A 54,918-nucleotide genomic window follows, 5' to 3' on the forward strand; every position below is an offset into this window, starting at 1 on the left:
ACTGCTGTGGGATGGCCGCTTGAGCGCTGGTGTCGAGGCTGGAGAAGCCGAGGCCTGGAGCTGCTGTCTGCCCGGCCAGGGCTGAACCGTGTTCTCGTCACCGCGCCTCTGAGCGTGGTGGCTCTGGGCCTTGGCTTCCTGGCCCAGCAGGCGTTTACCGAGCCTCGCTCCAGCCTCGACGCCAAGGTTATGGAGGCGCTGTTGCCGGCCACGGCTGCCGACGATCCCGACCGTCAGTCAGAGGCGCGGCAGCTGGAGGAGATCCAGGCGCGCCGCGCCGACGCGGCCATCCCCCCTCCCCCTTCCGGCATGGCCCCCAGCGGTGACCTGGCCCTGGCGGAGCCGGCCGCTGGGCGCCCCGTTCCCCTGGAGGCGCGGGTTGCCCTGCTGCGCCAGGCCGGTAGGCCCACACTCTCGGCCAGGGGCCCCTGGCAGCTGCTGGACGGCGATGGCCGGGTGCTGCTCCGCGGCGGTCCCGGTGAATCTGTGGACTGGAGCAGCCAGGGGAGCGCTGATCTCTGGTTGGAGAGCGCCGGCGGCCAGGCCTTGCTGGTCAATGGTCTGCCCTATGAGGGCCGCCTGCGGCTGCTGCGGGAGGGAAGCGGCATCACCCCGATCAACCACCTGCCGCTGGAGCGCTACATCGCCTCGGTGGTGGGGGCAGAAATGCCCAGTTCTTGGTCGATGGAGGCGCTCAAGGCCCAGGCGGTGGCGGCCCGCTCCTACGCCCTGGCCCATCTGGCCCGGCCCGCCAACCGCTACTGGCATCTGGGGGACACGACCCGCTGGCAGGCCTACCGGGGGCTGGAGTCGGTCACGGCCCGCACCAGGGAGGCCACCGAGCGGACCAATGGCCTAATCCTCAGTTACCAGGGGGGCATCGTTGAGAGCCTCTACGCGGCCAATTCCCAGATCACCCTGGAGGCCCATGGACATCTGGGAGCCAGCATGAGCCAGGAGGGTGCCCAGCAACTGGCCATTCAGGGCCAGCAGTACAACCAGATCCTTGGTCACTACTACCAGGGGGCGTCCCTGGCACGGTTGCAGATCGGTGGAGCGAACTGAGAGCATCTGGGTCGAGGCGCTTGAGCGTGGCCGTCATGCTCTCAAGAGCGGCAGTCTCGTTCCGCTGGAGACGGAGCTGATCCCCCCCCAGGGCTGGGAACCGTTTCAGCTGCGCCGCCTGCTCTCCGCCACCCCGAAGCACCTGCGGGCTCAGGGTCCCAAGCCCAATCCTTTCCGCCCCTGGGATTCGCCGCTGCAGGTGCGCCTGCTGGGACACCGCCATCTGGTGCTGCTGAACAAGTACCCCGTCCAGGCGGGCCATGTCCTGCTGATCACCCAGGCCTATGAGCCCCAGTCAGGCTGGCTCGATGACGGCGACTGGGCAGCGGTCGCCAAGGTCGATGCCGACACCGGCGGGCTCTGGTTCTTCAACAGCTGTGCCGAGGCCGGGGCAAGCCAGCCCCATCGCCATCTCCAACTGCTGCCGCGCCACGGCGACCAGGCGGCCTGCCCGCTGGATGGGCTGCTGCGTGCCCAGCTGGCCGGAGTGGGCGGACCCTGGCCCTGGTCCTACAGACTCAGCCCCCGCAGGCCCGACGAGGGAGCCGAAGCCCTGGCTGCCACTTACCGCGCCCATGCCCTGGCCCTCGGTCTGGGCGAACCCGCCGGCGACCCCAGACCTCGCCATCCTTACAACCTGATGTTCAGTGACCACTGGTTCCTGACGGTGCGGCGCGAACGGGAGCATGTGGCGGGCTTCAGCGTCAATGCTCTCGGGTTTGCCGGCTACCTGCTGCTGAGTGAAGGCTCGGAACTGGCCTGGTTGCAACGTGAGGGCCCCTGGGCCCTGCTCCAGGCGGCGGCGGCGAGAGGCTGAGGCCTGCGATCGAAAGCTTGCTCGGTACTGATCGGACCGGTACGGATCGGATCGGCTCCTAACGGATCGGATCGACACGGCATGAACCCACCGCTCGGACCATTCCGTGGTTTCACGGTTGCCGGGACCTGCTGGCTGGTCCGTATCTGGAAAGGGGCAGCGACCCTAGGTCGTGGCTCCTTGATCTGGCTCCAACTCCAACTACATCCACCTTTCTCTATTCCGATGACCAGCGCTTCCCTTGTTCAATCCCGCCCCAGCCGCCCCAGCCGCTCTGGCTTGAGCCGGCGTCTGCGCCAGCGCAACGACCGAGTGGCCAGGCACCTGGAACTGGTGAGACCGATCGCCCATCACTACAGCTCCCTATGCCGCGAGGGCCGAGACGATCTCACTCAGGTGGGCCTGCTGGGCCTGCTCAGGGCAGCCGAATTGTTCCAGAGCGATCAGGGCACCCCGTTCGAGGCCTTTGCCCGCCATCACATCCGCGGGGCGATCCTCCACTACCTCCGTGATCAGGCGCCTGTGATCAGGCTCCCCCGGAGACAGCGGGAGCTGGAGGACCGCCTGCGCCGGCTGCAGCAGAACCAGACCGCTGGAGGCGCCGAAGGTAGCCGCCGCACGGAACCCCTGGCCAACTCCAGCCTGAGGCTGCTGCTGGGCTTGAGTGAGGCCCAGTGGCAGCACTTCGAGCAGCTGCGCCAGCTGGGCAGGCTCACCAGCCTGGACGGGGAGGAGGAACGGATCGCCGCCACCGAGCCCGAAACGGAGGGAGATCCCGGGGGAGGCGAAGCTGGCGATCGGATCATGTCGCTGCTGGCCCAGTTGGAGCTGCGCCAACGCACCGCCGTCCAGGAGGTGGTGCTGGCGGGCCAGAGCCTCAGGGGCGCGGCCCGCAAGATGCAGGTGAGCCCGATGACCGTGCATCGCTTGCTGGCTCGGGCGCTGGATACCTTGAGGCAGCGGATGGAAGGGGAGAGTCTGAGCTTCAGCCCTGATCCGGGGATGCATCGCGGGCGATCTGCTTCTCCAGCGTGCTGATCGCGGCATTCACCGCCGCCAGTTGCCGCTCGACCCCGTCCCGCCAGTAGGTGAGCATGCGCATCTTGCGCTCCTGATGCTGACGGCGGCTGGTTTCGGGGTCGCAGCCTGAACCACCAAAGCAAGGCAGGGGAGGAAACATGAGAAAATGTCACGTGCAAGGACGGTTCTAGCGAGCGGTCCACCCCTGATGCGCCGTCTCCTCCTCGATGGGGCCACGGAGCAGGTGCCTGCGAGACCTCCCCCCAGCCAAGGGTCCTGACCCAGCGACTGCGGAAGAGGCCACCGCAAAACCGAAACACCGTCCCAGTAGAGAATCAGAGTGAGAAGAATTGGTCCCATTGGTCTCGCTGCGGTAGCCACCCTGTCCGGGGCCGGCGCGGTTCTGGAGGCACCTGCTGCTCGGGCCTCTTATGTGCAGCTGATGGCAGGACAGGCAGCACGCCCTCTGCAGGGCCGTTTCAACGCCGTGCCGGTGCTGCACTCCAACCAGCCGGAAGAGGTGTTCGGCCCGGGCATCCTTGTCAACACGGCCCCCGGATCAGCAGTGGCCAGGGAAACCGGTCAGAGACTGAGCAACACCAACTTCACTTTCAACGGTGAATTCGGGTTGCACATGCATCACAAGTATTACCCCGAAGATGCCACCCGCCTCGGCTACGGCCTGGTGCGTGGGCAGCTCACCCTTGCCACGATCGTGATGAATCCCGGCTCCAGGCCGGTCACGCTCCACTTCGACCGTGGCGCTGTGCGCAACAGTTTCGAGGCGCCCTATCTGGCGAATCACCTGATGGGGGTCAAGCCCCTGGGTCCCAGGCCCTGGAACACTGGGCCAGGCGATGCCACAGCTGTGATCATGCTGCGGAATCAGCTTGATCCCAAGCTGCCCCAACGGTTCACGATTCCAGCCAACAGCCGGGCCGTTCTGTTCCACACCAGGCTTCCTGCACGTGGCATTGCCAACGGCCTGCTCAGCGGCCGCAGTGATGGTCCCTTCCAGATGGCGGTTGTGGCCGCTGAGGATCCCCGTACCGACTCCGATCTGTTAGCTGTTCTCGACCAGGGGGTACTGGCTCCAGGCCGGATCTACCTGAGCATGCTCCCCAAGATCCAGAACCGCCAGGTGTTTTCCAGGGTCGGTGGGGTGGCACTCGGCGATGCCTTCCAGGCCAGCATCAACCACGACCTGAACCAGGCACCCCTGCATGTGCCCTTTACCAGCACCAACCGCCACCATTTCGGCACCGGGGAGATCCAGGTGAATGCCCTGGCCAGCCGCATGGTCGATTCCTCTCTCGACAACGTGGGCACCTATGGCGTGCGCTTCGATGTCGAGATGAATCTGAAGGGCTCAGGCCCCCATGACCTGGTTTTCAGCCATCCCACCGCCAATGGTCGTCAGTTCACCGCGTTTCGCGGATCGATCGGAATCGAAACCGACGAGGGCTATCGCGAAGTTCATGTGGGCATGCGCTCAGGTGAAAGTCTCTCGCTGAGTTCGTTGAACCTTCGCCCCGGTGTCAACAACCGCGTCAAGGTGAGCATGGTCTACCCCGCTGATGCCACCCCAGGTCATCTGCTCAGCGTTGTGCCGGCCTATCAGCTCGCCCAGCTGCGCGAGCGGGAACGCCAGGTTGAGATCGCCCGAGCTGCTGCTGCCGCCTCGGCAGCAGCAGCCAAGCGCAAGACCACTCCAGCGGCGGCCCCGCCGGCGGTCGCTGGAGGTCAGAGGCCTGCGGCTCCCACCGCCGCAGCCCGCCCGGCTCAGACCATCACCCCCGCTCAGGCCGCTCCTGTCCGTCGACCTGCCAAGCCCGCCAGTGCCCGGCCCACACCGCCCCCACCGCTGCTCAGGCCCGCGATCGTGCCTGCCTGGTTGCCGCCGCTGCCGCCGCTGAGGCTGCTGAACCAGACGCCTGCAGGCTCGCCCACCGTGGCGGAGGTGCCCATGGGCACATCCACTCCGGCCTCCCCCCAGGAGACTCAGACGCTGCGGGATCGCTACGACGAGGCCGCCGAGGCCCAGCAACGCTTTCTCAGGCAGTTGATGGGCCGTTAAGCCCGACCTGAACAGGTTGCCGTGCCCCCCGACGACACGAAGGCGGATCGCCAGAGAATTCAGCTGATCCTGCCCGTCGCCCAGGTGGAGCAGATCGATGAGCTGTGCAGACAGCTGGGCCACCGCAGCCGCGGGGCCCTGCTTGAGCGCCTGCTGGAAGATCTCTTCCCCAACGCCGACGGTCTGGAGGAGGAGAGAGACAAGGACGAGGCCGGGGTTGAGGAGGAGCTGGATGGCTGCCGGGCCCTGGTGCTGGTCACGGAGCAGGCGGCCGAGCTGCTCACACTTGATGCAGGGGATGGAGAGCCTCAGTTTTCAGATCAGCCCTCACTCCAGCTGTTGGCCAGATCTCCCAGTGGTGAGCAGCCCAAGCAGCCCCGAGACGTCGCGGGTTCTGCCGGCATTGATCTGCCCGGCTTCGTGCGTCAGTCGTCGGCGCGGCTGAGACGCAGCCTGCATCCCCTGCCTGCCACTGCCCGAGAACCGCTGCCGTCTGTGGAGGCCCCTGAACTGGATCAGGCGTTGGTTGCTGTCGATGAGCACTGGCTCAGCCTCTACGGCACGGCCGCAAACGAGGCGGTGTTGGAGGCGGCCATGCTCTGGCTGGCCCGCGATATCTGGGCTCAGTCAGATCAGTCGGAGGGGCGGCCCTTCACCTGGACCTTGATGGAACAGTGGATCAGTGGCTTCGTGAGTGGCTGGTCGCCTGGACCGCCCAGGTTCAGCCGGGTGATCGTGGCCGCTGGCTTGCTTGAGGATCCTTTCAGCACCGGCACACTCACGTTGCGGATCCCCACGCTGATCCGTCGCTTCGTGCATCGCTTCCGCCGCCGCCGCCAGGGCACCTCCTTCCAGAGCCTGGAGCACACGATGACGCTGCACGGTGCCTTGAAGGTGCTGGCCCTGCCGACGGCCCCGGGTCACCAGCTCAGTCTCAACCAGATCCGTGAGGCCTACCGCGAGCAGGCCATGAGCCACCACCCCGATTCAGGAGGCAGCGCCGACGCGATGCGCCGCCTCAATGAGGCCTATCAATTACTCAAGGAGCTCTATCGCCGGCCGGCCTGAACGGGGCGCCAAAGCTGTTGCGAACATCTCAGACAAGACTTCTTGTGGGTCTCTGTACTCGTCTCGGATGAGAAGCGTGAGCTGCTTCTGGGAATGTTGGCGGGATCGAGGATTCCATCCTTCGACTTGGTGTCGCTCGTTCGCCTCCTGTTTAGTGGTTGCTCAATCGCCTCCTGAGCGCCTCTAGGGCGTCAGGCGCTTGATGGGGTGGTCTGTTCTTTTCGGCTGCAGTGCCTGTCCTGTTGCGCTTGGACACGAAGTCCAGGGCCTGTGGAACCGCTGAAAAGCCAGTCATAGCCAACTTCAATCTTTCTGCGTACCTGCTGTAGACACAGGTACGCAATCGATTCTGGCTGCAAGAACAGTGCTGGCTCCTGGGGCGATGCTGAAATCACGCCTTTCGAGACGAGCCAAGCCCGAGCTCAGCCTCCTTCTGAATCGTCTCGTATGAGAAGCATGGTCAGACCAGGCCTTGGTCTCGAAATGGACTTGTTTGTCCAGTTCAGGACGCAGAATAGGTCTTGAACTGCGACACGGATGAATTCCATGAGTGACCTCCTGCTCCCCCGCTGATTAATGCTTTGGCTGCGGGGTCTGGTTGAGCGGTTGCCGTGCAGAGGGCGCTCCTGGCGGCAGGTCCATCCTGTTGGATCAGTCGTGATGACCTTGTATGCGTCCCGCTCTGGGTCCTAGCTCTGGTCCATGCTGAGACGGCCTAGACAGTGCTCAATGGAGCGATGCGGGTTGGCGGGGTTGGCAGGGGTTGGTTGTGATGTTCGATCTCCTGGGGCTGACGTCAGGAGGGTGCTGAAGTCAATCCCTAGCGTCTCACGGTTACCCAGGCTCAAGACTCATGCTTAGACCATGATGAGACTTCTGGCATTGGCTAGTCGAGCTCGCGCAGCCCGATCACACTCCATGAATGGGGGTCGATGACTTGTATCCCCAAGGGTGACTGCATCCCTGGGGTGACTGGGTGCCCATCATCAAGAAGTCAGCCCAAATCGACTGACTGACCTTGAGCTTTTTAGCCGGCCGTGGGAAAGCCCTTGAAAAAAAGATGCTGCTGACCCCAGGCTCAGAGAGGGGTCTGCATACCCTGGATCAGGTAGTCGAAGTAAGGGGAAGCGCTGGCGGCGTCATCGGTGCCGAGCAGGGCCAGGGAAGCTTCCTTCAGGGCTCGCATGCTCTCGACCATGCCGGCCATGGGCACACCGAGGCTGTTGTACATCTCACGAGCCCCGTTGAGGCCGATCTCCTGGATCTTCTCGGTGCTACCAGCCAGTACGCCGTAGGTGACCAGTCGCAGATACCAGCTGAAATCGCGCAGGCACTGGGCCCGCTGTTTCTGGCCGTAGGCATTGCCGCCCTGGGCCACGTACTCAGGCTTGCGGGAGAAAAGGAGGCGCGCGGCCTCGTCGACGATCTTTTTCTCGTTCTCCGTCAAGGCCCTGGCCACGCGGATGCGCTGGGGACCTCCTGAGAGGTAATGCGCCATCGAGCGGAGCTCTCCGCCGCTGGGATACCGCAGCTGATCATCGGCTTGGAGGATCAGATCCCGAACGACGCTCATCGAGGACACCAGGCGCCAGATCACTTTATCGATCCGGGAACCCCCTTGCAGGAGGACGTCTTCAGATGTAACGCCCCTTTGCATCTAGGGTTTGCTCAACGTCCAAAGCGCTCCGATCCCGATGGGACTTCCCTTGCCGGTCCCAGGAACGGAACTGGATCTGTGCATTTCCGGCCTCAACCATCACGGCCAGGGTGTGGCGCGCATCGCCTCCGATGAAGGGACGGCTCCCGACCTGGTGGTCTTCGTGCCCGATGCCTTACCGGGGGAGCGGGTGCGTGCCCGGGTGCACCACAAGGCCCAGCGCCATCTGGTGGCCCATCCTCTGGAGCGACACAACGATGCCCCCGAGCGGCGTCAGCCCCCCTGCATCCTTGCTTCCGACTGCGGCGGCTGCGGCGTGCAGCACCTCAGCGACCAGGCCCAGCTGGCCTGGAAGCAGGAACTGGTCCAGCAGGCCCTGCGCCGCATCGGCGGTCAGACGCTTGAGGTGGAGCCCATCCTGGCCTCAGCCACCCCCCTGGGGTATCGCAACCGCACCACGATCCCCCTGGAGCGCTGTCCCGATGGGCAACTGCGGGCGGGTTTCTACCGCAGCGGCACTCACCGGATCGTGAACATGAACCGCTGCCCGGTGCTCGATCCCCGCATCGATTGCCTGATCGCTCCGCTCAAGCGCGATCTGGAGCAGAGCGACTGGCCTGTGGATGTGGATCTGACTGAGGGCGGCGGCCTTCGCCACCTGGCCCTGCGAGTCGGGCACCACAGCGGTGAAGTGCTGCTCACTCTGATCAGCAGCCACAGTGACCTGCCCGACCTGGCGGCCATGGCGGAAATCTGGATGGAGCGCTGGCCTGAGCTGGTGGGCGTCGGCCTCAACATCCAGCCCCTGCCCACCAACACTCTGATGGGACCGCGCACCCTGGAGATCGCCGGTCGTCCCTGGCTGAACGACAGCTTCGCGGGCCTCGAGCTCCGGATCGGTCCCGACACCTTCTTCCAGGTGCACACCGCCCAGGCCGAGCGCCTGGTGCCCCTGCTGATCGAGGCCCTCCTCCCGGCCCCTGGCCGCCGCCTCGTCGATGCCTACTGCGGCATCGGCACGTTCAGCCTGCCCCTGGCCGCCGCCGGTGCTCGGGTGCTGGGCCTGGAGCAGCACCCCTCCAGCGTGGAGCAGGCCCGGCTGAATGCCGGACTCAATGGGCTCAATGGTCTGACCCTCGAAGCCGCTGATGTGGCTCTGGCCCTGCCCGAAGCCCTGGAGGGAGCCCACGGGCTGCTGCTGGATCCGCCACGCAAGGGTTTGCCGGAGCGGGTCTGCGAAGCGATCCTGGCCGCACCGCCCGAGCGGGTGGCTTACCTGAGCTGCAACCCGGCCACCCTGGCGCGCGACCTGGCCAGGCTCACGGCCCCGGGAACGCTGCGTCTCCTGCGGGTTCAGCCGATCGACTTCTTTCCCCAGACCCAGCACGTGGAGGCCCTCGCCGTGCTGGAACGCACCTGGGAAACCCCCGCTGACTGAGCCATTGGGGTGCAGTGGTATGGACGGACCCCGGGCCTAGGAACGCCTGGCGGCTCCGAACTGCTTCTGAAGGGCGCCCAGGATCTTCGTGTGGGCCTGCTCCACCTCCGACTCGGTGAGGGTGCGGCGGGCGTCGCGGTAGCGCAGGCGGAAAGCCTGGCTGGCGTTCCCTGCCTCCACCTGGCTGCCCTGGTAGCGATCGATCAGCTCCGCTGATTCCAGCAGGGGTTTGCCCGCCTTGCGGATCGCGCCCAGCAGCTGGGCGGCGGTGACGCTGTCGGGCACCACCAAGGCCAGGTCGCGCTCGGAGGCCGGCACGGTGGCGAAGGAAGCGAAGGCAGGCTGCCAGCGGTTGCGCCGGGTGGCGGCGCTGAGCAGCGGTGTCAGGGCGAGCTGGAACAGATGGGTGGCCTCCGGCAGATCAAGGGCCTCCGCCCGCTCAGGATGGAGTTGGCCGAACCAACCGGCCACCCGGCCCTCCACCAGCAGCTCGGCGGCCCGACCGGGGTGGAGCAGGGGATGGTGGCTGGTGGCGCGGTCCTCGCAGGGAATCTTCAAGGCGGCCAGGGCCTGCTGCAGAACACCGCGGGCTTCGAAGTAGTCGGGGCTGCGCCCCTTGCCGGCGCTGCTCCAGAGTTCCGAGCGCCGCTCGCCGCAGAGCACCCCGGCCAGCTCGCTGCGCTCGATCAGGTTGCTCGGCTCGATCTGGAAGACACGGCCGATCTCGAAGGCCCAGAAACCGGGCATCGAGGCCTGCAGGTTTCGGCGGGCCGCCAGCAACAATTCATCCAGAAGGCTGTCGCGCAGATGGCCGTAGTCGGTGAGCAGGGGATTGGTGAGCCCCAGCCGTGGCGAATGCTCAACCAAACCCTGGGCAGGCACCAGCGAAAAGGCACAGGTTTCCTGCAGCCCGGCGTGACAGAGCGCTTGCCTCAGCCACCGCTCCGCCTGCTGGCCGGCCTCGAGTCCGCCAGGTTCGATCGGGTCGGGCAGGTGGCTGGCGAAGTGGTCGTAGCCCACGAGCCTGGCCACCTCTTCGATCAGATCCACCTCCCTGGTGAGGTCCATCGATCGTGACGGGGGCACCGTCACCAGCCAGCCCTCTTCATCGGCCTGCAGGTTGCAGCCCAGGGCGGTGAGGGTCTGCTCGATGCGGCCGTCGGCCAGATCTTCTTCCTGGCCGTCGACCAGCACCGGACCGAGCAGGTTGTGCAGGGCATCGCGGCGCAGGCGCAGGGGATCGGCCGGCTGATGGGGGCGCTGGTGCAGCCAGCGGCCCTGCACCCGGGCGCCCGCCAGGTTCTGGAGCAGCTGCACGGCCCGGTCGGCGGCCAACAGGGTGACTTCGACCGGGAGTCCTTTCTCGAAGCGGGCGCTGGCGTCGGTGCGCAGGCCCACGCTGCGGGCACTGCGGCGGACGGCCTCGGCGCTGAACATCGCGGCTTCCAGCCACAGGGTCTCGGTGTCTGATTGCACCGCCGATCCGGCGCCGCCGATCACCCCGGCCAGGGCGATCGGCTGGTTGGCGTAGGTCACCACCAGCGCTTCGGGGCTGAGCTGGTGGCTGGAGCCATCAAGGGCATCAAAGGCCTCAGCTGCATGGGCGCAGCGCAGCCCGAGATCCGCCGGATCGGCCACCAAATCAGCTGCTGCATCGGCCGGACGCCCCCCCAGCACCGCCAGCCGGCCCTGATCGAAGGCATGCAGGGGCTGACCTGTTTCCAGCATCACCAGGTTGGTGATGTCGACCACGTTGTTGATCGGCCGCAGGCCGGCCCGCTCCAGGCGACGTTGTAGCCAGGCGGGGGAGGGCTCCACACGCACTCCTGTGAGGGCCGTGAGGCTGAACAGGCCGCCAGTTTCGATCGCCGCCGCGCTGGCCGGCTCCACCGGCAGCGGCTCAGCGGCGATCACCGGCGCGGCGGGGGGCAGGCTGAGCTGGCCGCCGGTGAGGGCGGCCACTTCACGGGCGATGCCCAGCATCGAGAGCCCATCGGGGCGGTTGGCTGTGATCGCCAGCTCCAGCACCTGGTCGTCGAGGCCGAGGGCCGCCGCCACCGGGGTTCCCAGCGGGGGCACTGCCTCCAGCAGCTCATCGAGCACGGCGATGCCATCGGAGCTGTCGGCCAGACCCAGTTCCTTGAGGGAGCAGATCATTCCAGTGCTGGCAACGCCCCGAAGTTCGCTGGCCTGGATGGTCAGATCCACGGCACTGAGATGGGCCCCCACCAGGGCCACGGGCACATGGATTCCGGTGCGCACGTTGGCGGCCCCGCAGACCACCTGGAGCAGCGGTTCGTCCGAGCCCGGAGGGCTCACCCGCAGCTGACAGACGCTCAGCCGGTCGGCATCGGGGTGGGGCTGCCTGTCCTCCACATAGCCGACCACCACTCCTTCAGCCTGACTGGCGAGGTCGTCGATCGCCTCCACCTCGAAGCCGGCGATCGAGAGGCGCTCGGCGAGCTCCTGAACCGGTCCATCACAGGAGACAAGTTCCCGCAACCACTGGAGCGAGACCCGCATTCGCCTGCATCAATCAAGGACCAGATCCTAAGGATCGGAATGCCGGAGCCCGGCGGGGTAAGGTGTCGGATTGTCATTACGCCTCGCATCAAGCGGCGCACGTCCTTCCTATGGCCAAGAACAAGGGCGTCCGGATCGTGATCACTCTCGAGTGCACCGAATGCCGGTCCAATCCCGCCAAGCGCTCTCCTGGGGTGTCCCGTTACACCTCCCAGAAGAATCGCCGCAACACCACTGAACGGCTGGAGCTGAAGAAATTCTGCCCTCACTGCAACAAGAGCACGGTCCACAAAGAGATCAAGTGAGGTCACCGGGTCATAGCCCTCGGCACTGACCCCAGCAGCTCGTCCTTCCGTTCCCCGTCCGTTTCCGCCAACCCATGTCCAGTTCCTTTTTCAAGAAGCGCCTTTCACCGATCAAGCCCGGTGATCCGATCGACTACAAGGACGTCGATCTGCTCAAGAAGTTCATCACCGAGCGCGGCAAGATCCTTCCCCGTCGCCTTTCCGGTCTCACTGCCAAGCAGCAGCGCGATCTCACCAATTCCGTCAAGCGGGCCAGGATTGTGGCGCTGCTCCCCTTCGTGAATCCCGAAGGCTGAGCGGCCCTTCCCCTGCCCTTGCGGAGCACGGAGTTTGCAACCGGGTGATCTGGTCGGTCTGATCGGCTCGAAGGGACCTGAACTGGCCCTGATCGAGGCCATAACTGGCAGCCGTGCCCGCCTCAGGGCCGGCTGGGACGCGAAGTCCCAGACCATCCCGATGCGGCAGATCGATCTGCTGGCTGCCTTGCCAGGGGTCCACGAGCCGCCGACACGGCTGGATCAGCCGCCCTGGCAGCTGGTGCCCGCCGCCTTGGCGGCTGCATCACCGGGCCGCCGTGATCTCGGCGCGGCCTGGCTTTTGCTTGTCGAGGCACCCCCTGCGGAGGGGATCGGCCTTGACGAATTCACTGAGCTGGTGGCAGGCGCTGACAGTCCAGCTGTGCGGGCCGCCTGCTGGTGCTGGTTGCAGCAGGGCGAGCAGCACCTGTTCCGCTGGCGTCAGGGCAGGGTGCACCCCCGTTCGCTGCACGATCTGCGCCAGCTTCGCCACGATCGGCGCCTTCAGGTTCTGGAGGAGCGGCGCCTGCAGCAGTGGCACGACCTGCTGCGCCAGCGCACCCCCCTTAATCCTGCTGAGCTCGATCCCGCCCAGACCAGGCAGCTGCAGCAGTTGCTTGCCTTCGCCGGCGGCGAGATCGAGGAGCTGCCCGATCCGGAGCTGCGCCGCGCTCTCCAGGCGGCCCAATGCGCCATCGAACCCGGTTCGGTGCGCCGCCTGCTGGTTGACCTGGGCCAGTGGCAGCCCCATGCCCTGCCCTCCCTGCGCAGCAGCGTCTGGGAGCAGGGGTTTGATTCGGCCCTGCTGGAGGACGCCGAGAGGCTGCTGGCCCAGGCCGAGCTGGAGCAGCCCGGAGATGAGAGCCGCCGGGATCTCACCGCCCTGCGGAGCTACACCATCGATGACGCCGATACCGAGGAGATCGATGACGCCGTTGCGCTGGAGTCGCTGGCTGGCGGCGGCTGGCGAATGTGGGTTCACATCGCCGATCCGGGGCGGCTGGTGGCGAGCGGCTCCCCTCTCGATCTGGAGGCCCGTCGTCGGGCCTCCAGCCTCTATCTGGCTTCCGGGGTGGTGCCGATGTTCCCCTTGCCCCTGGCGGTGGGTCCCTTCAGCCTGCGCCAGGGGCAGCGCTGCGCCGCCTGGAGCTGTGCGATGGAGCTGGCAGAAGACGGCAGCGTGGCCCGCCATGAGCTGGTTCGCAGCTGGATTCGTCCCACCTACCGCCTCACCTACAACGATGGCGATGCCCTGATCGATCTGGCCCCGCCCGAGGAACCCGACCTGGCCCAGCTGCAGCGCCTGCTCGAGCGCCGCCGCCGCTGGCGTGAGGCCCAGGGGGCTCTCTCGATGGAGCAGAGCGAAGGACGGATCCGCTGCACGGGTGACGACGCCGAACTGGAGATCACCGATCCCTCGCCGGCGCGGGCCCTGGTGGCCGAAGCGATGATCCTCACGGGTTCGGTGGTGGCTTCTCATGCCGCCGAGCTGGGCCTGGCCATGCCGTTCCGTGGCCAACCGGTGAGTGAGTTGCCGCCCGAGAGTGAACTCCAGGCCCTTCCGGATGGACCCGTCCGCCACGCGGCCCTGCGCCGCTGCCTCAGCCGCGGCAGTACCAGCGCAGCGGTCAGCCCCCATTTCAGCCTGGGGCTGCCGGCCTATGTGCAGGTCACCTCGCCGATTCGTCGCTACGCCGATCTGGTGGCCCAGCGGCAGCTGGCCGCCAGATCGGCCGGTCAGGAGCCCCTTGAGGCAACCCAGATGGAGGAGCTGCTGAAGGAGCTCGATCCGGTGATTCGCGAAGGGATCCAGATCAGTCGAGAGGACCAGCGCCACTGGCAGCAGGTCTGGTTCGAGCAGCACCGGAGTGAGCGCTGGCAGGCGATCTTCCTGCGCTGGTTGCGGCCCCAGGATCGCCTGGCCCTGGTGCACCTGGAGGCCCTGGCGATGGATCAGCCCGTGCGGGCTCCGGAGTCGTGTCAGCCAGGGGATGCGCTCACGGTTCAAGTCCAGCAGGTGGATTCCCTCTCCGATCTGCTGCGGCTGGAGGCCCGTTAGGGCGGCGCCGATCCTGCCTCCAGCCGCGATACCCGCAGCCAGGGCCCCCAGGGATTGGCCACACCGATCAGGCGCACCGGCCGGGGAGCTTCCTGCCGATGCAGCCAATGGTGCAGACCCGGCTCCAGGGTGATCAGCGGCCAGGGGCGACCATCGCCCATGAGGGTGTAGCCCCCGGCTCCATCAGGCACCAGGGTGCCGGCGAAGACTTGTTCATGGGGTTCGCCCGGCGCCTGGAAGGGGCTGGGCGGTTGGCTGCCTGCCAGGTTTCCCCGTGGCTGCAGCTGCCCGGGTTCCTGCAGAGCGCGACGCTGGCGCCCCTTCCAGTCGGGATGGTGCCAGGGGGTGTCCCAGAGGGGCATGGGCCCGGCCGGGGCCACCGGGTCGCTGATCAGTGCCTCCTGCAGAAGCCGCACGTCGAGGGCGGCTGCCGCCGTGCCGGAGGCGACGCAGAGGGCCGCCGCCGCCCCGGCGGCCTGGCCGATGTTGAGGATCAGCGGCTGCAGCCGGGTGGCGCCGTTGGCCATGTGACTGCAGCTGATGGCCTTGTCGGCCGCCAGCAGGTTGTCGAGATCGGCGCTCACCAGCGCCCCGTAGGGAACCATGAACGGAGTGCCGCTCCAGCGGCCACCCCAGCGGCAGCTCTTGGCGGCCAGGGGCCAATCTTCGCCGGGGTAGTGGTGATCGTTGGCGTAGTTGCCCACCGCAATGGCGCTGCAGCGGCCATCTCCATCGACAGGGATCGGCCCGATCCAGGCCCCGTCGTCGTCGGAGCTGCCCTTGGCGCCGGCCGGGATCAGGGGCAACAGATCCTGCTCCAGCACCAGGCTGTGGCCCACCATTCGCCGCCCTTCCCGCCAGTAGGGCATCAGGGCAAGGGCTGAGGGGCCTGCCAGCTCTGAGCCGGCCCCGGCGGCCTTGGGGAACACACGGGCCGGCTGCAACCAACCGCCGGAGGCCTCCCGCAGGGCGCCCAGAAACTCCAGGCTGTGCTGCTGCATGGCTTGCTCCAGTTCCGCCTGGTCGCTGGGATCGGCGCTGAAAGCCCGCTCCAGGCCGTCGTGCCAGTCGTTGCCATGCAGCGGCCAGTTGAGCATCACCAAGCCCCCAGGCAGGCGGCCGTAACTGAGGGTGCGCTCCAGGCCGAATGTCTGGGTGGCCCGCTCGAACGGGGGAGCTGGGGTGCCAACTGCAGGGCAGGGCCCATCCGACTCCTGCGCCAGCACCACCCAGGTGGGGGACTGCACCGGCTGGCGCTGGAAAAAGGGATCTTCCTCCAATCGCTCCTGGCTGGGGGCGCTGGGTTCATTCCAGTCGTCGCTGGCCTCCCAGCCCATGCGAAAGCGTGCCTCCGCCAGTGGCAGCAGATCTCCGCGATCGCTGCCGTCGATGGCGAGCTGCAGGGCCAGCCGCACCAGCTCACCCCGGTGCTCCAGAACCAGGGCCGTGAGCCGGGGGCCGGAGCGCTCCAGCTGCTGCAGCCGGCAGCCGCTCCACCAGCGCAGCCGGGGCTCGGCGTCCACCCAGCCACGCAGCACCCGCTCGGCGCTGGCGGGCCGCCAGCCGAAACAGCTCACCCAGTTCTGGTCGAGGCCTTCGGTCTCCTCCCGCTGCAGGGCTCGCAGCAGCGCTCCCCAGAGCCCGCTCTGCCAGGGGCTGAGTTCGTTCCCATCCGGAGCGCAGACCCCCGCCGCACTCACCATGCCCCCCAGCCAGGGTCCTGGCGTCAGCAGGAGGGTGTCGGCGCCGCCCCTGGCGGCCTGGAGAGCAGCGGCCACCCCGCCGCTGCCGCCACCCCAGACCACCACGGCCGCCTGATCGTCTCGTGTTCGCATCGGGGTGGTGGCGTACTCCACGACCCCGATTGTGCCGATGCATGGGTTGCCCCTCCACTGGAGAGAGCCCTGGAGTGGCACTCGGTAGGATCCGGCCCCGGCGCAGGGTCGCTCTGGCGGCGCAGCGGGCCCTTCACCACCGCCGATGACTTACACCCTCACCACTCCGCTCTATTACGTCAACGACAAGCCCCATCTCGGCAGCGCCTACACCACGCTCGCCTGTGATGCCCTGGCCCGCTTCCAGCGGTTGATGGGGCGGCCGGTGCTGTTCATCACGGGCTGTGACGAGCACGGCCTCAAGATCCAGCGCACCGCCGAGGCGGCCGGGCTCACCCCCCAGGCCCACTGCGATCAGGTGAGCGATCAATACCGCAACCTGTGGCAGCGCTGGCAGATCAGCCACGACCGCTTCATCCGCACCACCGAGCCCCGTCACCACCTGCTGGTGGAGCAGTTTTTCCGGCGGGTGGAAGCGGCCGGCGACGTGGTGGAAGGGCGCCAGCGGGGCTGGTACTGCGTGGCCTGCGAGGAATTCAAGGACGATCCGCCTGAGGCCCGCGCGCCCGAGTGCAGTACCCACCAGCGGCCGCTGGAATGGCGTGACGAGCTCAATCTCTTCTTTCGGCTCTCCCGCTACCAGCAGGCCATCGAGGAGCTGATCCAGCGACCCGGTTTCATCGCTCCGGCCAGTCGTCGGCGGGAAGTGGAGAACTTCGTGGCCCAGGGGCTGCGCGACTTTTCAATGTCACGACTGGATCTGCCCTGGGGCATCCCGGTGCCCGGCCATGAGGGCCACACCTTTTACGTCTGGTTTGACGCCCTGCTCGGCTACCTCACGGCTCTGCTGGAGCCTGGCGATCCGCCCGACCTGGCTCTGCTGAGTCAGCGGGGCTGGCCGGCGAGTATCCACGTGATCGGCAAGGACATCCTGCGCTTCCATGCGGTCTACTGGCCGGCGATGCTGCTCTCGGCAGGGCTGGAGCTGCCGGAGCGGGTGTTCGGCCATGGCTTTCTCACCCGGGAGGGGCAGAAGATGGGCAAATCCCTGGGCAATGTGCTCGATCCGGGGGAGCTCCTGGAGCGCTGCGGCCCCGATGCCGTGCGCTGGTATCTGCTGCGCGACATCCCCTTCGGTGACGATGGCGACGTGCAGCAGCAGCGCTTCAGCGACCTGGTCAACAACGACCTGGCCAACACGATCGGCAACCTGCTCAACCGCACCTCCTCGATGGCCCGCCGCTGGTTCGATCAGGCGGTTCCTTTCCCCAGTGAGGACGTGGGCAGCAGCCATCCGCTGGCCCAGGCGGCCCTGGTGGCGCGCGAGCAGGTGATCGATGGCATGGAGCGGCTGGATTTCCGCCAGGCCGCCGCAGCGGCCCTGCAGCTCGCCATCAGCGCCAATGGCTACCTCAACGACCAGGCACCCTGGAGCCGGATGAAGCAGGAGGGCCAGCGACAGCAGGTGGCCGACGACCTCTACGCGGTGCTGGAGGCAGCCAGGCACGTGGCGCTGCTACTGGTCCCGATCCTGCCCGATCTCTCCGCCCGCATGCTGCTTCAGCTGAATCAGCCCCTGGCGCCCAGTGGTGCCGCGCCTGGAGGCCAGAGCAGCCCCACTGGCGTGCAGGTCCCCTGGCAGGAGCGTCTGAGCTGGGGTGCCCTGGTGGCGGGCACCCTCCTGCCGGAGCCGGAACCTGTGATGGCACGCCTTGAACTGGATGGCTCGCTGTGAGGGCCGTGCTGGCGGCTGCCCTGATCCTCGGACTGCCGCTGGTGGCCTTGCTGGGCTGCGAGCGCAAGGCCATCAAACCCAAGGAAACTCAACCCTTCGTGTTCCGTTCGCTCAACCTCCGCCAGCAGGATGGCAAGGGTCGGCCGGCCTGGGAGCTCACCAGCCCCCAGGCCCGCTACGACCTGCAGCGGCGGGTCGCCCGCGCCACGCAACCCCGCGGGGTGATCTACGCCGCCGGCAAGCCCCGCTACAAGGTGGAGGCCACCAGCGGCCTGGTGATCAATGACGGCGAGGTGATTCAGCTGGAAGGCAAGGTGCGCATCCTGGTGCTCGGTCCCAGAGGCTCTCTGATCAGCGGTGATCGGGTGCGTTGGACGCCAAGTCGGCAGGTGATGGAGATCGAGGGGAAGCCCCTGCTCACGGAGGGTCGGAGCCGCCTGAGTGCCACCAAGGCCAAGTTCCTGCTCGACAAAGCCAAGCTGGAGTTGCGCGGCAAGACCCGCCTGCAGCAGCCGGAGCTCGATCTGCGCGCCAGCCAGGCCGACTGGCTGGCTGACACCGGTGCCCTGGTGGCGGCGGGTCCGGTGAAGGGGGAGCGGCGCCCCGCCGGCGAGAAGGGCACCGTCCAGACCGTCACCGGTTCGGCGCTGGAAGGGAACACTCGCGAGGAGGTGGTGGATCTCCTGGCGCCGGTGCGCTTCGCCGATTCCTCCCGGAAGGCGGTGCTGGATGCCCAGCGCACCCGTTGGAACTCCAAGGAGCAGGTGCTCAGCACGGCCCTGCCCTTCACCGGCGTAGTCGATCAGCTGCACGTGGCCGGCGACTCGCTGCGGCTGGTTCTGAACCAGAAAACGGCGATCATCCCCAGCGGTTGCCGCCTGCGCCAGCCCGGCGAGCGTCTCCAGGCCAGGGAATGCCTCTGGCGCTGGGACAACCAGGCCATCGAAGCCCGTGGGGGCGTTCAGCTGGAGAGGGATCAGAACCATCAGATAACCCGCAGCGAGCAGCTGTTCGGAAAGGTCGGAGCCAAGGGCCAGGCTGAGTTCATGACCCCGGGGGGACGGGTGCGCTCGGAGCTGAAGGTGCCTCCTCCCTCGAAGGGAAAACGCCCTCCTGCTCCAGTGACGTTCTGAGCTTCTCGGCCCAGCCCTCTACCCAGAGCTCGTCGCTGCGGCTGAAGCAGCGCGGCGACCAGCCGCCAGCCAGCAGCCAGCCCTCACTGCCGATGGGTTGCACCAGCACAGCGGGCGTTCCCTCCGGCAGGCAGCGGAACTCGTCGCGGCCTGGGTAGAGCTTCAGGTTCACCAGGGAGATGGCCCGGGCGGTTGTGGTGGCCCGACGGCAGATCTCCCCCGGCTCGAAGGGGCTGGTCCCCAGCAGACCCCGCCGCAGCAGGGTCCTGCCCCTCCAGTGGATCAGCAGGCTGGCGGCCGGGGTGGCGGTGAGCAGCAGGCGGCTCCCCCAGGCCAGCTCAAGCCCCAGCTCCTGGGGCAGCAGGGAATCCAGCTCCAGCCCCTGCTCCCCCTGCAGCTCCACCCGCTCCGGGGTGAGCGGCACGGCCCGGGTCCAGAGCACGGCCACCAGCATCAGCCCCACCGCCATCAGGCTGGCAAGCACCCCGGCGCGCTCCAGGGCGGGGTTGAGCTCAGCAGCGGTGAGTTGATTGAGCAGGCAGAGCCCCAGCCCCAGCAACCCTGTGGCCAGGGTGAAACGGGCCGGGGTGGGCATGGTCGACACGGAACGGCTGAGGTTCAGCGTGAACGCTGACACGGATTCGAGCCGCCAGCCTGGCCACTCCCAGGCGACATTGCTGGCTGAGCGGAGGCAGGGCTGGAGAGATCCTCGATGCTGTGGAGGCCCTCAAACGCGACAGGCTGGCCAGCTGAAGGCAAACTGTGGAGCAATGATCCGTCCTCCGCTGCCCGTGCGTCTGATAACCCGATCGATGGCAGTGATCACCGCCCTGGTGATTGCCCTGCTGGCTGCGGCTCCCGCTGTCTGGGCCGTGGGGATCCGTGACCTGCCCACGCCGCCAGGCTCGCAGCATCTGATCGACACCGCCGGGTTGTTCAGCCGCGCCACCTCTGCGGAGCTGGAGCGTCGCCTGGCCGACCTTGAGAGCGATCACGTCCAGGCGCGATTGCTCACCGTTCCCCGCCTTGACTACGGCCTGGAACTCGATGCCCTCGGCCAGCAGGCATTGGAGTCGTGGTCGGCCTCCGAGCCCAGCTCCGGTGCTTCGCTGCTGCTGTTGATCGATGCCCAGACCAACACCGCTGCGGTGGTGGCCAGCCCCGAGCTGCTGGAGCAGCTGCCGGCCTCGCTTCTGCGCGACACCGCCGACAGCACCATGGCTGTTCCGCTGCGGCTGGGGGGCCGCTACCGCCAGGCCTCCCTCACTGCCTTGGATCGTCTGGGAACGGTGCTCCAGGGAGGAGAAGATCCTGGCCCACCCCTGGAGGAGACAGCCGCCCCGGTGGTGAGCAACATCCCCACCCGGGAGGAGACGGCCAACAGCAAAGGCTTCCAGTGGGTGATCGTGCTGCTGGTGGTGGGAACGATCGTGCCGATGCTCACCTGGTGGGTTTTCTCCCGCTGATCACCGATGGCCCTGCGCGACTGGATGGGTACGTTCGGCAAGGCACGCTCCAGCGATCTTGTTCAGCAGCTTGAGCGCGCCTATGAGGCCGCCCTGCTGATCCAGAGCATCGAGATCGAGTTCTTCGCCGATCGGCCCGTCCGCACGGACCTGGAGCTGAGCGTGCCCCGGCAGGTGCGCAACCAGATGTTGCGCCGGTTCCGGGCGGCCCTGCAGCTATGCCGCGAGAGCCTCGAGGAGCTCAAGCCCCGCCGCCATGAACTGGATTCCCAGCAACAGCGGCAGCTGCAGCTGATCGAGTCCGTCGAAGCCCGCTACAGCTCGCGTTCAGGCTCGGCCAGCCTCAGTCGCAGCCCCGAGCTGCTGCCCCGCAGCCTGATGGGTGCCGTCGAGCGGGTGCGCCAGCAGCTGGATCCGGAAGCCGAGGCCACCGTGGTGGCGGGCTTTCGCCGCCGCCGCGACACCACGCTGGTGTCCCTGCGCGTCTTGCTGTTGCTGGTGCTGGTGCCTCTGTTGATGCAGCAGGCCAGCCGCTCCTTCGTGATCTCCCCCCTGGTGGATCGCTTTGCTCCCGATGTGCCTTTTCTGAGTTACACCAAGCCCCAGCTGGAGGAGGCGGCTGTGGAGAAACTGCGGATCTACAAGGCCGAGATCGAGTTCGCCGCCCTGCTCAAGGGCTCTGTCCTGCCGACCAATGAGGAGCTGCACCAGGCGCTTGCGCTCCGGGCCGAAGAGCTCAAACAGGAGGCGGACAGTCAGAGCACCCGCGCCATCAAGAACGTGCTTTCCGATCTGTTTGCCATGGCGGGCTTCGTTCTGGTCTGTTTCTTCGGTCAGGAGGAAATTCGCGTGCTGCGCGGGTTCCTTGATGAGCTCGTTTATGGACTGAGCGACAGTGCCAAAGCTTTTGCCATCATCCTGTTCACCGATATCTTTGTTGGCTTTCATAGTCCAGAGGGCTGGACCGTTCTGCTCGATGGTGTAGCCAATCACCTGGGACTGCCGCAACGGGAGAATTTTATACTTTTGTTTATAGCCACATTTCCGGTGATACTAGCAACTATATTCAAGTATTGGATCTTCCGTTATCTCAACCGTGTTTCGCCATCTTCGGTGGCCACTCTGCGAAACATGAATGGGGGTGGTTGAGCAACGTGCCGGGGCTGGGCTCACCCTGGTGAGTGGTCCCAGTCGCAGTGGCAAGAGCCGCTGGGCCGAGCATCTGGTCGCCAACAGTGGCCGTCCGGTGCTCTACATCGCCACCGGAGCTGTTGCTGCGGATGATCCGGCCTGGCAGCAGCGCCTGCAATTGCACCGGCGCCGGCGACCCGGTCACTGGGCCACCTGGGAGGTGGAGGGGGAGCTGGAGTCGGCCCTGGGGCGTGCCCCCGCCGATCACCACCTGCTGATCGATTCCCTCGGCACCTGGCTTGCCCATCACCTCGATCTCAACGCCGATGCCTGGGAGCGACGGCAGCTGGGCCTGCTGGAGGCGCTCTTGAGCTGCTGCGCGCCTCAGCTGATCGTGACGGAGGAGACCGGCTGGGGGGTGGTGCCTCCCACCGTGATCGGCGGCCGTTTCCGGGATCGGCTGGGGGGGCTGCAGCAACGGTTGCAGCCCCTGGCCCAGGCCAGCTGGCTGGTGATCCAGGGCCGTGCCATGGATCTGCATGCTCTCAGCCAGCCGGTGCCGGACCCGTGAGCGACCTTCCCCGGGTGGTGCTGTTTCAGCCCCAGATACCGCCCAACACCGGCAATGTGGCCCGCACCTGTGCGGCCACCGGGGCGGAGCTGCACCTGATCGAACCCCTGGGGTTCAGCCTCGACGACCGCCAACTCAAGCGTGCGGGGCTCGACTACTGGCCCTGGGTGCCCTTGCACCTCCATCCCACGTTCGAGGCCCTCCGAGCGGAGCAGCAGCGGCGTGGAGGGCGGCTGCTGGCGTTGAGCAGCCAGGCCGATCAGCCATACCACCAATGCCGCTTCCGCAGCGACGACTGGCTGCTGTTCGGGCGGGAGAGCGACGGTCTGCCGCCGGAGCTGCTGGAGCTGGCCGAACTGCGGCTGATGATCCCCATGGCCGGCTCGGTTCGACACGGTGGTGGGGTGCGCAGCTTGAATCTCTCGGTCTCGGTGGCCGTGGTCTTGTTCGAGGCCTTGCGCCAGTTGGAGACTGGTGTCTGAGCGATCAGCCGCTTCCTGGATCGTCCATGACGATTTATGCGCTGACCCCAGAGGCTTGTGCCGGATGGTTCATGCCGCTACCCTCGGCGCGGCTCGGGGATGGTGGCTTCTCCACCGGGCCTTGTCCAACGGGTGAATTTCTGCATGAAGCCTTCGCATCTGATCTTGCCGCTGCTGGGAACCATGCCGGTTCTCTCCCTCGTGGCTGTCGGCGCCATCCCAGGCATCGCCGACGCGCGCCGGCCCGGTTTCGAATCGATGCCCGAGCGGCTGGAGTCCGATCCATCGATGGCTGCTCTGCCTCCGATCGGCGAACCCCAACTGCTCGCCTCCCTGCCGAGCTCGTTCCGCGACAAGCTCTGGGTTCGAACCCGCGACGACATCAGCCTTGAGCAGCTGGCCAGCCAGTTGCGGGTTCAGGAAACCCCCCTGGCCAAGCTCAACGATGTCAATGAAGATCACTCCTTCAGTCGGGGCGACTGGGTGGTCCTCCCGTCCAACAAAGCTTCGACGGCTAAGCAGCTTGCCTCCCTCGACACCAGTGAGCTGCGTCGCTCGGCTCCCCGCACTGAGCCCCCCCCTCTTGAGAGCACCGGTGTGGTGCGCTTCGGCGACAACCTGGTGAAGCTTTCCCAGCGTTACAGGCTCAGCATCCAGGATCTGCTGCGGCTCAATCCTGGGCTGGAAGCGGCTCGCCTGGTGGAAGGAAGCCAGATCCGTGTGTCGAGGGCCGGTGTCTCCCGCTCGCGCATGGTGCTCGGACTCAAGCCCACCGGCAGTGGTGGCCTGAGCTGGCCAGACCTTCCCGGTTTCAACCGCCCGGGTGAGCAGCAAACGACTCCTTCCCAGCTCGGCAGTGGTTGGATCTGGCCAGCCCGCGGTGTGTTCAGCTCTGGCTACGGCTGGCGCTGGGGACGGATGCACAAGGGCATCGACATCGCCAGCAATGTGGGTACGCCGATCGTGGCGGCCCAGGGTGGTCAGGTGTCCTATGCCGGCTGGCACGACGGCGGCTACGGCTACCTGGTGGAGATCCAGCACCCTGACGGCAGCAAATCGCTCTACGGTCACAACAGTCGGGTGCTGGTACGTGTGGGACAGCAGGTCTCCCAGGGCACCCAGATCGCGGCGATGGGCAGCACCGGCCGCAGCACCGGCCCTCACCTCCACTTCGAGATCCACCCCGCTGGCCGTGGCGCCGTAAATCCGCTTCAATTCCTCCCCGGCAGGGCCTGATCTCCATCCTTGCCACCTCCCCCTTCCCCGGTCGGGAGAGGGAGGTCGATCGTTTAAAGTCCTTACAACCGGGCTCGGTAGCTCAGCTGGTTAGAGCGTGGGATTCATAACCCCAAGGCCGGGAGTTCAAGTCTCCCCCGAGCCATTTATGGCGTCTAATTGAGGCGCAGTCGATGTCAAACCAAGCGGATCAGACGAATCAAAGTTCAGGGTTCGTCTGATCAATTCGGTTTGTTTGGAGCCACGGAGCGATGGGGCCTTTAGCCATCAGCTCCATGCTGAGCTCCAGATCAGTGCGGGTCAGCTCCGGTCAGTTCGGATCTGTTGGGGTCAGCGCATCTCGATGGCGTTGAGGCGCTCGCGGAAGCTGGCGGAGGCCGAGCCCCCTTCTGAGCCGGCGCTGGCCGGAGGCAGGTTGGGTGCCGGCGCTGGACCCGCATAGCGCCGGGCACGGCCATAAACCTGGGGCCGCACATCCACGGCACGCACCAGGGTGCCGGTGCGTGAACGACCGCCTCCGTCACTGTCGCCGGGTTCCTCCCGGTTGAGGGGGCTGGCTTTCAGCTCGCTGCGCAGCTGGTTGAGCAGGCGGAAGTGGCCGGTGTTGTTGTATTTGCGAAGCAGGACAGGGTCCCAGGACATCAGGTCAAGGCTGTGGAACGGGGGCGGGGCATCAGCCGTCGTCGCCTCCTTCATCGTAAGGGCCGCTCTTGCCAGGGTTCCGTGATAAATTGTTGCGGTCGCAAGTGGTAGTCGGTCCGAGTTCGGACTGAGTTCCCTGCTTTCCCGTTCGTCACCCACTTTTCAAGCATGTCCCGGCTCGTCGGTCTGCAGGCCCCTGAATTCACAGCCACCGCAGTGGTGGATCAGGAGTTCCAGACGGTCACCCTCTCCCAGTACCGCGGCAAGTACGTGGTGCTGTTCTTCTACCCGCTCGATTTCACTTTCGTCTGCCCCACGGAGATCACCGCCTTCAGCGACCGCTACGGCGATTTCTCCAGCCGCAACACCGAGGTGCTGGGCGTGTCGGTGGACAGCCAGTTCTCCCACCTGGCCTGGATCCAGACGGATCGGAAGCAGGGTGGCATCGGCGACATCGCCTATCCGCTGGTGGCTGACCTCAAGAAAGAGATCGCTTCCGCCTACAACGTGCTCGATGAAGATGCCGGCGTGGCCCTGCGCGGCCTGTTCATCATCGATCCCGAGGGTGTGATCCAGCACGCCACCATCAACAACCTGGCGGTGGGCCGCAACGTTGATGAGACCCTGCGGGTTCTACAGGCCTTCCAGCATGTCAAGGCCAACCCCGATGAGGTCTGCCCCGCCAACTGGACACCGGGCGAGAAGACCATGAACCCTGATCCCGTCGGCAGCAAGGAGTTCTTCGCCGCGGTCAACTGATCAATCTGCCTTCGGGCACCGGATGCAGGGAAGGGGGCCAGTGGCCCCTTTTTTTGCGCTCTGATCGGGGAGCGTTCAGCCCAGCAGGCTGGCGAACAGCCGCTGACCATCGAGGCCGCCGGTGCGGGGGTCGCAGGCCCGCTCCGGGTGGGGCATCAGTCCGAGCACGTTTCCGGCCGGATTACATAACCCAGCCACATCGCCCACGGAGCCGTTGGGATTGTTCTGGTAGCGCAGGACCACCTGGCCGGACTGCTCCATGGCCTCGAGGGTGGACGGCTCGCACTGATAGCGCCCTTCGCCATTGGCAATCGGCAGGTTGATCTCTTCGTCCTCCCCGTAGCCTGAGAGCCAGAGGCAGCTGCCAGGGCGCACCGTCAGGGCGGTGGGCTCACAGATGAAGTGGAGACGGCTGTTGCGGGTAAGGGCACCGGGGAGCAGGCCGAGTTCGGTGAGCATCTGGAAGCCATTGCAGATCCCCAGCACCGGGCCACCCCTGGCGGCAAACTCCGCCACTTCCTCCAGCACCGGAGCGAAACGGGCGATCGCGCCGCAGCGGAGGTAGTCGCCATAGCTGAAGCCGCCGGGCAACACCACGGCATCCAGGCCGTTCAGGTCGCGCTCCTCATGCCAGAGGAAGCGGGTCGGAATTCCCAGGCAGCCCTCGGCCGCCCAGCCCACGTCCCGGTCGCAGTTGGAGCCGGGGAACACCACCACACCGATCGTCATGCCGGCAGGTCCGCTCCGTTGGCGGCGATCTCGTGGAGTTCCAGTTCCCAGTTCTCGATCACGGGATTGGCCAGCAGCCGGTCGCTGAGCAACTCCACTCGCGAGCGGGCGGTGTCGGCATCGGGAGCTTCGATCTCCAGCTCCACCGCCTTGCCGATGCGCAGTCGGCTGACCCCCTCCACCCCCAGGCGGCTGGTGGCGGCGCGGGTGGCCTCACCGGCTGGATCGAGAACCGAGGGCCTCAGGGAGACCAGCACACGGGCGTGAAAGCGGGGCACCAGGCAGCCGGAGCGTTTGTTAAATCTTGGCAGCCCATGTTCCCCCTTCGCCAGGGCCAGATCCAGCTTGAAAGGGTGAGACGGAGGAGACCCCAGCCATGCACGGCCCATCTCCGGCGCTGACCATGGCGGCTGCCCTGGTGGCAGTGCTGGGCTGGGTCTGGCAACCGGCGCTGGGGGCCGAGCCACCGACCTACACGGTCGAATGCCGCCTGGAGAACGGCCCCTGGCACCCCTGCGTGATGACGGTGCAAGCGGTGGGGGAGCGATGGCAGATCGACCTTGATGGCCTGCGGGTCCTGTTCCGCCACGACGGGCGCGGCACCGTCGAGATGAGTCGTTCCAGCGGTCCCTGGCAGCCGGTGAGCGGCCGCTGGCAGGAGGACCATGCCCTCTGCTGGGACGGGATCTGTGCCAAGGGGGCCTTTCCGCTGGATTGAGGGCCGTTTCAGGCCAGTGGGCTGAGAGCCGCGCTGCCCAGGACCTGCTCCAGCCGGGCTTTGTCGAGGCGCAGGCCCAGCACCACCAGCTCCAGGCCAGGGCTTGCTGCGGCATTGGGCTCGACGGGCTGACGGTCGTACCAGCTGTCGAGCCGTGGACCGACCGCCTGGATCTGCAGGGGCCTTGGCTTGCCGCTCTGGTGCAACCAGCCCTTTAGCCGCAGAATTCCCTGCTCCACGATCTGCTCGATCAACAGGCGTTCCAGGGCCTGGCGGTCGAAGTGGCCGGGCAGCTTCAGAGCCAGTGACTGCATCGGCACATGGCTGTGGTCATGGCCGTGATGATCTTCGTGGAGTGGCCTGGCCGGCTCAACCCTCTCCAGGCCCAGCATCAGCTCGGCAGGCACCTCGCCACGGACCATGGGCAGCACCTGAACTCCGCGGCGGCAGAGCGGCGCCAGCTTTTGCTGGATGGCCGCGCTCTGGGCGGCATCGAGTCGATCGGCCCGGCTCATCAGCACCAGATCGGCCGCCGCCAGCTGGTCGCGGAAGAGATCTTCAAGGTCGCTGAGGTGGTCGAGGCTGGGGTCCGCCGCCCGCTGGCGTTCCAGGGCAGCCGGATCGCCCACCACGCTGCCCTGGGCGAGGGCTTCGCCATCGACCACCGCCACTACGCCATTGACGCGGGTGCGGGTGCGGATCTCCGGCCACTGAAAGGCCTGGACCAGCGGTTCGGGCAGGGCCAGACCGCTGGTTTCGACCACGATGCCGTCGAGGCGATCGGCCTTGGCCAGCAGGATCTGCATGGTGGGCAGGAACTCGTCCTGGACGGTGCAGCAGAGGCAGCCATTGGCCAGCTCCACCAGCCGACCCTCCAGCTCGTCTTCGGGGCAGAAGCCGCAGCTGCGCAGCAGGGATCCATCAATGCCCACTTCGCCGAACTCGTTCACCAGGACCGCCAGGCGCTGACCACTGTTGAGCAGCAGATGGCGCAGCAGAGTGGTCTTGCCGGCGCCCAGAAATCCAGTCACGACGGTGACCGGCAGCCTCCGGTTGGCGAGCGGCGCCAGCGGGGCTGAGGTTGGAACTGCCATCGTCAGGGCACCAGCTGAGTCCAGGCGAACGTGGCGCCGATACCGATCAGCAGCCCCGCCAGCAAGCGCAGGTTGGCGGCTTGAAGCCCCCGGGCCCAGGAGCGCACCAGGGTGACGGCTGTGATCAGCAGAGCCCCTTGGCTGAGCAGCAGGCCAAGCAGGTAAACCATCTGGGCCGAGATCGACCAGCCGAGCACCGGCTGGCTCAGCACGCTGCCGTGCAGGGCGATGGCGGGCAGCAGGATCCAGCGGGGCCAGCGGCCGAGCACCACCAGACCGGTGGCCACGAGTGAAAGAGCCACCAGCAGCTCGCTGCCGGGCAGCACCGGCAGCACCAGGCCGAGGGCGGTGGAGCCCAGGCCGATCGTCAGCAGGGCAATCACCCAGCGCAGCGGTTGCTGCAGCCCCACCAGCCCCAGGCTGAGCAGGAACAGCAGATGGTCAGGACCGAGCAGGGGATGGCCGAGTCCACTGAGGAAACCAGCCAAGGCCCCTTCCCTCAGCCCGAAAACCTCCATCAGATGGTGGGCCGAAGCCGGAGCCGTCAACAGCGAAACCAACAGCAGAGGCACCAGTCCCACCAGGGCGATGGGTCCTGCAGTGATGCGCCGGGAGCCGGAGGTGGCAGAGGTGGATTGGGGAAATCGGTGAGCGAGCTGGGTTGGCCGTGCTGGCTGCCGCAGCCGAGCCGGATCCCCTGATAGGGAAGTCATGGTCTGGAAATCCGGTCCGCGCCGGCATGAGAGGGAGCACCGGCGGGTGTTCTGACTGGCTCGTGCGGCGGCGATTGACCGGAGCACGGGCTGCACAGCTGCGGGACAGCGCCGGATTTGCACCGGACTTTCCCCCTTGCCCCCGGTGGCTGATCCCCACCGGAACCGGATTCAGATGCTACCGGCAGCCCAGGCTTTCGACCGTGGAGGCCCCGGTGGTGGGGTTGAAGCCATCGGCGCGGGAACAGAGGGCCTTGAGCTGGGAGAGGTCCAGGACAGCGTCGCTGAAATCAGCTCCCTCGATCTGTGCGCCTGTGAAGCGGCTCTGCATGAGCATGGCGTTACGCAGCACGGCTCCGCTCAGATCGGCCCCGTCGAAGCGGGTGGCGAAGGCCACGGCGTCTTCGAGGTTGGCCCCGCTCAGATTGCTGTTGGTGAGGTCGCTGGAGTTGAACACGGCCCCGCGCAGATCGCTGCCGCTGAGGTCGAAGCCGCTCATCGAGGCTTTGAGGAACTCCTGCTGGTGCAGGTCACGGCCATGCATGTCGGGCTGCAGATCCTGCAGGGACCGCTGGCCCCGCAGCTCCGGTGCTGTGATCGCCGAGGCACTCCCCACCCCCACGAGCAGCGAGCTGCCCACCAGCATGATCAGGCCCGCAAGCAGCGAAAACCAACGCCGGAGGACGCGGCGCCGACGAGACGGGTGAGGCCTTGAAACCCGAAGAGCAGACGGCAAAGCGCACGTAGCGTGACAGCTCAAGCTATGGCACATGACCATGTCGTTGCGGGTGGTTGTTCCACCCCATCCCCTGATCGCCCACTGGCTGACCGTGCTGCGGGATCGGGAGACCCCCTCGCCGCTGTTCGCCACCGCCATGACCGAGCTGGGCCGCTGGCTCACCTACGAAGCTGTGCGCGACTGGTTGCCCCAGCTATCCCTGCAGGTACAGACCCCCCTGGCTGTCACGGAGGGGATGGTGGTTGACCCGTCAGTGCCGGTGCTGGCGGTGCCGGTGCTGCGCGCTGGGCTGGGGCTCTGGGCCGGTGCCCAGACGGTGTTGCCCTCCGCCCGGGTGGCCCATATCGGTCTGGTGCGGGATGAGCGCACGGGCGAAGCTCACTGCTACCTCGACACGCTGCCGGAGCGCATCGGCGAGCGGGTGGGGGTGATGGTCTTCGACCCGATGCTGGCCACTGGCGGCAGCCTGATCCAGGTGCTGGAGCGCCTGGAGGCCCTGGGAGTGAGCGGGCAGCGCCTGCGGGTGGTCACAGCCCTGGCGGCCAGTCCCGGGCTGGGGGCACTTGGCAAGCGCTTCCCGGATCTCACGGTGTACACCGCCTGCATCGATCCCGAGCTGGATGAGGCCTTTCGCATCGTTCCCGGCCTGGGGGATGCCGGTGATCGGCTCCATGGCTCCCAGTCACCTGTGTTTCCAGAAGAAGCTCAGCCCTAGGCTCGCCCGATTCCCGTTCCATCCCACTCCCGATCGCATGGCCGTTGCCCCCGCCTCCGGTAGCCCCCTGACCCTGGGCTCCACCGCCGGCGCTGGCCGGGGGCGCAGCCTGCGCGGCACGGTGCGGGTGCCGGGTGACAAATCGATTTCCCACCGGGCCCTGCTCTTCGGTGCCATCGCCGAAGGCGAAACCCGTATCGAGGGTCTGCTGCCCGCCGAGGATCCCCTCAGCACAGCGGCCTGCCTGCGGGCCATGGGGGTCACGATCAGCCCGATCCATGCCGGCGAACCGGTGCTGGTGCAGGGGGTCGGCCTTGATGGCCTGATGGAGCCCGACGACGTGCTCGACTGCGGCAATTCCGGCACCACCATGCGCCTCATGCTGGGGCTGCTGGCGGGCCGCAGCGGCCGTCATTTCGTGCTCAATGGCGATGCATCCCTGCGCGGGCGGCCCATGGCCCGGGTGAGCCAGCCGTTGGCCGGCATGGGGGCCATGATCCGTGGCCGGGCGGGGGGCAACCTCGCTCCGCTGGCGATCGAAGGCTGCCAGCTCCATGGCGCCATGATCGGCACCCCCGTGGCCTCGGCCCAGGTGAAATCCGCACTGCTGCTGGCAGCTCTCACGGCCAGTGGCTCCACCACCGTGATCGAGCCGGCCCGTTCCCGCGATCACACTGAGCGCATGCTCCGTGCCTTTGGTGCCGATCTCGAGGTCGGTGGCGACATGGGCCGCATGATCTGTCTTCATCCCGGGGCCAGCCTGCGCGGTCTGCCGGTGGTGGTGCCGGGAGATATCAGCTCGGCGGCCTTCTGGCTGGTGGCCGCCGCCATCACCCCCGGGGCCGAGATCACCGTCCAGAACGTGGGCCTCAACCCCACCCGCACCGGCATCCTCGAGGCGCTGGAGCAGATGGAAGCCAGGCTGGAGGTGCTCAATCCGCGCGATGTGGCCGGTGAGCCGGTGGGGGACGTGCGCGTCAGCCATGGCCCGCTGAAGGCGTTCGAGATCGGTGGCGATCTCATCCCTCGGCTGGTGGATGAGATCCCGATCCTGGCGGTGGCGGCCTGTTGCGCCGAGGGGGTGAGTCGAATCCGGGATGCAGAGGAACTGCGCGTCAAGGAAACGGACCGCCTGGCCGTGATGGCCCGCCAGCTGAGGCTGCTGGGAGCAAGCCTGGAGGAGACCGGCGACGGCCTGGTGATCGAGGGTGGCCGCCCGCTCCATGGCGCCGAGGTTGACAGCGAAACCGATCACCGGGTGGCCATGAGCCTGGGGGTGGCGGCCCAGGTGGCCGGCGGCACCACCCGGCTGCACCGCAGCGAGGCGGCGGCGGTGTCCTATCCAGGCTTCTGGGAGGATCTGGCGCGCCTGCAGGCTGAACCCAGTGGCCAGGGTGGGTGAACCCCGGGGTTCCTGTGGCGGCCCATCTCAGCCCCCGCGTCACCGAGGACGGCAGCTTCAGCCTGCACAGCGCTGAGTTCGGCGAGGGTTTTCACTGCCGCAGTGGCGCCCTGCTCGAGGCGCGGCGCACCTATGTGCAGCCGGCCCAGCTGCAGCGCTTCAGCGCCGGGGAGGAGCTCCTGGTGGTGGATGTCTGCGTGGGGCTGGGCACCAACAGCGCCGCCCTGCTTGAAGCGGCGGCCCCCCTGGGGCTTCGCCTGCGCTGGTTCGGCCTGGAGATCGATCCGGCCCCCCTGGCCCTGGCCCTGGCTGAGCCCTCCTTCCGCCGGCAGTGGCAGCCAGCGCTCGGGTTGGATCTGCTCCAGCAGCTGCGGGACACCAGCCAGTGGCTGAGCCCCCACGGCTGGGGGCAGATGTGCTGGGGCGATGCCCGCCAGCAGATCGATTTGGTGTTGCTCCAGGCCGCTGGGCGCTGCGATCTGGTGCTGCTCGATGCCTTTTCGCCGCGCCATTGCCCCCAGCTCTGGAGCCAGGAGTTCCTGGCTGCGCTGGTTGCGCTGCTGGCCCCCCGGGGGCGTCTGCTCACCTACTGCTCGGCCGCCGCCCCACGCCGCAGCCTGGTGGAGGCCGGCCTGCAGCTGGCGGCGCTGCGTTCCGAAGATGGTGCAGCCGCTGCCCAGGGCGGTCCCGGTCAGGTCTGGAGCCATGGCACGGTGGCGGCCCCGGCTCTGGAGGCGTCTTCGCCCTGGTGGCGACCCCTTTCGCTGATGGAGCGGGAGCACCTGGCCAGCCGGGCCGGCGAGCCCTACCGCGACCCCGGTGGACAGGCAGAAAGCTCCGTGATCCTGGACCAGCGCCAGAGGGCCCAGGCCCTCAGTGGGGGGGAGCCTGCCAGTGCCTGGCGGCGGCGCTGGGGGCTGCATGGAGGAGACCGGTAGATTCCGTGCCCAGCCGCCTTGATCCGCCGATGCTCGCCGTTGCCGTGCTGGCCGCTGGAAAGGGCACTCGGATGAAGAGTGAATGGCCCAAGGTGCTGCAATCCCTGGCGGGCTCCACCCTGGTGGAGCGGGTGCTGGCCAGTTGCCGCCACCTCGATCCCCAGCGGCAGGTGTTGATAGTTGGCCACCATGCCGAGCGGGTGCGCTCGGCCCTGGCCGATCTGGAGGGCCTGGAGTTCGTGCTGCAGGAACCGCAGAACGGCACGGGCCATGCTGTGCAACAGCTGCTCGGCCCCCTGGCGGAGTTCGAGGGGGAGCTGCTGGTGCTCAATGGCGATGTGCCACTGCTGCGCCCCGCCACCCTGGAGGCGCTGCTGGAGCGGCACCGGGCCTCCGGGGCCGCGGTAAGCCTGCTCACGGCCCGGCTGGCTGATCCCAGTGGCTATGGCCGGGTGTTCACCGATGAGCGGGGCCAGGTGGAGGCGATCGTGGAACACCGTGACTGCAGCAAGGAGCAGCTTCAGAACGATCTCACCAACGCCGGGATCTATTGCTTCAACTGGCGCGCACTGGCCGAGGTGCTGCCGAAGCTGAGCACCGACAACGACCAGGGGGAGCTCTACCTCACCGACACCGTGGCGCTGCTCAGCCCTGCCGTGCACTTGGAGGTGGCTGACACCGCCGAAATCGCCGGCATCAACGACCGCCTGCAGCTGGCCCAGTGTGAGGCCGCCCTGCAGGAGCGGCTCCGCCGTCATTGGATGGCGGAGGGGGTGAGCTTCGTGGACCCCGCCAGCTGCACCCTCAGCGAGGGCACCCGCTTCGGTCGTGACGTGCTCGTTGAGCCCCAGTGCCATTTCCGGGGCAGCACCAGCATCGGCAGTGGCTGCCGCATCGGCCCCGGTTGCCTGATCGAGGACAGCCAGCTCGATGACGGGGTGGAGGTTCTCTATTCCGTCCTGCGCGACGTGAGCGTGGCCGGTGGCTGCATGGTGGGCCCCTTCGCCCAGCTCCGTGCAGGCACCCGGCTGGAGAGTGGCTGCCGCATCGGCAATTTCGTTGAGATCAAGAACAGCCATCTGGCCGCTGGCTGCAAGGCCAACCACCTCAGTTATCTCGGTGACGCCGATCTGGGGGCGGAGGTGAATGTGGGGGCGGGCACGATCACCGCCAACTACGACGGTGTGCGTAAGCACCGCACAGTGATAGGTGCCGGCAGCAAGACGGGCGCCAACTCGGTGCTGGTGGCACCGATCACGCTGGGGGCCGGCGTGATCGTGGGGGCGGGCTCCACCCTCACCCGCGACGTGCCGGCTGGTGCCCTGGCCCTGGGCCGCGCCCGTCAGCAGATCAAGCTCGACTGGAGCCCGCCGCAGGGCTGAGTCCCTGCTCCAGCAGCGGCAGCAGCCGTTCCAGGGCCACCCCACGGCTGGCCTTGAGCAGCAGGTGGTCGCCGGCCTCCAGCCAGCCCAGCAGCGTCCGGGCGGCTTCGGCGGGTGAATCGAGCCGCTCCAGACGCGGCAGGCCTGCGGCCCCCGCCAGCAGGGCCTCCCCTTCAGTGCCGCTCGCCACGATCACCAGGCCATCGAGCCCGAGGGCCCTGGCCCGCTCTCCCACCCGGCGGTGCAGCTCGCTGCTCCGCTCGCCCAGCTCGAGCATGGTGCCCAGCGCCGCGAAGCGTCGGCCCGGCTGGGCCGCCAGCAGATCCAGCGCCGCCAGCATCGCTTCGGGGGAGGCGTTGTAGGTCTCATCGAGCACCTCGATCCCCCCCAGGCTGATTCGCCGGCTGCGCCCGCCCGGCAGGGCCACTTCCAGGCGGCGCAACTGCAGTGGATCCACCCCCAGTTCGCTGGCCACGGCCAGGGCCAGCAGCAGGTTGCGGGCATTGTGGCGGCCCGGTAAGGGCAACTCGGTGCTGTGCTCCGCCGCCCCCGGCTCCGCCAGCCCCCAGATCAGCCGCTCGCCGTCGGCGCCGGCCTGGATCCGGCCCAGCAGCTGGGCCGGATCTGGCCCCGGCGGGTCGTCGTGGAGGGCAACGCGGATCACCCGGCCGCTCCAGACGGCGGTGAGGCTGGTGTCGAGCAGGGGGTCACCGGCCGGGATCACCACCAGCCCATCGGGGCGCAGGGCCGAGACGATCTCGCACTTGGCCGTGGCGATCGCCTCGCGGCTGCCCAGCCGGCCGATGTGGGCCGTGCCGATGTTGGTGATCACGGTGATGTCGGGCTCGGCGCAGCGGCTCAGCCGCTCGATCTCCCCCAGGCCGCGCATGCCCATCTCCACCACCACGGCCCGATGCTCCCCGCCGGCCTTGAGCAGGGTGAGCGGCACGCCGATGTCGTTGTTTTCGTTGCCCACACTCGCGAGCACCGGACCGAGGGGGGCCAGCACAGCGCGGATCAGCTCGCGGGTGGTGGTCTTGCCGGCTGAGCCGGTCACTGCGATCACCGGAGCGCTGCCCTGGCGGCGCCAGAGACGCCCCAGCTCCTGGTATGCAGCCTGGGTGTCGTCCACCAGCCAGATCCGGCCGCCTCTGGCGCCCACCAGGGCTTCGGCCTGCTCGGAGCTGAGGCGGTCTCGCTGGGCCAGGGCGGCCAGCGCCCCCTGCTCCAGGGCCGCCTCCAGAAAGCGATGGCCATCAAAGCGCTCCCCCACCAGCGGCACGAACAGGCAGCCGGGCTCCAGCTCACGGCTGTCGGTGCCGATGCGGCTGAAGCTGGCCGCCGGATCGGCGGGAGCCGCTTCGATCGGCTTTCCCCACAGCTCCACCAGGTTCGCCAGCCGCATCGCTTCCGCCCGCATCGGATCAATCGAGCAGAATCATGCCCCCGCCCACGACGGCATTCCGGCCCAGTTCTGCGTCACTGGGGTCGAGCAGCCGCAATTGCTCGTAGCCCAGGCCAAGGGATTGCTGCCACCACTGCTGCGCCAGCCGTTGCCGCTCGCTCTCCGGGAGAGCCTTGAAGGCCTCTGAGATCCGCAGCCTCAGCACGACGGCGCCCCCGCCTGTGGGGGCCGCCACCACCAGACCCAAGTCATCGCTGAATCCCGGTGGTAACTGGATTGGGGAGTCGCCTGCGCTGGGGGTGGCCTGAGGCGGGGGCACCGGCTCAGGGGAGGTGCCAACAGTCTCAGTGGGCGACTCCCGTCGGCCTTCTGTGGCTTCAACCGGGGCCTGTGCAGGGTCAAAGGCCGGATCAATCGATAACGGAGGCGATACAACCGATGCTGATGGCCCTGACCCATCCATCTCCACCGTCCTCTCCCCACTCGGTGGGTGCAGCTGCCCAATCGCGAATCTCCCCGCCAGCGCCAGCAGGAGTAGAGCCAGCAGTAGCGCGGCAGGCCAGAACAGGGTTGCCTGGCGCCGGGGCCAGAACGGTGGCGTGGGCAGATCCCCCTGCCACTGGCGCCGCCACATCCGCCTCAGGGCGAGAGCGCAGCTGGCGGCCACGGCGCGCAGATCCCGCCCCAGTGCCCGCCAGGGGCTTTCGTAAACGACCGGCAGCTCGGAGCCGGAGCGTTCCACGCTCAGCTCTGGCTGCGGCGCAGGAGGGCGGAGAAGGGATTGCGGGGACCACCGCTCCCTTCTGGCCTGCGGGGTTGGGCCTCGGTTTCAGCCGATGTCACGGCTGCAGCCGCCTTGGCAGAGCCACCGGCCTGGACGAGGCTGGGATCGGCATCCTGGCCGAGGGAGAACTGTTCCACATCGGCGGCCAAGGGGGTGGGCTGCTTCACCCCACGCACATCGCGGTACATGGCGTCGTACTCCAGGGCTGAGCGGGTCCAGCTGTGGTCGACGGCCATGGCGCGCAACTGCAGTTCCCGCCAGCTGTGGCTGTGGCGGTAGGCCTCCCAGGAACGAACGATCGCGGTGTAGAAGTCGACCGGCTCATAGCGATCGAAGCAGAAGCCGGTGCCGCTGTGGTCGGCTGGCACATGGGGCTGGACGGTGTCGACCAGGCCGCCCACCTTGCGCACGACCGGGATGCAGCCGTAGCGCATCGCCAGCATCTGACTGATGCCGCACGGCTCGAATCGGCTGGGCATCAGGAAGGCATCGGCACCTGCATAGATCAGACGTGCCAGGGCATCGTCGTAGGTGAGGAAGACGGAGAAGCGGCCGGGATGGCGTGCGGCCATCTGCCAGAGGCCCGATTCGTAGTTCCGGTCGCCTGTGCCCAGCACCACGATCTGGCTGTCGGAATAGGCCAGTACCCGGTCGGCCACCTGCAGCAGCAGATCCACCCCCTTCTGGTCCACCAGGCGGCTCACCATCCCCATCAGATAGGTGTTGGGGCTGACCCCCAGCCCCATGCGCTCCTGCAGCACCCGTTTGTTGGTTGCCCTCGGGGCCATGTCGGTGGCGCTGTAGCAGGCGGGCAGGAGGCTGTCGGTGGCCGGGTTCCAGGCTTCGGTGTCGATGCCGTTGAGGATGCCCCGCAATTTGCCGCTGATGAAATTCAGCAGGCCATCGAGGCGTTCGCCGTATTCGGGCGTGCGGATTTCCTGGGCATAGGTGGGGGAAACGGCGTTGACCCGATCGGCATAGAGCAGGGCGGCGGCCATGGTGTGATCCCCCTGCATGTACCAGGGGATCCAGGTCATGCGCTCGAGCTTCCAGCGCCAGGGACCCTGGTATTCAAGGTTGTGGATGGTGAAGACCGTGCTGATCTCGGGGTCCTGGTGCATCCAGACCGGGATCATGCCGGTGTGCCAGTCGTGGCAGTGAAACACCTCCGGTTTCCAGTGATTCCAGGCGAATTCAGCGGCGGCATTGGCGAAGAATGTGAAGCGCCAATCCTCATCTTCTCCGCCGTAGATGCGCTCCGGATCGAACACCGGATGGCCGACCAGATAGAGCGGCAGCCCATTGCTGGGGTGGCGGGTTTCGTAAACGGCGAAGTCGTTACCCATCGCCTGTCCTCGCCAGACCGGCTCTCTGGGGATCTCCAGGCGGCTCCAGAGCTTGCTGTAGCCCGGCATGATCGTGCGCACGTCATGACCAAGTGCCGCCACTGCCGGCGGCAGGGACCCCACCACATCTCCCATGCCCCCCACTTTGATCATCGGGGCGCACTCGGCGGCGGCGAACAACACGCGCATGGGGAGAACCCAAGGGAGGGCCGAACTCTACGTTTGCTGCCCCGCTGGGCCAGCCGGGCTGCAGCCCAGGGGATCAGGGAAGCACTGTCACCACCGTGCCCATGCGCACCAGCTCGAAGAGGTCGCGCACGTTCTCGTCGTACATGCGAACGCAGCCGTGGGAGACCGCCTGACCGATGCTCTCCCGCTGGGGTGTGCCGTGGAAGCCTGCACTGACACAGCCCTTCACTTCGAGGTGCTGCTGACCATTGAAACCGCGCTTGCCGGCGCAGTCGCGGTGGAAGCCGATCCAGCGGCTACCCAGGGGATTGTTAGGGCCGGGAGGGTAGATCTTGCCGCTCACCGGGTGCTTCCAGGCCGGATCGGGCGCCATCTCGATCACCTGGAAGCGGCCCAGGGGGGTTTCCCAGCCGGGCATGCCCACCCCCACAGGGAACCGGCGCAGTTCACGGCCGTTCTCCACCACCACCACCAGTCGCTTGCCGCGGTGAAGCACCAGGCTGCGCTCAGGCAGCGGCGAGACAATCGCAACTGCGGCGTCTGGTTCTGGCTTGGCCTGCGCTTGACGTTGCTGCGGGGTTGGGCTCTGGGGCAGAGGCTGCAGAGCCGGGGTATGGGGGAGCGCGATCGGGGGATGCCATGGCCTGGGCGTCGAGCCCTTGGGCTGCTGCACCTCGGCCAGGGCACCGGCTGGTGTGAGCAGGCCGCCACCAACCAGCAGGGTCACCAGGGGGAAGAGGAAGCGGGGAGGCACGGCCAGGTGAACGTTGAAATGCTCTTGACACTTACGTTAACGAAGTGGCCCCTGAGCAGCCTGTCAGTGGAAGGCCATGAATCCTGGAGCGGTGCCATGAACGGCCCACGAAGAACTCCTGTGAATCTTGATGATTCACAGGAGTAAGAAAGCCGCATTCAATCGGCCTGAGATCACTGCAGGCAGGGATCTACAGTCGACTTTGTTGTACTCCCGACAACCCATGATGGTTAGTCGTGATCTGGCGAGCCTGCCGCGATCAGTGGCCCATGGCTGCTGCGGGCGATGCCGCTGCTGCTGGAGTTGCCGATCGTGATCTTCAGGGCAACCAGGGGGCATCGCTGAAGTCGGGGTCGCGCTTTTCCAGAAAGGCATTGCGACCTTCCTGACCCTCGGCCGTTCGGTAGAAAAGATGGGTGGCCTGGCCCGCCAGCTCCTGAATTCCGGCCAGGCCATCGGTTTCGGCGTTGAAGGAGGCCTTCAGGCAGCGAATCGCCGTGGGACTGTGCTGCATCACTTCCCGGGCCCAGCACACCCCCTCGGCCTCCAGCTTCTGCAGTGGCACCACTGCGTTCACCAGCCCCATGGCCAGGGCCTCTTCAGCGTTGTAGCGGCGGCAGAGGAACCAGATCTCCCGGGCCTTGCGCTGGCCGACCAGCCTGGCCAGGTAGCCGGCACCGAAGCCGCCATCGAAGCTCCCCACCCGGGGGCCCGTCTGGCCGAACACGGCGTTTTCCGCTGCCAGGCTGAGGTCGCAGAGCAGATGCAGCACCTGGCCGCCGCCGATGGCATAGCCCGCCACCAGGGCGATCACCACCTTGGGCAGCGAGCGGATCTGGCGCTGCAGATCGAGCACGTTCAGCCGCGGCACGCCGCTTTCATCGAGGTAGCCGCCATCGCCTCGCACGCTCTGGTCGCCGCCGGCGCAGAAGGCGTAGCACCCGTCGGCCGCCGGTCCCACGCCGGTGAACAACACTGCTCCCACCCGCGGGTCGTCGCGCACCCGGCTGAAGGCGTCGTAGAGCTCCACCACCGTGCGTGGACGGAAGGCGTTGCGCTTGGCCGGACGGTTGATGGCAATCCGGGCGATCCCCTCCTCACATCGATCGAAGCGGATGTCCTCGTACTGGGCGGCCGAGTGCCAGCGCACCAGGTTCTCCCCCGGCAGCACCGGGCCGGGGCTTGGGGCATCGTCCGGTGCGGACTCGACGCTCATCGCGGCGGGAGCTGAGGGGGATTCATTCTGAGCCGCGGGCGGGGGCCTCCTGACGCAAGCGCTGGCGCAACAGAGCATCGGCCTGTCGATCGGTCCTTAACTCCAGCAGGGCCACCGGCTGCTCAAGGGCCCAGGCCAGGGCGCCGCCCAGCTCCGCCAGAGACCCGACCCGGCGAGAGGGCACTCCATGGGCGGCGGCCAGGACGGTGTGGTCCAGGGGCTGGCCCATGGCGAAGAGGCGCTCGAAATCCAGGGAAGCTGGTGCCCGGATCGGCAGTTGTTCGAAGATGCCGCCGCCGCCGTTCTCGATCAGCACCACGGTGAGTCGGCCCCGCAGCTGGTGGTGCCAGAGCCAGCCGTTGGCGTCGTGGAGCAGGGCCAGGTCGCCGCAGAGCAGCACCAGCTCACCGAGGCTCTCCGCCAGCCCGGCCGCCAAGGAGAGCGTGCCATCGATGCCGGAGGCCCCCCGGAAGCCATAGACGGGTCTGGCTGGGCCGCCGGGATCGCCAAAACTCTCCCAGTCGCGCACGGGGCTGCTGCTGGCCAGCATCACCGCCAGGCCTGACGGCAACAGCTGGCTGAGAGCCCTGGCCAGGCTCGGTTCATCGGGTCGGCTGCCGGCCGACTGGTGCGTCAGCTGGGCGTTCAGCCAGGTCTGGGTGCGGCTCTCGGCGACTTGCCAGCGGGCCAGAAAGGCCTGGCTGGCCTTGGCGGTGGGCCCTGCCTGCCAGTGGGTGTCCGGCAGGGCAGAGCACCAGGCCGAGAGGCCGTCATTGCGGCTGGCCTGGACCGTGCGCAGGGGATCAAGCGGGCGCGGATCACCTTCGCTGATCAGCACCTGATGTCCCCCGCAGCTCTCCAGCCAGCGCTGCAGCCGTCGGCTGGCGGGCAGGGGACCAAGCCTCAGCATCTGGGGGGGGACCAGAGCGGGGTCGGGGTCCTCCAGGATCAGGTCATAGCCCGCCACCAGCTCCAGAGCGGCCTGGCCCCGCAGGCCGGAGAGCCCATCCGCCAGCAGCGGCCAGCCACAGCGCTGCTGCCAGCGCCCCAGCGCCGCGGCAAAAGCGGGCCATTGCCCAGGTCTGCCCCGCCAGGGGCCCGCCACGATCACGCCGGGTTTGTCGGGATCCAGCCCGAGCAGGTCAGCGCTGATGGTCGTCTGGCTGGTGCAGGCTTCGGGCTCCCGGCTGGAACGTTGGCTTTGTCCGGCTGGGCACCCACCCATGGCGCCAAGCTCATGGGCCAGGCGCTGCAGGGCGTCCGTCCCGGCATGCAGCGGCTCCTCGAAGGGCAGATTCAGGTGCACCGGACCCATCGGAGCGGCCAGGGTCATCCGGTGGGCCCGCCGGGCCAGGGCCTGAAGGGAAGGGCGGTCCACCACTGCCAGACCGCGGCTGTCAGCCTGGGCGAACCAGCGGCAGCAGGGGGCGAGGAAGTCCTCCTGGTTCACGGTCTGGTTGGCGCCGCAGTTCTTGAGACTCTGCGGACGGTCGGCGCTGAGCAGAAGCAGCGGAATGGCGCCCCTGTCGGCCTCCACCACAGCTGGCAGCAGGTTGGCCACGGCGGTGCCGGAGGTGGTGATCACCACGGCCGGTTCGCCCTCGGCCCTGGCCAGGCCGAGAGCGAAGAACCCCGCCGAGCGCTCATCTATGCCCGTGTGCAGCTTCAGTCCCCGTGGCAGCAGCAGCCCTGCCGCTGCTGCCAGCGGTCCTGAGCGGCTTCCCGGGCAGAGCACGACCCGCTCCATGCCAAGGGCCATCAACTCCAGCAGCAGGCAAACCGCCGCCCTGAGGTTGGCCTCAGCCCGATCCCCCTGCCGGGGGGGCAGCTCCTGGCTCACTGGGTCCGCCGCCGCTTCAGGATGGAGCGATCATGCCCAATCCCGCTCCAGCCCCTTCGGCTCCGAACCCAGCCGCCGCCAACCGCCGCCGGGGGATGGCCCGCCAGCTGATTCCCCTGTTGCTCTGGGTGGGGCTGGCCCTGCTGCTGCGCTGGCAGGTGATGGAACCCCGCTGGATCCCCTCCGGCTCCATGCTCCCCACCCTCCAGCTGGAGGACCGGATCCTGGTGGAGAAACTCAGGCCCCGGCTGGCTCAGGTTCTGCCGCGCGGGGCGATCGTGGTGTTTCGCCCGCCCGATCCCCTGCTCGCCGCCGGCTACGACCCCCGGGCCGCCCTGATCAAACGGGTGGTCGGGGTGCCTGGTGATGTGATCGAGGTGGCCGCTGGTGAACTGCTGCGCAATGGCGCGGCGGTGAGCGAACCATGGCGGCTCGAGCCCATCAACTATGAGCTTCCACCCCTCACCGTTCCGCCAGGCCACCTGCTGGTGATGGGGGATAACCGTAATGCCAGTCTCGATTCACACCTCTGGGGACCCCTGCCAGTCGACCATGTGATCGGCACCGCCGTGTTCCGTTACTGGCCCCTGCGCCAACTCGGCCCGATACGGTTCCCACCCATCGCCAGCCGGGGATGATCTGAAACCTTGCGTTAAGGTGCATCACCAGAAACGGATCACGCCGGAGGGGCATGTTCAACCCGGAGTTCCTGACCACCGACAGCGAATCGATCAGCGGGAATTCCCTGATTCAATACCTGCAGGACCAGTCACCCGATGTGCTTCACAGGGTCGCTCGCTCCGCCAGCGATGACATCCAGGACATCATTCGCCACAACGTTCAGGGATTGCTGGGGATGCTCCCCGGAGAGCAGTTCGAAGTGAAGATTCAGACCAGTCGCGACAACCTCGCCGGTCTGCTTGCTTCCGCGATGATGACTGGATACTTTCTGCGCCAGATGGAGCAGCGGATGGAGCTGGAAACCACGCTCTTCGGTGAGGGTGGTCTTGATGCCGATCCGGGTGAACTCAAGCTCTGAGCACCATCCCCGCTGATCAGGAATCCATTCTGATCAGCCTCCTGGCTCGCTTGGCACCACGCCCCAGCGCAGCAGGGTTTTATCGATGCTCGCCAGGTAGGACCAGGAGCCATCGGAGCTGGCCCAGGCCCGTTGCCTGATGCTTCCGGCCAGGCTCAGCAGATCATCGTTGGAGCAGGCCACTGGGGCGTGGTAATGGGCAGGCACAAGCCAGCGCAGTGGCTCCAGCTCGGCGAGGCTCTCCAGCCAGCTGAGCAAGGCTTCCTGGCAGCGGGGGAACACCAGCCGCTCCAACACCGGTGCCACCTGTAACCGGGCTTCGCCGCGGGAGCCCAGCAGAGCCTTGAACTCCGCCTCCCAGCCTGGCGACCAGCGAAAGGGGTACAGGCCGAAATAGGACCTGGACTGGCGCAGCCCCGGTTGCCACGCCTGGCTGAGCACTTCCCTTAGACCTGGAACCTGCACCGAACCGGGGCGCAGGTAGGAGGCGAACAGCACCATCCGCCACCAGCCTCGTCGCCGTTGCTCAGGGGTGTCGATCAACGGCTGGTCGCCTCGGTCGCGGCCATGGAAAAGCAGCGGTGTGGGATCGGCCTCGAACAGCTGGGGAGGCGCCGGTGGGATCGCCACCAGGGCGTCGGTGACCAGCAGGGCCCCGCTGAGCTGATGCAGGCAGGCCACTTCCATGAAGGTGCCGGTCCCCAGGTCGAGGGGGCCGAGGGGATGCCAGCTGAGCTCGTCACCATGGGGCACCCCATCCGCAAACAGCACCCGGGTACGGGAGCGGGGAAACCCCAGCCATGGCAGCGGCAGCTGCAGCGGAAAGCTCCACTGCTGCGGACTCACCCATACCTCGGCCTCGGGGAAGGCCCGGGCCATGGCCGGCACCGGCAGCTTGTGCTCCAGGCCCGAGCTGGTGGGCAGCACGATCGTGCGCACCGCTCCATGCAGCCGCTCAAGTGTCCGCAGCTCCGCCAGAAGCTCCTCGGTGGGGGGCACCGGCGCGTAGAGCAGCAGCCCCTCGCGCAGACGCAGCACCGTCATGCGGATCGGCACCGCCACGTAGAAAATTCCCTGCAGTTGCTCGAAGCTCCACACCTGCCCGGGAATGAGCATGCGCACCAGGGTGCGACGGCGGCCGTAGGGGTAGAGGGGCAGCAGGGGCCACCAGGGCCAGCTCTGGCTGGGCCTTGGCTGCTCCACAGATGTCAACGACGCTGCTGGGCCAGCAGGCCATGTCGTGGTGCGAACAGGAAACTGAGCAGAAACAGCCCCGTCTGAACCAGCACGATGCAGCCAGCGGTTGAGGCATCCATCCAGTAGCTCCAGTAGATGCCCAGCACACTGGAGAGCACCGCCGAGCCGATCGCGATCCAGGTCATGCGGTCAAAGCGGTCGGTTAGCAGGTAGGCGGTGGCTCCCGGTGTCACCAGCATCGCCACCACCAGGATGATGCCCACGGTCTGCAGTCCGGCCACCGCCGCCAGGGAGAGAGCCGAGAGCAGCAGGTAGTGGAGGAAGCCGGTGTTCACGCCGATCGAGCGGGCGTGAGTGGGGTCGAAGCAGAACAGGATCAGGTCGCGGCGGAACAGCAGCAGAACCAGCAGCACCAGCAGGCTGATCAACACTGTCTGGCGGATGTCCTCGCCGCTGATCCCCAGCACGTTGCCGAAGAGGATGTGGGTGAGGTCGATGGTGCTGCGCACCTTCGAGACCAGGGTGAGGCCGAGCGCGAAGAATCCCGTGAACACCAGCCCGATCACCGTGTCTTCCTTGATCCGGGTCATCTGCTTGATGTAGCCGATCGCCGCCACTGAGCCCACCCCGAAGACAAAGGCGCCCAGGGCGAAAGGCAGGTTGAGCGCATAGGCGATCACCACGCCCGGCATCACCGCGTGCGATACCGCATCCCCCATCAGGGCCCAGCCCTTGAGGGTCATGAAGCAGGAGAGCAGCCCGCAGACGCCAGCCACCAGCGCACTCACCAGCAGGGCCCGCACCATGAAGTCTTGCCGCAGGGGCTCCAGCAGCCAGAGCAGGGGATCCATCAGGGCTCGCTCCTCCAGGGCTCGCGTCCCGGCTCCGGGAGCGGCTCGAGGCCAGGGCTGGTGAGCAGCTGTGCCGGGCTGCCACCGAAGGTACGCGCCAGGTTCTCCTCGGTGAACACCTCGGAGGTGTCGCCGTAGGCCAGAACGGTCTTGTTGATCAGCACCACCTCATCACAGAAGCCTGTGATATGGGAGAGGTCATGGGTGGAGATCAGCAGGCTGCGGCCCTCGGCGCGGAACTGCTGGAACAGCTCGATCATCAGTCGCTCCGTGCGGATGTCGACGCCGGCGAAAGGTTCATCGAGCAGCAGCACGGATGCACCCTGGGCCAGGGCCCGCGCCAGGAAGGCCCGCTTGCGCTGACCGCCTGAGAGTTCACCGATCTGACGGTGGCGCAGGGGCCAGAGCTCCACCCGCTCGAGGCTCTCACGCACGGCCCGGTGGTCGTCGCGGCCAGGAATGCGCAGCATGTTCATGCCGCCGTAGCGACCCATCATCACCACGTTGGCCACGTGGATCGGGAAGTTCCAGTCCACACTCTCCATCTGGGGCACGTAGGCCACCGCCTGGCGGCGCAGCGCCTGGCGCAACGGCAGGCCGTTGATGCTGATTTCCCCCTGGGAGGGCCGCACGAAGCCCATCAGCGCCTTGAAAAGAGTTGATTTCCCGGCGCCGTTGGTACCCACCAGGCCACAGATGCTGCCGGCATTCACCCGCAGGGACACCTCATGCAGGGCAACGACCCCGTGGTAACTCACACAGAGGTGGCTGACGCGGATGCGCTCGGCGTTGGGGGCCAGATCCGGGTGGGTGGCCATGGCTTCAGCTCCCTCCCTTGAGGCCCTGGATAAGGGTGCGGACGTTGTGGCGCTGCAGCTGCAGCAGGGTCGGCGCTTCCCCCTGGGGCGAGGAGAGCGAATCGACGTAAAACACACCGCCGAAGCGGGCGCCCGTCTGCTCGGCCACCTGGCGCTGCACCTTGTCGCTGACGGTGCTCTCGCAGAACACCGCCGGCACCTGACGCTGGCGCACGGTGGCGATCAGCCGCGCCATCCGCTGGGGGGTGACCTGGGATTCGGAGTTCACCGGCCAGAGGTAGGCCTCATCGAGGCCGTAGTCCTTCGCCAGGTAGGTGAAGGCCCCTTCGCAACTGGCCAGCACCCGCCTGGGCGGCGGGATAGTGGCCAGTTCCCGGCGCAACTCCTGGTCGAGGGCCCGGAGCTGGCCGCGGTAGGCCTCGGCGCGGCGGCGGTAATCCTCGGCGTTGGCCGGATCGAGCTGGCTGAAGGCCTGGCTGATGTTCTCCACGTAGATCTCTGCGAGGCGGGGGGACATCCAGGCATGGGGATTGGGTTTTCCCTGATAGGCATCCTCGGCGATCGGCAGGGGGGTGATCCCAGCGGTGAGGGTGGCTCGTTTCAGTTCTGGCATCCCCGCCAGGAAGCGATCACTCCAGCGCTCCAGGTTCAGGCCGTTCTCCAGCAGAAGATCTGCCCCCTCAACCCGGCGCAGATCGCCGGGGGTGGGTTCGTAGCCGTGGATCTCCGTCCCCTGCTTGGTGATTGACTCCACCCGCAGGTGATCGCCGGCCACGTTGCGGGCCATGTCGGCCAGCACGGTGAAGGTGGTGATCACCAGCGGACGGTCCTGGGCGTCAGCCCCGTTGCCGGGGGGGGAGGCCGCGGGGCCTGTGCCGCGGCAACTGGGCAGGGCCGCCAGCACCGTGGCGGTGACCATCAGCACCAGGGAGCCATAGGAACGGTGCCGGCTTATGGCCCTTCCGTCAGCGCCGATCCGAGCGACCAAACACTCTTCTCATCAGAAAGTGAATCTACAAGCCACGGATGCAGCAACTGCGATCGCAATCACGTCGATCGCGGCAGCGGTACGGCAGCCAGATCGTCCGGCAATAAAAAGCCCCCGCTGGTGGCAGGGGCCGAGCTGAACCTGGCTGTGGAGCCGAGGGGCTGAGCTTGGGATCAGCCGATGGAGGGGGCGATAAGCGCCAGGGGCACGATCTCGCTGGCGGCCAGATCCAGCGGGAAGTTGTGGGCGTTGCGCTCGTGCATCACCTCGAACCCGAGGTTGGCACGGTTGAGCACATCAGCCCAGGTGTTGAGCACCCGGCCCTGGGAATCCAGAATCGACTGGTTGAAGTTGAAGCCGTTCAGGTTGAAGGCCATCGTGCTCACGCCAAGGGAGGTGAACCAGATGCCGACCACGGGCCAGGCAGCCAGGAAGAAGTGCAGGCTGCGGCTGTTGTTGAACGAGGCGTATTGGAAGATCAGGCGGCCGAAGTAACCGTGAGCAGCCACGATGTTGTAGGTCTCTTCTTCCTGGCCGAACTTATAGCCGTAGTTCTGGCTCTCGCTCTCGGTGGTTTCACGCACCAAGCTGCTGGTGACCAGCGAACCGTGCATGGCGGAGAACAAGGAGCCGCCGAACACACCAGCCACACCCAGCATGTGGAAGGGGTGCATCAGGATGTTGTGCTCTGCCTGGAACACCAGCATGAAGTTGAAGGTGCCGGAGATGCCGAGGGGCATGCCGTCGGAGAAGGAGCCCTGACCGAAGGGGTAGATCAGGAACACGGCGAAAGCCGCCGAGAGGGGTGCCGAATAGGCAACGCAGATCCAGGGGCGCATGCCGAGGCGGTAGGAGAGTTCCCACTGGCGGCCCATGTAGCAGGAGATGCCGATCAGGAAGTGGAAGACAACCAGCTGGTAGGGCCCGCCGTTGTAGAGCCACTCGTCGAGGCTGGCGGCTTCCCAGATCGGGTAGAAGTGCAGGCCGATGGCGTTGCTGGAAGGAACAACGGCGCCGGAGATGATGTTGTTGCCGTACAGGAATGATCCTGCGACCGGCTCCCGGATGCCATCGATGTCGACGGGGGGAGCGGCGATGAAGGCGATGATGAAGCAGATGGTGGCTGCGAGGAGGCAGGGGATCATCAGCACACCGAACCAACCGACATAAATTCGGTTATCGGTGGAGGTGACCCACTGACAGAAGCTTTCCCAGTTGCCAGCGCGTCCGCTGCGAACGGCCGTGGTCATTGGAGGAATGAGGACGGGATGGATTAACCCAGTTGATCAGTTCCAGATCAGGCTCAGGGCGCTGATTCTGGGACTGGCCATTGTGGGCACCCATTGACGTTAAGCAAAGCCTTCCATCTGGCCAGCGAAAGCCTTGAAACGTTTCCCGCTTAAAAAGAACTTCATGAACATCTTCATCAAGGCTTCATGAAGAAATTTTTAATTGCGGGCTTCAGCCTGCTGCTTCCAGTCCCCGGCTCGCCTGGCTGCGCCACCAGGTCTGCCCCTGGCTGAGGAACCCCATCCAGTCGAGCCGCTCCGCTTCCGCGGCCCTGGCCACCAGCAGGGGGGCCTGCTGCCTGACGGCCTGCAGATCCATTTCGGGCACACCGCAGGAGAGGGCAAGCACGTCGGCCATGGCATGGGCCACCACACGGGTGAGATAGGCGGCGCTCAGGGCCTGGAGCGCCCCCCCCACCAGCCAGGTGGTGCCCTCCAGGCGCATGGCCGAGAGCAAGGCCTGGCTGGTCCACTCCGTCACCCCCAGGGCCAGGGCCGCCTTGGCCAGCTCGGTCGCGGCCTCGCGCAACTGGGCCAGTTGCCAGGGGCAATCCCAGAGCTCGGCCATCTCCTTGAGCATCAGTCCATTGGCCACCGCCAGCACCAGCACATCAACGCTGGGCATGGGAGCCGCGAACACCCCGGCGGCCACCAGCCACTGGGTACGTCGCACCAGGCCATCGAGACGCCCCCGGCGCAGGACCTCCAGCCTGGCTTGCCAGTCGCCGTGCAGGCTCTCGAGGCAGCGCAGCTCGGTCTGCAGCAGCAGGGCCCGGCCGTTGGCGCGCAGCATCCGGCTGCAGGGTTCAAGAACACGGCTGAGTTGGTTCTCCTCGCCGCTCCAGAGGATGACCTGATCGGCCAGTGTCGCGGGCAGCTGGGCGCGCAATTCCTGCTCGAGTTCCTGCTGCGGCCCCGGGCTGGGGCTCGTCACCAGCAAGAACACGGCCTGGCCCCTGGGCAGGGATTCGAGCCAGCGCAGATCCGCCGCCCTCAGGGGGGTCTCCAGGTGAATGAGCAGCAGGTCGCACTGCTGGAACAGCAGGGGCCAGCGCCAATCGGGGCTGTGGCTCGGCAGTGGATGGCCCCAGTGCAGGCAGAGGGGCAGGGGGGGCTTGAGAGCACGGATCAGCTGCGGCTGCAGGCTCTCCGGTGGCAGAGTGACGCCGGCGAGACCCACCTGCAGCCGCTGTCGCGGCTGACGTTCGCGCAACTGCTGCAGCTGCTGCCGCCGGCTCTCCTGTTCGGCGCCGGCGGCAGGATCGTTCTGCGTGGGCTGGAGCTGCTCGAACTGATTCAGCAGCCCGTCGCAGCGCTCGATCCAGCCGCTGCAGCTGGAGGGAAGCCTTGGTTGGATTTTGGCCTTGCCACGGCTGAGCCACCACAGGCCCCCAGCCGCCGCGGCAACCACCACGGCACCGGAAACGCTGCCGTGCAGGCTGTCGCCCAGAAGCAGACCCCCGGCCAGCACCAGTGCCGCCGGCATCCAGGGCATCCCAGGCCGCCAGCTCCGCAACTTGTCCCCGGCGTCGCTCGCCGAGGCATGAGCGTCGGTGGCGGCAGCAGCGGTGCAGGTGGCAGCGGTGGAGTCGGCTGGGGTTGTCAAGGGCGGTGCGGCGCTGCCGAAGCAGTGCCTCTCTAGCTCAGCCGCCCACTCCTGCCCAGGCCGCCCGGATCACCCCCAGACTGGTCAGGTTGAGCTGGCTTGCCATGGTTAAAACGGCCCCGGCCGCCAGTCTGAAGCTCACTCCCCGGCTGGAGCAGGAGCTGGCCCGGTTCCTGCAACTGCAGCAACTGGAGCAGCACTGGCACGGGGGGCTGCCGGTGCTGCTCCTGGATCGCTGCTGGCTGCGGCTTCAGGCGTTGGCGGTGGAGCGGCTGGCGGCGGAGTTGCCGCCGGATTGCACGGCTGCGGCCCCCGAGCTGGAGTCCTTCCGCCGCTGTTGCAGGGATGGCCTGAGCCCGGCGGCGGCTGAGGCCCACTGCTGGCGCGAGTTTGGTGAGGAGTCCTGCCGGCTGGCCCTGAAACGCCACTGGCAGGCCCAGGAGCGGGGCCACCACGGCTGGACCCTGCAGGCCTACCTCGCGTTTCTCGACCGTTACCGGCACGCTTTCGCCATGGCAGGCCCAAGGCCGTTGCCGTTGCTGGTTCTCGCCCGCTCCGGCAGCGCCGAAGCCCACCGCATCCTCTGGCTGGTGGCCCCATGAACCGTTGATGCGGCACACTTGCCCCCTGATTGAAGGCTCCGGCGATGGCCGACGAGAACACAGCAGTAGTGCCCCAGCCTGAGCAGGACCAGCCCGCCCGTGCCCGTCGCATCGAGACCGGACGCAGTGGCGGCGGCGGCGGTGGTGGCGGCCGTGAGCGGGAGACCGGAGGCTTTCGCATCCGCCTGAGCGACAACGAGCTGCGGGCTGCCCAGGCCGTTCAGGAGGCCTTCCAGCTTCGCTCCACCGTGGCGGCTCTCGGTTTCTCGATCCGCACCGTGGCCCAGCTGCTGGAGCAGGGTCAACTGGACGCCCTGCTGGCGGAGCACCGCGCCCAGGGCGGTGCTCCCCGAAACGAGGCAGCCACCCGCGGCGACGGGCAACGGGCCAAGCGAGCCCCCGCTGAGGGCCGTGGTGAGCGTCGCTCCAGCCGTCCGGATCCATTCGCGCGGCCCAGCCGTCCCCAGGCCCCTGCCCCCGAGCTGGAGGCCGAGGCCCCCGAGCTCGTTGCCGAGGAGGCTGCCGAGCCTTCTGAACAGGTTCTCGAGGTGGTGATCTCGGAACCGGAGCAGGCCACCAGCCAGGCCGAAGTCGTCAGTCAGGACAGCCCGGATCCGTCTGTTCCTCCCGCCGAATCGGCTGAGACGCAACCGTGAGCGGCAGGCCCAGGGTTCTCTCCGGTGTCCAACCCACCGGTGCACTGCACCTGGGCAACTGGCTCGGAGCCATCCGCAACTGGGTCAGCCTTCAGCACGACCACGACACGTTTTTCTGTGTGGTGGATCTGCATGCCATCACTGTTCCCCACGATCCGGCGCAGCTGGCGGAGAACACGCGCCGCACAGCTGCGCTCTACCTGGCCAGCGGCATCGATCCTGAGCGCTCCAGCGTCTTTGTGCAGAGCCAGGTCCCGGCCCACAGTGAGCTCACCTGGCTGCTGAACTGCGTCACGCCTCTGAACTGGCTGGAGCGGATGATCCAGTTCAAGGAGAAGGCGCGCAAGCAGGGCGAGAACGTCTCCGTGGGCCTGCTGGATTACCCCGTGCTGATGGCGGCAGACATCCTGCTCTACGACGCCGATCTGGTGCCGGTGGGCGAAGACCAGAAGCAGCATCTGGAGCTGGCTCGCGACATCGCCCAGCAACGGGTCAACGCCCGCTTCGCACCCGAAGAGCGGCCGCTGCTGAAGGTGCCCGAGCCATTGATCCTGGCTGAAGGGGCCCGGGTGATGAGCCTGGTGGATGGTCGCAGCAAGATGAGCAAGAGCGACCCCAATGAGGGTTCTCGCATCAACCTGCTCGATCCCCCCGAGTTGATCACCCGCAAGATCAAACGGGCCAAGACCGATCCGGTGATGGGGTTGGAGTTCGGCAACCCTGAGCGCCCTGAGGCTGACAATCTGCTGGGGCTGTATGCGCTGCTGAGTGGGGTGGGCCGGGAGGCCGCTGCCCGGCAGTGCGCCCAAATGGGCTGGGGCCAGTTCAAACCCCTGCTGGCGGAGGCGGCCGTGGAGGCCCTTCGCCCCCTGCAGGAGCGCTACGAAGAGATCCTCGCCGAGCCGGGCTACCTCGATCAGGTCCTGCGCAGTGGTCGGGAGCGTGCCAGCGCGGTGGCCGAGGCATCCCTGGAGCGGGTGCGTACGGCGATGGGATTTCTGCCGGCACGCTGATCACTGCCCTGAACCGGATCAGTGCCACTGATCATTCAAGCCGTCAGCGGGGGCTTGTCGATCCAGGCGGGTGTGGTAGCTGAGGGAATGGGGGCTCCTGTGGTGGCGCCTGCTTCGGCGCGTGATGACCTGGCGGATGGGTGGGAAAGCACGGCGGCACTCCTGTTGTCCAGCCCGCCAGGCAGTTAGCGCCGGATAGGTGTTTCAACCGTCACAATTTTGCGAACTTTAAGAATTTTGATACGGCATGGTTGGCAAAGGAACATCAGCAACCCGCGGGACCATTCAGGCCCTCGGCAGCACAGCGGTGCTGCTGGCCCTGCCTTCGCTGATCTCCAGCCGCTATGGCGCTGCTCTGGCTGCCGTTCCGCCGACGCTGCCCACACCCCCTCCGCTTGCCTCCAAGCCGGCAACAGCTGCGCAATCGCGGCCTGCAGCTGCCACTGCCGCGGTCCGAGCCCCTGCCCCGACTGCAGTTCGCTATCCCCTCACCCGCCAACGGCGGGCCCTGCTGGCCACGATCCGCTACGCCGAGGGCACCTGGGCGAATGGTTCCCCCGATGGCTACCGCACCCTCTACGGCGGCGAGCTGGTGTCCTCCCTGGAGCGTCACCCGGACATCGTGGTGGTGAACCGCTACGCCAGTGCCGCCGCCGGGGCCTACCAGATGCTGCCAGCCACCTGGGAGGCGGCCAGTCGCCGTCTCGGTCTGCGCGGCTTCGGGCCCGCCAACCAGGACCAGGCAGCCCTCTATCTGGCTGATCAGCGTGGCGCCCTGGCGGCGATCGATAGAGGCCAGCTCTGTGATGATTCGTTGGCGCGCCTGGCTGGTGAATGGGCGTCCTTCCCCTTGCACCACGGCGGCAGTGCCTACGGCCAACCGGTGAAGGCCGCCGGCCAGCTGCGCCGCTTCTTCAACGAGCAGCTCAAGCGGCCGACTCTGCGACTGGCTGACGGCCAGCTCGTCTGATCAGGGCTCCCGGTAGACCACCCGGCCCCGTTCGTCGTTGCCCACGTCCAGCAGATCGTCGTGGAGGAGCCGCTCGATTTCTTCGCGCACCCTCTCACGGGGCGTGTCACGGCGAAGCCGGCACTCCAGCAAGGCGTCGTTGTAAGTGAAGCCAGCGGCGCCGGCACGTCTGGCCAGGGCCAGCAGTTGGCGATCCAGCGGCGGCAGGGCATCCGCGGGGTCGTCGGCCTCGAGGGCCTCCAGCGCTTCCTGCAGCTGGAGCGGCTGGTTGGCCTGATCCACCAGTTCAGGGATCAGGAACAGATCCACCAGCTGACCGATGTAGCAGAGGCCGAAGGTGAGTAACCAGAGCGTGCCGCTCAGGGGTTTGCGGGCATAGAAGCGCTGCAGGCCGCAGACCCCGAAGAGGCCCAGGGCCCAGAGCAGGTAGCCGGGTGCCACCTGACGCCGCTGCTGGCGAATCCCAAGGGCTGCAGGACGTTTCAAGGTTGGGTCGCTGAAGGCAGCTCAGGCAGCACCACTCCGGCCTGGCGCAGTTCCGCCGACAGGGTCCAGACCTTCAGCACCAGGCGGTGCCAGGGAGCCATGGCATGCATGTCGAGGGCCATGCTCACCGGGGCGGCTGAGCGCAGGGTCCTGGCGGCAATCAGCTCCTTGCGGGCGTCGACCAGGCGCTGGGCGAGAGCATCCTGCTCGCCGGCTGCCAGCACGTTTTCCGGGCAGTGCTGGAGCAAGAGCAGCCCCCGATCGAACCAGAAGTCAAAATCCAGCAGCAGCGACCCCAGCAGCTGGTCGAGCAGCTCGCCCGCGGCGCCCGGCATGGGGGTCGAATCCGGTGTGGAGGGAAGATCACTCACCAGCCAACCTTAGGAATTGATCGGGCGGCAGGGCTGAAACCGATGCGTAGGATCGACCCTGGCCTGGCCCGATTCCGTGTCCCCATCTCCGTCGACACTCCCGGCAGGCGAAGTCACCCGGATGCGCCTGCCGCGCACGAGCGAGAGCCCGGAGCTGCTGAGGATTCGCCATTCCATGAGCCATGTGCTGGCCATGGCGGTGCAGAAGCTCTTCCCCAGTGCCCAGGTCACGATCGGCCCCTGGACCGAGACCGGCTTCTACTACGACTTCGACAATCCCGAGCCCTTCACTGAGGCCGATCTCAAGGCGATCAAGAAGGAGATGGGCAAGATCATTGCCCGCAAGTTGCCGCTGCAGCGCCTTGAGGTGAGCCGCGAGGAAGCGGAGGCGCGCATCGGGTGGCAGAACGAGCCCTACAAACTCGAGATCCTGGCGGGGATCCAGGAGCCCATCACCCTCTACACCCTGGGCGAGGAGTGGTGGGACCTCTGCGCCGGGCCCCACGTGGCCAACACCAGCGAACTCAATCCCAAAGCCTTCGAACTGGAGAGCGTGGCCGGGGCCTACTGGCGCGGCGATGAAAACAGGGCACAGCTGCAGCGCATCTACGGCACCGCCTGGCAGACGCCGGAGCAGCTGGCCGAATACAAGCACCGCAAGCAGGAAGCCCTGCGCCGCGATCACCGCCGCCTCGGCACCGACCTGCAGCTGTTCTCGATCGAAGATGAGGCCGGCGCTGGTCTGGTGTTCTGGCATCCCCGCGGCGCCCGCATGCGCCTGCTGATTGAGGATTACTGGCGCCAGGCACACTTCGCGGCTGGCTACGACCTGCTCTACACCCCACACGTGGCCGACCTGAGCCTGTGGAAAACCTCAGGCCACCTCGACTTCTACAGCGAGAGCATGTTCGGGCCGATGGCAGTGGATGAGCGTCAGTATCAGCTCAAGCCGATGAACTGCCCGTTCCACGTGCTCACCTATGCCAGCACCCTGCGCTCCTACCGCGAGCTGCCGATCCGCTGGGCCGAGCTGGGCACGGTGTACCGCTATGAGCGCCCGGGCGTGATGCACGGGCTGATGCGCGTGCGCGGTTTCACCCAGGACGACGCCCACATCTTCTGCCTGCCCGAGCAGATCGGCGATGAGATTCTAGGAGTGCTCAACCTCACTGAAACGATCCTCTCCAGCTTCGACTTTTACACCTATGAGGTGAATCTCTCCACCCGTCCGCCGAAATCGATCGGTGAAGATGCCGTCTGGGATCTGGCCACTGCCGGCCTGATCGAGGCTCTCGAGCGCAAGGGCTGGCCATACAAGTTGGATGAGGGGGGCGGGGCGTTCTACGGCCCCAAGATCGACATCAAGATCGAGGATGCCATCGGCAGGATGTGGCAGTGCTCCACGATCCAGCTCGATTTCAACCTGCCCGAGCGCTTCGATCTCCAATATGTAGCGGCCGATGGCAGCCGCCAGCGGCCGATCATGATTCACCGGGCCATCTTCGGCTCGCTGGAGCGGTTCTTCGGGATCATGGTGGAGAACTACGCCGGCGATTTCCCCTTCTGGCTTGCCCCCGAGCAGGTGCGCTTGCTGCCGGTCACCGATGAGGTGATTCCCTATGCCGAAGAGGTGCAGGCCCAGCTCCGCTCCGCGGGGGTGCGTGCCGTTGTCGATCGCAGCGGCGAACGCCTCGGCAAGTTGATTCGCCAGGGGGAGCAGCAGAAGATTCCCGTGCTGGCTGTGATCGGCGCC

Annotated in this window: 55 protein-coding genes, 1 tRNA gene and 1 riboswitch (2 of these 57 running past the window's edge); of the genes, 31 read left to right on the forward strand and 25 right to left on the reverse strand. The window is 67.0% G+C overall.

What is annotated here, in order from left to right; all coding sequences use genetic code 11:
• From KBY93_RS02600 to KBY93_RS02615, 4 genes are all read left to right on the forward strand, one after another.
• Positions 1 to 85, forward strand: the 3' portion of a protein-coding gene (locus KBY93_RS02600; protein ID WP_255092681.1) for a PhzF family phenazine biosynthesis protein. It extends 845 nt beyond the left edge of the window; only the last 85 of its 930 coding nucleotides appear in the window; its start codon lies beyond the left edge, outside the window; the stop codon is at positions 83 to 85.
• 29 nt (positions 86 to 114) lie between these two features.
• Complete coding sequence (locus KBY93_RS02605) at positions 115 to 1,065, forward strand: SpoIID/LytB domain-containing protein (RefSeq protein WP_255092682.1); 951 nt, start codon at positions 115 to 117, stop codon at positions 1,063 to 1,065.
• Positions 1,052 to 1,882, forward strand: coding sequence for an ATP adenylyltransferase (locus KBY93_RS02610; protein ID WP_255092683.1), 831 nt, complete (start codon positions 1,052 to 1,054; stop codon positions 1,880 to 1,882). The genes KBY93_RS02605 and KBY93_RS02610 overlap by 14 nt, the downstream gene beginning before the upstream one ends.
• A 225-nt stretch (positions 1,883 to 2,107) precedes the next feature.
• Positions 2,108 to 2,920, forward strand: a complete 813-nt coding sequence (locus KBY93_RS02615) for a sigma-70 family RNA polymerase sigma factor (RefSeq protein WP_255092685.1) — start codon at positions 2,108 to 2,110, stop codon at positions 2,918 to 2,920.
• Here the strand turns inward: KBY93_RS02615 and KBY93_RS02620 are convergent.
• Positions 2,868 to 3,062, reverse strand: coding sequence for a sigma factor SigF (locus KBY93_RS02620; RefSeq protein WP_255092686.1), 195 nt, complete (start codon positions 3,060 to 3,062; stop codon positions 2,868 to 2,870). The genes KBY93_RS02615 and KBY93_RS02620 overlap by 53 nt on opposite strands.
• 282 nt (positions 3,063 to 3,344) lie before the next feature.
• Here KBY93_RS02620 and KBY93_RS02625 point away from each other — a divergent pair, with 282 nt between their 5' ends.
• Both KBY93_RS02625 and KBY93_RS02630 read left to right on the forward strand, forming a co-directional pair.
• Positions 3,345 to 4,979: a DUF3370 family protein gene (locus tag KBY93_RS02625; protein ID WP_255092687.1), complete on the forward strand. Its 1,635-nt coding sequence runs from the start codon at positions 3,345 to 3,347 to the stop codon at positions 4,977 to 4,979.
• A gap of 21 nt (positions 4,980 to 5,000) precedes the next feature.
• Positions 5,001 to 6,047 carry a J domain-containing protein gene (locus KBY93_RS02630; protein ID WP_255092688.1) on the forward strand — a complete coding sequence of 349 codons (1,047 nt, stop codon included), beginning with the start codon at positions 5,001 to 5,003 and terminating at the stop codon, positions 6,045 to 6,047.
• Between the two features lie 1,078 nt (positions 6,048 to 7,125).
• Here KBY93_RS02630 and apcD read toward each other — a convergent pair.
• Positions 7,126 to 7,620, reverse strand: a complete 495-nt coding sequence (gene apcD / locus KBY93_RS02635; protein WP_255092689.1) for an allophycocyanin subunit alpha-B — start codon at positions 7,618 to 7,620, stop codon at positions 7,126 to 7,128.
• A 121-nt stretch (positions 7,621 to 7,741) separates the two neighbouring features.
• On the opposite strand from apcD, the gene rlmD reads away from it, so the two are divergent.
• On the forward strand, positions 7,742 to 9,142 hold the full coding sequence (rlmD, locus tag KBY93_RS02640) for a 23S rRNA (uracil(1939)-C(5))-methyltransferase RlmD (RefSeq protein WP_255092690.1): 1,401 nt from the start codon (positions 7,742 to 7,744) through the stop codon (positions 9,140 to 9,142).
• Positions 9,143 to 9,178: 36 nt separating this feature from the next.
• Here rlmD and pheT read toward each other — a convergent pair whose 3' ends face one another.
• Positions 9,179 to 11,665 (reverse strand): phenylalanine--tRNA ligase subunit beta, encoded by a 2,487-nt coding sequence (gene pheT / locus KBY93_RS02645; protein ID WP_255092691.1) that lies wholly within the window; start codon positions 11,663 to 11,665, stop codon positions 9,179 to 9,181.
• 110 nt (positions 11,666 to 11,775) lie between these two features.
• On the opposite strand from pheT, the gene rpmG reads away from it, so the two are divergent.
• From rpmG to KBY93_RS02660, 3 genes are all read left to right on the forward strand, one after another.
• Positions 11,776 to 11,970, forward strand: a complete 195-nt coding sequence (gene rpmG, locus KBY93_RS02650) for a 50S ribosomal protein L33 (protein ID WP_006171446.1) — start codon at positions 11,776 to 11,778, stop codon at positions 11,968 to 11,970.
• 74 nt (positions 11,971 to 12,044) lie between these two features.
• Complete coding sequence (rpsR, locus tag KBY93_RS02655; protein ID WP_094553902.1) at positions 12,045 to 12,266, forward strand: 30S ribosomal protein S18; 222 nt, start codon at positions 12,045 to 12,047, stop codon at positions 12,264 to 12,266.
• A gap of 34 nt (positions 12,267 to 12,300) precedes the next feature.
• Entirely contained in the window at positions 12,301 to 14,325 is a 2,025-nt protein-coding gene (locus KBY93_RS02660; protein ID WP_255092692.1) for an RNB domain-containing ribonuclease, read from the forward strand.
• Here the strand turns inward: KBY93_RS02660 and KBY93_RS02665 are convergent.
• Positions 14,322 to 16,160 (reverse strand): FAD-dependent oxidoreductase, encoded by a 1,839-nt coding sequence (locus tag KBY93_RS02665; RefSeq protein WP_255092693.1) that lies wholly within the window; start codon positions 16,158 to 16,160, stop codon positions 14,322 to 14,324. The two genes, KBY93_RS02660 and KBY93_RS02665, sit on opposite strands and share 4 nt — an antisense overlap.
• Positions 16,161 to 16,305: 145 nt before the next feature.
• Between KBY93_RS02665 and metG the strand changes: the two genes are divergently transcribed.
• Positions 16,306 to 17,895 carry a methionine--tRNA ligase gene (gene metG / locus KBY93_RS02670; protein WP_255092694.1) on the forward strand — a complete coding sequence of 530 codons (1,590 nt, stop codon included), beginning with the start codon at positions 16,306 to 16,308 and terminating at the stop codon, positions 17,893 to 17,895.
• A 5-nt stretch (positions 17,896 to 17,900) separates the two neighbouring features.
• Complete coding sequence (lptC, locus tag KBY93_RS02675) at positions 17,901 to 19,028, forward strand: LPS export ABC transporter periplasmic protein LptC (RefSeq protein ID WP_255092695.1); 1,128 nt, start codon at positions 17,901 to 17,903, stop codon at positions 19,026 to 19,028.
• On the opposite strand, the gene KBY93_RS02680 is transcribed toward lptC, so the two are convergent.
• Complete coding sequence (locus tag KBY93_RS02680; RefSeq protein ID WP_315856377.1) at positions 18,940 to 19,665, reverse strand: cofactor assembly of complex C subunit B; 726 nt, start codon at positions 19,663 to 19,665, stop codon at positions 18,940 to 18,942. The two genes, lptC and KBY93_RS02680, sit on opposite strands and share 89 nt — an antisense overlap.
• Positions 19,666 to 19,840: 175 nt before the next feature.
• Between KBY93_RS02680 and psb32 the strand changes: the two genes are divergently transcribed.
• The 6 genes from psb32 to KBY93_RS02710 all read left to right on the forward strand — a co-directional run bounded on the left by psb32 (position 19,841) and on the right by KBY93_RS02710 (position 24,059).
• Positions 19,841 to 20,494: a photosystem II repair protein Psb32 gene (psb32, locus tag KBY93_RS02685; protein WP_255092696.1), complete on the forward strand. Its 654-nt coding sequence runs from the start codon at positions 19,841 to 19,843 to the stop codon at positions 20,492 to 20,494.
• A 6-nt stretch (positions 20,495 to 20,500) separates the two neighbouring features.
• The gene (pxcA, locus tag KBY93_RS02690) at positions 20,501 to 21,643 is read left to right on the forward strand and encodes a proton extrusion protein PcxA (RefSeq protein ID WP_255092697.1); all 1,143 of its coding nucleotides are present in this window, start codon (positions 20,501 to 20,503) and stop codon (positions 21,641 to 21,643) included.
• Positions 21,630 to 22,196 carry a bifunctional adenosylcobinamide kinase/adenosylcobinamide-phosphate guanylyltransferase gene (gene cobU / locus KBY93_RS02695; RefSeq protein ID WP_255092698.1) on the forward strand — a complete coding sequence of 189 codons (567 nt, stop codon included), beginning with the start codon at positions 21,630 to 21,632 and terminating at the stop codon, positions 22,194 to 22,196. The genes pxcA and cobU overlap by 14 nt, the downstream gene beginning before the upstream one ends.
• Positions 22,193 to 22,678, forward strand: coding sequence for a tRNA (cytidine(34)-2'-O)-methyltransferase (locus KBY93_RS02700; RefSeq protein WP_255092699.1), 486 nt, complete (start codon positions 22,193 to 22,195; stop codon positions 22,676 to 22,678). The genes cobU and KBY93_RS02700 overlap by 4 nt, the downstream gene beginning before the upstream one ends.
• Before the next feature lie 183 nt (positions 22,679 to 22,861).
• Positions 22,862 to 23,914 (forward strand): peptidoglycan DD-metalloendopeptidase family protein, encoded by a 1,053-nt coding sequence (locus tag KBY93_RS02705; RefSeq protein WP_255092700.1) that lies wholly within the window; start codon positions 22,862 to 22,864, stop codon positions 23,912 to 23,914.
• Positions 23,915 to 23,985: 71 nt separating this feature from the next.
• Positions 23,986 to 24,059, forward strand: a tRNA-Met gene (locus KBY93_RS02710).
• Positions 24,060 to 24,244: 185 nt separating this feature from the next.
• On the opposite strand, the gene KBY93_RS02715 is transcribed toward KBY93_RS02710, so the two are convergent.
• Positions 24,245 to 24,556, reverse strand: a complete 312-nt coding sequence (locus KBY93_RS02715) for a hypothetical protein (RefSeq protein ID WP_255092701.1) — start codon at positions 24,554 to 24,556, stop codon at positions 24,245 to 24,247.
• A 168-nt stretch (positions 24,557 to 24,724) separates the two neighbouring features.
• On the opposite strand from KBY93_RS02715, the gene KBY93_RS02720 reads away from it, so the two are divergent.
• Positions 24,725 to 25,315 carry a peroxiredoxin gene (locus KBY93_RS02720; protein ID WP_255092702.1) on the forward strand — a complete coding sequence of 197 codons (591 nt, stop codon included), beginning with the start codon at positions 24,725 to 24,727 and terminating at the stop codon, positions 25,313 to 25,315.
• A gap of 75 nt (positions 25,316 to 25,390) precedes the next feature.
• Here the strand turns inward: KBY93_RS02720 and purQ are convergent, their stop codons facing one another.
• Both purQ and purS read right to left on the reverse strand, forming a co-directional pair.
• Complete coding sequence (purQ, locus tag KBY93_RS02725) at positions 25,391 to 26,044, reverse strand: phosphoribosylformylglycinamidine synthase subunit PurQ (protein ID WP_255092703.1); 654 nt, start codon at positions 26,042 to 26,044, stop codon at positions 25,391 to 25,393.
• A complete protein-coding gene (gene purS, locus KBY93_RS02730) occupies positions 26,041 to 26,322 on the reverse strand; it encodes a phosphoribosylformylglycinamidine synthase subunit PurS (protein ID WP_255092704.1) in 282 nt (93 codons plus the stop codon). Before purS ends, purQ begins: the two co-directional genes overlap by 4 nt.
• A gap of 98 nt (positions 26,323 to 26,420) precedes the next feature.
• Here purS and KBY93_RS02735 point away from each other — a divergent pair, with 98 nt between their 5' ends.
• A complete protein-coding gene (locus tag KBY93_RS02735; protein ID WP_255092705.1) occupies positions 26,421 to 26,762 on the forward strand; it encodes a hypothetical protein in 342 nt (113 codons plus the stop codon).
• Positions 26,763 to 26,770: 8 nt separating this feature from the next.
• Here the strand turns inward: KBY93_RS02735 and cobW are convergent, their stop codons facing one another.
• The 3 genes from cobW to KBY93_RS02750 form a co-directional block, all read right to left on the reverse strand.
• Positions 26,771 to 27,856 (reverse strand): cobalamin biosynthesis protein CobW, encoded by a 1,086-nt coding sequence (cobW, locus tag KBY93_RS02740; RefSeq protein WP_255092706.1) that lies wholly within the window; start codon positions 27,854 to 27,856, stop codon positions 26,771 to 26,773.
• 2 nt (positions 27,857 to 27,858) lie between these two features.
• Complete coding sequence (locus tag KBY93_RS02745) at positions 27,859 to 28,569, reverse strand: HupE/UreJ family protein (protein WP_255092707.1); 711 nt, start codon at positions 28,567 to 28,569, stop codon at positions 27,859 to 27,861.
• Positions 28,570 to 28,592: 23 nt separating this feature from the next.
• A riboswitch (cobalamin riboswitch) is annotated at positions 28,593 to 28,754 on the reverse strand.
• Entirely contained in the window at positions 28,748 to 29,215 is a 468-nt protein-coding gene (locus tag KBY93_RS02750) for a pentapeptide repeat-containing protein (protein ID WP_255092709.1), read from the reverse strand. Its footprint overlaps the riboswitch before it by 7 nt.
• A gap of 124 nt (positions 29,216 to 29,339) precedes the next feature.
• On the opposite strand from KBY93_RS02750, the gene upp reads away from it, so the two are divergent.
• The 4 genes from upp to glmU are packed head-to-tail and all read left to right on the forward strand — an operon-like array spanning position 29,340 to position 33,745.
• On the forward strand, positions 29,340 to 30,023 hold the full coding sequence (gene upp, locus KBY93_RS02755; RefSeq protein WP_255092710.1) for a uracil phosphoribosyltransferase: 684 nt from the start codon (positions 29,340 to 29,342) through the stop codon (positions 30,021 to 30,023).
• A 37-nt stretch (positions 30,024 to 30,060) separates the two neighbouring features.
• Positions 30,061 to 31,425 (forward strand): 3-phosphoshikimate 1-carboxyvinyltransferase, encoded by a 1,365-nt coding sequence (aroA, locus tag KBY93_RS02760; RefSeq protein WP_255092711.1) that lies wholly within the window; start codon positions 30,061 to 30,063, stop codon positions 31,423 to 31,425.
• Positions 31,422 to 32,363 carry an MnmC family methyltransferase gene (locus KBY93_RS02765; protein ID WP_255092712.1) on the forward strand — a complete coding sequence of 314 codons (942 nt, stop codon included), beginning with the start codon at positions 31,422 to 31,424 and terminating at the stop codon, positions 32,361 to 32,363. The genes aroA and KBY93_RS02765 overlap by 4 nt, the downstream gene beginning before the upstream one ends.
• Before the next feature lie 29 nt (positions 32,364 to 32,392).
• Entirely contained in the window at positions 32,393 to 33,745 is a 1,353-nt protein-coding gene (gene glmU / locus KBY93_RS02770) for a bifunctional UDP-N-acetylglucosamine diphosphorylase/glucosamine-1-phosphate N-acetyltransferase GlmU (RefSeq protein ID WP_255092779.1), read from the forward strand.
• Here glmU and murF read toward each other — a convergent pair.
• From murF to menD, 6 genes are all read right to left on the reverse strand, one after another.
• Entirely contained in the window at positions 33,714 to 35,165 is a 1,452-nt protein-coding gene (murF, locus tag KBY93_RS02775; RefSeq protein ID WP_255092713.1) for a UDP-N-acetylmuramoyl-tripeptide--D-alanyl-D-alanine ligase, read from the reverse strand. The two genes, glmU and murF, sit on opposite strands and share 32 nt — an antisense overlap.
• Before the next feature lie 4 nt (positions 35,166 to 35,169).
• Entirely contained in the window at positions 35,170 to 35,892 is a 723-nt protein-coding gene (locus tag KBY93_RS02780) for a hypothetical protein (RefSeq protein WP_255092714.1), read from the reverse strand.
• 2 nt (positions 35,893 to 35,894) lie between these two features.
• Entirely contained in the window at positions 35,895 to 37,469 is a 1,575-nt protein-coding gene (gene glgA, locus KBY93_RS02785) for a glycogen synthase GlgA (RefSeq protein ID WP_255092715.1), read from the reverse strand.
• Positions 37,470 to 37,542: 73 nt separating this feature from the next.
• Complete coding sequence (locus KBY93_RS02790) at positions 37,543 to 38,223, reverse strand: L,D-transpeptidase family protein (RefSeq protein WP_255092716.1); 681 nt, start codon at positions 38,221 to 38,223, stop codon at positions 37,543 to 37,545.
• Positions 38,224 to 38,542: 319 nt separating this feature from the next.
• Positions 38,543 to 39,439 (reverse strand): 1,4-dihydroxy-2-naphthoyl-CoA synthase, encoded by an 897-nt coding sequence (gene menB, locus KBY93_RS02795; RefSeq protein WP_255092717.1) that lies wholly within the window; start codon positions 39,437 to 39,439, stop codon positions 38,543 to 38,545.
• 22 nt (positions 39,440 to 39,461) lie between these two features.
• A complete protein-coding gene (menD, locus tag KBY93_RS02800; protein WP_315856378.1) occupies positions 39,462 to 41,279 on the reverse strand; it encodes a 2-succinyl-5-enolpyruvyl-6-hydroxy-3-cyclohexene-1-carboxylic-acid synthase in 1,818 nt (605 codons plus the stop codon).
• Positions 41,280 to 41,311: 32 nt separating this feature from the next.
• Here menD and lepB point away from each other — a divergent pair, with 32 nt between their 5' ends.
• Entirely contained in the window at positions 41,312 to 41,917 is a 606-nt protein-coding gene (gene lepB, locus KBY93_RS02805; RefSeq protein WP_255092718.1) for a signal peptidase I, read from the forward strand.
• A 53-nt stretch (positions 41,918 to 41,970) separates the two neighbouring features.
• Positions 41,971 to 42,318, forward strand: coding sequence for a DUF760 domain-containing protein (locus KBY93_RS02810; protein WP_255092719.1), 348 nt, complete (start codon positions 41,971 to 41,973; stop codon positions 42,316 to 42,318).
• Positions 42,319 to 42,351: 33 nt separating this feature from the next.
• On the opposite strand, the gene KBY93_RS02815 is transcribed toward KBY93_RS02810, so the two are convergent.
• The 6 genes from KBY93_RS02815 to KBY93_RS02840 form a co-directional block, all read right to left on the reverse strand.
• On the reverse strand, positions 42,352 to 43,530 hold the full coding sequence (locus tag KBY93_RS02815) for a DUF4336 domain-containing protein (RefSeq protein ID WP_255092720.1): 1,179 nt from the start codon (positions 43,528 to 43,530) through the stop codon (positions 42,352 to 42,354).
• Complete coding sequence (locus tag KBY93_RS02820; protein ID WP_255092721.1) at positions 43,527 to 44,366, reverse strand: metal ABC transporter permease; 840 nt, start codon at positions 44,364 to 44,366, stop codon at positions 43,527 to 43,529. Before KBY93_RS02820 ends, KBY93_RS02815 begins: the two co-directional genes overlap by 4 nt.
• On the reverse strand, positions 44,366 to 45,184 hold the full coding sequence (locus tag KBY93_RS02825; protein WP_255092722.1) for a metal ABC transporter ATP-binding protein: 819 nt from the start codon (positions 45,182 to 45,184) through the stop codon (positions 44,366 to 44,368). Before KBY93_RS02825 ends, KBY93_RS02820 begins: the two co-directional genes overlap by 1 nt.
• Before the next feature lie 4 nt (positions 45,185 to 45,188).
• Entirely contained in the window at positions 45,189 to 46,103 is a 915-nt protein-coding gene (locus KBY93_RS02830) for a metal ABC transporter substrate-binding protein (protein ID WP_255092781.1), read from the reverse strand.
• 242 nt (positions 46,104 to 46,345) lie between these two features.
• Positions 46,346 to 47,422 carry a photosystem II q(b) protein gene (gene psbA / locus KBY93_RS02835; protein WP_255092723.1) on the reverse strand — a complete coding sequence of 359 codons (1,077 nt, stop codon included), beginning with the start codon at positions 47,420 to 47,422 and terminating at the stop codon, positions 46,346 to 46,348.
• A 211-nt stretch (positions 47,423 to 47,633) separates the two neighbouring features.
• Complete coding sequence (locus tag KBY93_RS02840) at positions 47,634 to 49,067, reverse strand: YcjF family protein (RefSeq protein ID WP_255092724.1); 1,434 nt, start codon at positions 49,065 to 49,067, stop codon at positions 47,634 to 47,636.
• 104 nt (positions 49,068 to 49,171) lie between these two features.
• On the opposite strand from KBY93_RS02840, the gene KBY93_RS02845 reads away from it, so the two are divergent.
• The 4 genes from KBY93_RS02845 (at position 49,172) to KBY93_RS02860 (ending at position 52,308) form a co-directional block, all read left to right on the forward strand.
• Complete coding sequence (locus KBY93_RS02845) at positions 49,172 to 49,669, forward strand: hypothetical protein (RefSeq protein WP_255092725.1); 498 nt, start codon at positions 49,172 to 49,174, stop codon at positions 49,667 to 49,669.
• A gap of 44 nt (positions 49,670 to 49,713) precedes the next feature.
• Positions 49,714 to 50,325, forward strand: a complete 612-nt coding sequence (locus KBY93_RS02850) for a hypothetical protein (RefSeq protein WP_255092726.1) — start codon at positions 49,714 to 49,716, stop codon at positions 50,323 to 50,325.
• Positions 50,322 to 51,338 carry a tryptophan--tRNA ligase gene (gene trpS, locus KBY93_RS02855; RefSeq protein WP_255092727.1) on the forward strand — a complete coding sequence of 339 codons (1,017 nt, stop codon included), beginning with the start codon at positions 50,322 to 50,324 and terminating at the stop codon, positions 51,336 to 51,338. The genes KBY93_RS02850 and trpS overlap by 4 nt, the downstream gene beginning before the upstream one ends.
• Before the next feature lie 247 nt (positions 51,339 to 51,585).
• Positions 51,586 to 52,308 carry a glycoside hydrolase family 104 protein gene (locus tag KBY93_RS02860; RefSeq protein ID WP_255092728.1) on the forward strand — a complete coding sequence of 241 codons (723 nt, stop codon included), beginning with the start codon at positions 51,586 to 51,588 and terminating at the stop codon, positions 52,306 to 52,308.
• Here KBY93_RS02860 and KBY93_RS02865 read toward each other — a convergent pair whose 3' ends face one another.
• Positions 52,309 to 52,794 carry a TM2 domain-containing protein gene (locus KBY93_RS02865; protein WP_255092729.1) on the reverse strand — a complete coding sequence of 162 codons (486 nt, stop codon included), beginning with the start codon at positions 52,792 to 52,794 and terminating at the stop codon, positions 52,309 to 52,311.
• Positions 52,791 to 53,129 (reverse strand): DUF2605 family protein, encoded by a 339-nt coding sequence (locus tag KBY93_RS02870; RefSeq protein WP_255092730.1) that lies wholly within the window; start codon positions 53,127 to 53,129, stop codon positions 52,791 to 52,793. The genes KBY93_RS02865 and KBY93_RS02870 overlap by 4 nt, the downstream gene beginning before the upstream one ends.
• Before the next feature lie 157 nt (positions 53,130 to 53,286).
• Here KBY93_RS02870 and thrS point away from each other — a divergent pair, with 157 nt between their 5' ends.
• Positions 53,287 to 54,918 carry the 5' portion of a threonine--tRNA ligase gene (gene thrS, locus KBY93_RS02875; RefSeq protein WP_255092782.1) on the forward strand. The gene runs 150 nt beyond the window's last position, so 1,632 of the gene's 1,782 nt are visible here — the first part of the coding sequence; it begins with the start codon at positions 53,287 to 53,289; its stop codon lies off the right edge, out of view.

This window comes from Synechococcus sp. J7-Johnson, from assembly GCF_024345795.1.
GTDB lineage: Bacteria > Cyanobacteriota > Cyanobacteriia > PCC-6307 > Cyanobiaceae > Regnicoccus_A.

Bases quoted from the DNA above. Each gene is read 5' to 3' on its own strand.
- KBY93_RS02615 (WP_255092685.1), top strand. From the start codon at position 2,108: ATGACCAGCGCTTCCCTTGTTCAATCCCGCCCCAGCCGCCCCAGCCGC.
- KBY93_RS02620 (WP_255092686.1), bottom strand. From the start codon at position 3,062: ATGTTTCCTCCCCTGCCTTGCTTTGGTGGTTCAGGCTGCGACCCCGAA.
- KBY93_RS02625 (WP_255092687.1), top strand. From the start codon at position 3,345: ATGGCAGGACAGGCAGCACGCCCTCTGCAGGGCCGTTTCAACGCCGTG.
- apcD (WP_255092689.1), bottom strand. From the start codon at position 7,620: ATGAGCGTCGTTCGGGATCTGATCCTCCAAGCCGATGATCAGCTGCGG.
- rlmD (WP_255092690.1), top strand. From the start codon at position 7,742: ATGGGACTTCCCTTGCCGGTCCCAGGAACGGAACTGGATCTGTGCATT.
- pheT (WP_255092691.1), bottom strand. From the start codon at position 11,665: ATGCGGGTCTCGCTCCAGTGGTTGCGGGAACTTGTCTCCTGTGATGGA.
- rpmG (WP_006171446.1), top strand. From the start codon at position 11,776: ATGGCCAAGAACAAGGGCGTCCGGATCGTGATCACTCTCGAGTGCACC.
- rpsR (WP_094553902.1), top strand. From the start codon at position 12,045: ATGTCCAGTTCCTTTTTCAAGAAGCGCCTTTCACCGATCAAGCCCGGT.
- KBY93_RS02665 (WP_255092693.1), bottom strand. From the start codon at position 16,160: ATGCGAACACGAGACGATCAGGCGGCCGTGGTGGTCTGGGGTGGCGGC.
- metG (WP_255092694.1), top strand. From the start codon at position 16,306: ATGACTTACACCCTCACCACTCCGCTCTATTACGTCAACGACAAGCCC.
- psb32 (WP_255092696.1), top strand. From the start codon at position 19,841: ATGGCAGTGATCACCGCCCTGGTGATTGCCCTGCTGGCTGCGGCTCCC.
- pxcA (WP_255092697.1), top strand. From the start codon at position 20,501: ATGGCCCTGCGCGACTGGATGGGTACGTTCGGCAAGGCACGCTCCAGC.
- cobU (WP_255092698.1), top strand. From the start codon at position 21,630: ATGGGGGTGGTTGAGCAACGTGCCGGGGCTGGGCTCACCCTGGTGAGT.
- KBY93_RS02705 (WP_255092700.1), top strand. From the start codon at position 22,862: ATGCCGGTTCTCTCCCTCGTGGCTGTCGGCGCCATCCCAGGCATCGCC.
- KBY93_RS02715 (WP_255092701.1), bottom strand. From the start codon at position 24,556: ATGTCCTGGGACCCTGTCCTGCTTCGCAAATACAACAACACCGGCCAC.
- KBY93_RS02720 (WP_255092702.1), top strand. From the start codon at position 24,725: ATGTCCCGGCTCGTCGGTCTGCAGGCCCCTGAATTCACAGCCACCGCA.
- purQ (WP_255092703.1), bottom strand. From the start codon at position 26,044: ATGACGATCGGTGTGGTGGTGTTCCCCGGCTCCAACTGCGACCGGGAC.
- KBY93_RS02735 (WP_255092705.1), top strand. From the start codon at position 26,421: ATGCACGGCCCATCTCCGGCGCTGACCATGGCGGCTGCCCTGGTGGCA.
- cobW (WP_255092706.1), bottom strand. From the start codon at position 27,856: ATGGCAGTTCCAACCTCAGCCCCGCTGGCGCCGCTCGCCAACCGGAGG.
- KBY93_RS02745 (WP_255092707.1), bottom strand. From the start codon at position 28,569: ATGACTTCCCTATCAGGGGATCCGGCTCGGCTGCGGCAGCCAGCACGG.
- KBY93_RS02750 (WP_255092709.1), bottom strand. From the start codon at position 29,215: ATGCTGGTGGGCAGCTCGCTGCTCGTGGGGGTGGGGAGTGCCTCGGCG.
- upp (WP_255092710.1), top strand. From the start codon at position 29,340: ATGACCATGTCGTTGCGGGTGGTTGTTCCACCCCATCCCCTGATCGCC.
- aroA (WP_255092711.1), top strand. From the start codon at position 30,061: ATGGCCGTTGCCCCCGCCTCCGGTAGCCCCCTGACCCTGGGCTCCACC.
- glmU (WP_255092779.1), top strand. From the start codon at position 32,393: ATGCTCGCCGTTGCCGTGCTGGCCGCTGGAAAGGGCACTCGGATGAAG.
- murF (WP_255092713.1), bottom strand. From the start codon at position 35,165: ATGCGGGCGGAAGCGATGCGGCTGGCGAACCTGGTGGAGCTGTGGGGA.
- glgA (WP_255092715.1), bottom strand. From the start codon at position 37,469: ATGCGCGTGTTGTTCGCCGCCGCCGAGTGCGCCCCGATGATCAAAGTG.
- menB (WP_255092717.1), bottom strand. From the start codon at position 39,439: ATGAGCGTCGAGTCCGCACCGGACGATGCCCCAAGCCCCGGCCCGGTG.
- lepB (WP_255092718.1), top strand. From the start codon at position 41,312: ATGCCCAATCCCGCTCCAGCCCCTTCGGCTCCGAACCCAGCCGCCGCC.
- KBY93_RS02810 (WP_255092719.1), top strand. From the start codon at position 41,971: ATGTTCAACCCGGAGTTCCTGACCACCGACAGCGAATCGATCAGCGGG.
- KBY93_RS02820 (WP_255092721.1), bottom strand. From the start codon at position 44,366: ATGGATCCCCTGCTCTGGCTGCTGGAGCCCCTGCGGCAAGACTTCATG.
- KBY93_RS02825 (WP_255092722.1), bottom strand. From the start codon at position 45,184: ATGGCCACCCACCCGGATCTGGCCCCCAACGCCGAGCGCATCCGCGTC.
- KBY93_RS02830 (WP_255092781.1), bottom strand. From the start codon at position 46,103: ATGGTCACCGCCACGGTGCTGGCGGCCCTGCCCAGTTGCCGCGGCACA.
- psbA (WP_255092723.1), bottom strand. From the start codon at position 47,422: ATGACCACGGCCGTTCGCAGCGGACGCGCTGGCAACTGGGAAAGCTTC.
- KBY93_RS02845 (WP_255092725.1), top strand. From the start codon at position 49,172: ATGGTTAAAACGGCCCCGGCCGCCAGTCTGAAGCTCACTCCCCGGCTG.
- KBY93_RS02850 (WP_255092726.1), top strand. From the start codon at position 49,714: ATGGCCGACGAGAACACAGCAGTAGTGCCCCAGCCTGAGCAGGACCAG.
- KBY93_RS02860 (WP_255092728.1), top strand. From the start codon at position 51,586: ATGGTTGGCAAAGGAACATCAGCAACCCGCGGGACCATTCAGGCCCTC.
- KBY93_RS02870 (WP_255092730.1), bottom strand. From the start codon at position 53,129: ATGCCGGGCGCCGCGGGCGAGCTGCTCGACCAGCTGCTGGGGTCGCTG.